Raw genomic sequence first — 56,995 nt, forward strand, 5'->3', positions numbered from 1 at the left:
CAACAGGGACAAGCTACTTCCCCTCACCACTTCTCGTTCGACCCGTACGGTCAGATGACCTTCCCTACCTTCTCAGGTAGTGACAGCCCCTGAAATACGGCATCAGCTGCTATTTCTGGACGTTCGAGTAGGGGAAGATGTGCCGTACCGGGGATCACCCGCAGCTCACATCCAGGGACGTTCTCCTGCAAGGTATGCGCGTTGGCCGTGAAGACCGGCATGTCGGAGTCGCCGACGATCACCGTCGTCCTGGCCCTGACCCGGGCGAGGTCCTCGGGCGGGTGCCGGTGCATGCCGAGCATCGCCATCGCCCCGGTGTCCAGCTCGGCCCAGGAGTGCCTGCCGATCACCTCCCGCAACCGGGCCCGCAGCGCCGGATGCGCCTCGGTGCCGCGGAAGATGTCCGGCGGGGAGTCCATCCACAGCTCGGCCATCTGCTCGGGCGCGCCGCGCGCCCGGCGCAGCGTCATCAGCTCCATGTACCGCCGCCGGGCCGCGGGGTCGGGGGGCGCGCCGCCGAGCGTCGGCGCCGCGAGCACCAGATTGCGTACGACCTCGGGCGCCTCCAGGGCCATCTGCAGCGCGACGCCGGAGCCGAAGGAGAGCCCCACGACCCGGTGCGCGACCTCGGCGTCGGCGAAGGCGGCCAGCCGCAGGGCGAGCTCGGGCAGCGTCTGGCCACGCCGCAGCGGCTCGGACCCGCCGTGGCCGGGAAGGTCCACGCCTATGTGCCGCCAGCCCGGCAGCAGATCCCACAGGGGCTGCCAGAGCGTGGAGTCCATGGTGTAGCCGTGCACCCACAGCACCGCCGGGCCCGTCCCCGACTCGATGACGCGCAGCCCGTTCACGTTCGTTCCCGGAAGGCCGCGCGGCCCGTTCACGCCCGCTCCGGGAAGGTCGCGCAGAACTCCCGGTAGGCCACGACGGCCGCGTCCCTGACGTCCAGGCGCGGCACCACCCGCGGATTCAGCCGTTCCCAGATCACCGCGTCCTCGTCCAGCGCGCGCTCGCTGCCCTGGACGAGCAGCGGAAGCTCCCCCTGCTGCTCGTCGCGCACCCCGATCGCCACCCGCACCGCGCACCCGCCCTTCTCCCGCGGCACGGCCGCGGTGACGATGACCTGCTCCCGGCCGGGCGGCCCGAACAGGGTGACGACCACGCCGGGACTGTACGCGCGGGCCAGGAAACGGGAGCCGACGATCCGCGGCGCGCCGCCCCCCCGGCATCGGCATGGAGGCCATCACGAACTCGCCCTCCATGACCAGCTCGCCCTCGTCCCCGTGGCGGTGCGCCATCGCGCGCACCCTGGGGACCTTGTGCACCTCGGTGAAGTGGTCGATGTCGAAGGCGTTCTCCACGACCAGCAGGGGGTCGGCGTTCATCGACCTGCTCACGGCCGCGGTCAGCGGGTGGCTGTCGGCCAGCTCCTTGATCGCCCGGGTGAACCCGCGGTCGTCGTCGGGGCCGTCGGAGAGCCGGACGAACACGGCCTCGCCGGAGACGAGCACGTGGTGCTCGGTCACCGACAACCGCCTGGAGGTGTCGCCGAGCCCGATCCGCCGGCCGTGGAACGGGCAGACCAGGCAGCCGTCGGCGAGCCGGCCCCCGTAGCCCAGATGCGCGCCACGGTGCGGGCAGTCGGCGTCGAAGACCCGTACGCCGGTCTCGTCCCGCACGGCCACCAGCCGCCGGGTCCCGAGCTCCAGGGGGGTCACCTCGCCGGTCAGCTCGGAGGTGAAGACCGGCAGATGCCAGCCGGAATGCGGTGCCGTCGTCGGTGCCGTCATCGGTGTCGCCGTCGGTGTCGCCGGAGGTGCCGTCATCTGCTCATCGCCTTCAGTAGCCGTTCGGCGGCGTTCGTCCCGCTGACGATCGCTCCCTGAACCCACGGCGGCCGCGTTCCCGAGACCGTCGCCTCTCCCGCGAAGAAGAGCGTGTCCTCGACCGGTTCGGCCCAGCGGCCCGGAGCCAGCTCGGCGCCGAGCCTCGGCGCGGTGAACGCGCCCCGGCTCCACGGGTCGGTTCCCCAGTCGGCGATCTCGGTGTCCAGCACCCTGGTCCCCGCGCTCCAGGGCAGGGCCACGGTCAGCATGGCCGCCAGGTCGGGGCCGGTGGCGGCCCGTACGCAGGCGGCGGCCGCGTCCCTGGCCACGATCAGCACCTCGGGGCGTCCCTCGCGGCAGCTCACGAAGCCGCTGACCCCGTCCGCGTCGAACACCGACGCCGTCTCCGGCGCCGGGGCGGACAGGGTCACGACCACGCAGCAGCCGTCCCCGGGCGTCAGCTCCCGCGCGGCCTCGATCTTGTCCGCGGGAAGGTCCTCGATGGTGAGGGTGCCGCAGGCCACGACGGCGGGCGGCACGGTCACCACCACCCGGCCGGCCCGCACGGTCCCGGTGGCCGTCCGCGCGCTGACCCGTCCCGGCGACCAGCCGAGCACCTCGACGGGACGGCCGACGTGCACCTGAAGGCCCCGCGCGAGCCGTCGCGGCAGGAGGTCGAAGCCGCCGGGGACGACGAACTCGCCGTGCCCGGCGGTGTCGCCCCGCTGGGCCGCGGACACGCCCCGGGCGCTGAGCCGGTCCGGGTCGGTGGCCCAGATCTGGCGGAGCCACTCGCTCGCCACCGGGGCCGGTCCGCCGTTGTCGCGGAGCCAGTCGTTCACGGACACGCCGTCGGCGGCACCCTCGGCGTTCAGCCGGGCCTCCATCGTCCACGGCGGGCACGGCGTGCGGGCCAGCGTCCCCATGGGACGGCCGACCCGGCCGCTGATCACCCGCGCGGCGGCGGGGCGCGGCGCGGTCTCGGTCCCCACGAGCGCGCGGGCGGGGTTGCGGTCGCCGTGCACGACCTGCGCGCCCAGCTCCAGCGACGGCCCGCCGTCCGCGGGACGGAAGGTGCGCACCCGCCCGCCGATCCGCGACCTGGCCTCCAGGACCACGGTGCGCACCCCGGCCCGGTTCAGGATGGAGGCGCAGGTCAGCCCGCTGACCCCGGCCCCGATGACGAGGACGTCGGCGACACCGGCGACACCGGCGACACTGCCGCCGTCAGCGCGCATCCCCGCCTCCCAGGGCCACCGGGAGGGCGCGCAGCCGCCGGGGGACCAGCGTCGAGGCCCAGCCGGGCGGCGGGCCGGCCAGCGACGCGGCGGGGAACCGCTCGGCCAGCCGGGCCAGCAGCACCGCTCCGGTCTGCCGGACGAGCTGCGCCGCCAGGCAGAAGTGCGGCCCGCCGCCGAAGGCCAGGTGCGGGTTGGGCGACCGGTCGAGCACAAGATTGTTGGGCCGTTCGAAGACGGCCGGGTCCCGGTTGGCCGCGGCCACGACCGCCAGCACCCGGGCACCGCGGGGCACCTCGCCGCCCGGCAGCCGCACGTCCGTGAGCGCGACCCTGGCGGTGAACGGGATCGGCGCCTCCAGCCGCAGCAGCTCGTCGACGGCGGTGCGAGCGAGCTCGTCCCCGCCCAGGCGGAGCGAGGTCAGCGCCTCGGGCCGGGGCAGCAGCCAGTACATCGCGTTGCCGATCGCCTCGGCCAGCGGCTGCCATCCGCCCACGACGGCCAGGCCGAGCACGCCCAGCGTCTCGGCGTCGGTCAGCCGGTCGTCGGCGACCAGGCGGGCCAGCGGGCTCGACGCGGCCGGCGCCCCGTGCGAGTTCTGCGGCAGGGTGGCGCAGTGCGCCTGGAGGAAGCGGGTCAGTTCCTTCATGGCGGACCGGCCCAGTGCCGCGACCTGCGGCCCGGCCAGCGGGTCCAGGTTGATCGAGGCCGCCTGGGCGAGCTGCGAGAAGGCCTTCCGGTCGCTCTCGGCCAGCCCGAACAGCCGCAGGAAGACCGAGGTGGCCAGCGGGCTCCCGATCCGTTCGATCGCGTCGACCACGGTCTCGGCCGCCAGGCCGTCGAGGAGGTCGTCCACGTCGGCGGTGATGCCGTCGGCCACCGAGGCGATCGCGGCAGGGCCCAGCAGCAGCAGGCCCGGCGTGCGCAACCTGGTGTGGTCGGGCGGGTCGGTGGTGAGCATCGACGGCGGCAGGTCCTCGTCGCGCGCCCGTCCCTGCTGACCGGCGCTCGCGGAGAAGGCCCGGTCACGCAGGACGGCGGCGCAGTCGGCGTGCCCGGTCACCAGCCACAGCCGTGCCATGGGGTCGTGGTGGACCGGGGAGCGGGAACGCAGCCAGTCGTAGGACGGGTAGGGGTCGAGCCGCCCCGCCGGGGAGAAGGGATGGGGGACGTCGGCGGGGAAACGGATCTCGGTGCTGGCCGTCACGCGGGGGACTCTCCTTCGCTATGCACGGACGGCACCGGAGCCCACGCCCGCCGACGGGCGACCACTGCCCGATCGGCGCCCGTCGTCCTCGCGGGCCCCTGGCCGGACTCTGGCCGAGGACCCGTACCTCTTCGTTGCGTCTTTCACGTACCGCTGTCACGTGCCGCCGGTGATCAGGTGCAGCAGCAGCAGGGGCAGCAGCAGTAGTAGCAGGACTCGACCTGCACGCCGGCGGTGACGGCCGCGAGGTCGCCCTCGCTCAGCTCGGTCGCGTCGACCACCGGGGTCTCCGGGATGTGCAGCTCGAAGACGCCGCTCTCCATGCCCTTCTCCCAGAGGGCGACCTGGACGTCCATGTTGCCCTCCTCGTGCCCGTCGGGGATGTGGCGCACGACGACGACTTCGCTGCCCGAGGGGATCGTCAGGCCCGACTCGGCCAGCGCCTCACGGGGGTTGGCGCTCAGCCTGGCGGAGTAGCTCTCGTCCGACCACGCGTTGATCAGGGTGCGGGTGTAGGAGTTGATGAATTCCGCGCGCTCCTGCTGGGCAAGTGCCATGTCATTCTCCTTTGTTTTCGCCGACGCTCTCCGTGTCGGCGACTGATTGAACTGTGGCATGACCTGGCGTACATACCAAGACTTAATTTTGCAGCCATTAATGTAAGTATTGATACCTGCATAATGCGGTGTTACATTGCAAGCATCCCATAGCCGGGATCGAACCATCAATGACGATCAATACGTATGTCCGACGCCTGTGAATACGTATTAAAAAATACTTACGTACGCCATCCGGAGGTGTCGGTGACGACCGTCAGCATGAAAGCACCCCCCGGTCCTCCGGGCCCGGTGGACATGGAACGCATGCGTGACGACCCCCTGGGGTTCGTCACCGGTCTGGCACGTGAGTACGGGGACGTCAGCGTGCACGACGCGAACGGCGAGACCGTGTTCATGCTCCACCGCCCGGATCTGGCCCGGCACGTCCTCAAGGACAACGTGGGGAACTACACGAAGGAGAACACGCCCGACGACCACATGCTGCGCCCGTTGCTCGGGAACGGGCTGCTCACCAGTGACGGTGAGGAGTGGGCGCGGCAGCGCAGGCTGTGCGCGCCGGCCTTCCGGCGCAGCGAGGTCGCCTCCTTCGACGGGATCATCGTCGAGGAGACCGAGGCCCTGCTGGCGCGCTGGCGCGCCTCCGGGCCGGGCGTGTCCCAGCCGATCGACCACCAGCTGACCTCGCTGACCCTGTCGATCCTGACCCGCGCGGTGCTCGACGTGGACCTCGGCGCGGCGGGCGACGGGTTCGGCCGCGCGGTCGACGCGGTCAACCGCCACATCGGCCACTACGTCCCCGACCCCGATCCGGACCCGGCGGACACGGCGAGCCGCCGGCAGGGTTACGTACGCGCCCGCGCCCTGCTGGACATGGTCACCCGTACCGTCATCGCCTCCCGGCGCTCCTGCCCGCAGGCCACCGGCACCCTGCTCGACAGCATGCTCGGCGCCCTGAACGACACCGACCTGCGCGACCAGGTGCTGACCCTGATCATGGCCGGTCACGAGACCACCGCCAAGAGCCTGACCTGGACCTTCTACCTGCTGGACCGCCACCCCGAGGAGGCGGAGCGGATCCGCGCCGAGGTCGACCGCGTCCTGGGCGGGCGCCCGCCGACGGCCGCGGACCTGCCCGACCTGCCGCTGTGCAAGCGGGCCGTGCAGGAGGCGATGCGGCTCTACCCGCCGGTCTGGCTGATCTCGCGCCGGGCCACCGGCGCCGACGAGATCGACGGCCACCACGTGCCGCCCGGCGCGCTGGTCTGCGTCAGCCAGTGGGTGCTGCACCGCCACCCCGGCTACTGGGACCGGCCCGAGGAGTACGTACCCGACCGTTTCGAGAACGCCGACCTGCCCAGCCACCTGTACCTGCCGTTCGGCGGGGGCGAGCGCATCTGCATCGGCCAGCACCTGGCGCTCATCGAGGCGACCCTGGTCCTGGCGACGGTCTCGCAGTCGGTACGGCTGGAACTGGAACCCGGATTCCCGGTGGAGCCTGAGGCACTGGTGACGCTGCGTCCCAAGCACGGCATGCGCATGGCGGTGAGCCCCCGATGACCCTCGACACCGCGGCGGCATCCGCCGCCCCGAGGCCGGACGCGGGCTCCTACGACCCCGCCACCACCACGTCGGGCGGCCTGTCGGGGGAGCTGGCGCGGCTGGAGGCGCAGGCGGCGCTCTCGTTCGACGAGGAGCTGTCCCTGCTGCGCGAGCTGGGCCTGACCTCGTCGAAGGGCCCGCTGGTCGAGATCGGCGCGGGTTCGGGCGCGATCACCAGGCGGCTGCGGCGGGCCCTTCCCGACCTGTCGCTGACCGCGGTGGACATCGACCCCGGGCTGCTCGCCCACGCCGAGGGCGCGGGCGCGGAACTGGTCGTCGCCGACGCCGCCGACCTGCCCCTGGAGACGGCGAGCGCGGGATACGTACTGCTTAGGTATGTCCTGCAGCACCTCTCCGACCCCGCGCCCGCCCTGGCCGAGGCCCTGCGGATCCTCCGCCCCGGGGGCCGCATCATGATCACCGAGGTGGACGCCTCCTGCTGGGGGCTGGCCGACCCGTCCCACCCCGAACTGGCCGGCGTCCACGCCAAGATCGCGGCGACCCAGCAGGCCGCCGGCGGCGACCGCGCGATCGGCCGCCGTCTCACCCGCCTGCTCCGCGGCGCGGGGTTCACCGATGTCACCATCCGGCCTTTCGCCACCACCAACGACACCCGGCCGACGGACGATTTCGCCCCCCCACCTCGGCCCGGGACGGCTGCAGCCGCTCCTGGCCTCCGGTGTGCTGTCCTTTCAGGAGGTGGCTCTCGCCGCCGATCGCTGGAACAGGTTCCGGTCAGACCCAGACGCCTGGGTGATGCTCCTGGGCTTCACCGCAGCCGGCACCGCTCCCGGCCCCCTCCCCGAGGGGCGCCTCTCCACCGAAGGAAGCACATGAGCACCAACGTCAAGATCTTCATCACGATCTTCTGCTACATCAGCGGGGTGATGGGCGTCGTCACCGCCGTCATGCAGGCCAGCACCACCCCGGCCAACAGCACCGGGGCACTGATCGCCGGGGTCATCGGCGCGCTGTTCCTGGTCGCGGGAGTGGCCCTCAGCCGCAGACCCCGGTACTGACACCCGCGGCCGGCAGGATCCCGCGCCCGCGCTCATGGGGAACGCCGGACCTCGCCGGGACGTCCGCGGGGCAGGCTCGCGCGGGACGTCCGCGGAGGGCGTCCGCGCGCGACGTCCGCGCGGGAGGCGGCGCGGTGTGCTCGCGTCCCCCGGCCGGTCACCACGGGCCCGGCCGTTCCGGCGGGTCCGTGGCGCCCGGCCCTTCTCACCCGGCGCCGGTCGCGTCGCGACACGAGGCCGGGATTCCCGGGAACGGGATTTCCGGAAATGGGGCCGGTGCGTCGCGGAGAACGAACGCCTCGGGGACGCTCGGCGGGACGCGAGGCGAAAGAAAAGATTTCACAGGGAGTGGCGTTGATGAGGTTGAAGAGGGCGAATTCTGCTGTTCTGATCTTGCTGATGCGCCGCGAGCGCATCGAGTTCGAGAGGTAAGCCGTGTCCGCTGTTGAGGCTGATAGCCCAATTCATGTGCGTTCATTGGAAAAAAAGTACGGCTCGGCCGTCGTCGTGGACAACATCGATTTCGAGGTACGTTCCGGCGAGGTCTTCGCGCTTCTGGGACCGAACGGCGCGGGCAAGACGACCACGGTCGAGATCCTCGAAGGGGTACGCCGCCGGACCGGCGGAGACGTCCGGGTGCTGGGGTACGACCCTGCCGAGGACGACCCCTCCTGGCGGGCGCGGATCGGGGTGGTGCCGCAGACGACCGGCGCCTACCTCGATCTCACCGTACGCGAGGTGGTCGAGCACTTCGCCGCCTTCTACCCGGCGCCGCTCCCGCCCGACGAGGTCATCGACATGGTGGGGCTGACGTCCCAGCGGCGCAAGCAGGCACAACAGCTCTCCGGCGGCCAGTTGCGCAGGCTGGACGTGGCCGTGGGAGTGGTCGGCGACCCCGATCTCATCTTCCTCGACGAGCCGACCACCGGGCTCGACCCGGTCGCCAGGCGAGAGGCGTGGGACCTGGTACGGCACTTCGCCGACCGAGGCAAGACCACCGTCCTGACCACGCACTACCTGGACGAGGTGGAGGCGCTCGCGCAGCGGGCCGCGATCATCGTCGCCGGGAAGATCGTGGAGACGGGGCCGATCTCGGAGCTGGGCGGCAGGAAGACGGACCGTTCGGTGGTCGAGTTCGTCGCCTCGGGCGCGCTCGACGGCCTCCCCCTCCCCCCGCTGCCGCCCGGCTCACAGGCGCGCGAGGAGGCCCGGAGGGTCAGCGTGCACACTCACCGGCCCACGGAGACCCTGGCCGCGCTGCTGCCCTGGGCCCACGCGGCGGGTGTACGGGAACTCGACGAGCTGCGCATCCACCGGCCGACGCTCGAAGAGGTCTACCTCCAGCTCATCAAGGACCGGGAAGAGGGCACCCGATGACGACGGAACGGCACCTCGCCGACATCCCCACCGAAACGGCCGCGGCCCCCGCGACCCCCGTGAACTCCGCGACCCCCGCGACCCCCGCGCCGTCCGTGACCCCCGCCGTCCGGGCCGCTTCGTTCACCGCCGCGCCGTCCGCGCCGTCCGCGCCGTCCGCGCGTCCCGGGCGTCCCGGGATCTGGCGTGCGTCGGTCGCGCGGTCGAAGGTCGAGCTCAAGTCGTTCTTCCGCAACCGGCAGTCCCTGATCTTCACCCTCGCCCTGCCGATCATGCTGCTGGTCGTGCTGGGGTCGATCTTCTCCGGGACGGTGCAGGGGACCACGGTCGACTTCAAGCAGGTGTTCATCGCCGGGATCATCGCCAGCGGCGTGATGAGCGTCAGCTTCACCGGGCTGGCCATCAACATCGCCATCGAGCGGGACACCGGGACGATCCGCAGGCTGGCCTGCTCGCCGATGCCCAAGTCCGCGTACTTCATCGGCAAGATCGTCCGCGTCGCGGTGACCGGCGTCATCGAGACGGTGATCCTCCTCGGGGTCGCGCTCGCGCTCTTCAAGCTCCCGCTGCCCGGCACCCTCACCGCCTGGCTCACCCTGCTCTGGGTGCTCTTCCTGGGCGCGGTGGCCTGCTCGCTGCTGGCGATCGCCTTCACCGCGCTCATCCCCAACAGCCGCTCGGCCTCGGCCATCGTGACGCCGCCGTTCCTGGTGCTGCAGTTCATCTCCGGGGTCTTCTTCCCCTTCAACCAGCTCCCGCTCTGGATGCAGAACACCGCCGCGCTCTTCCCGCTGAAGTGGATGACCCAGGGCCTGCGCTCGGTCTTCCTGCCGGAGGCGTTCGCACGCGTCGAACCGGCGGGAAGCTGGGAGCTCGACCGGGTCGCCCTGGTGCTCGGCGCCTGGTGCCTGGCCGGCCTGCTGCTGAGCGTGCTGACGTTCAGCTGGCGCGGCCCGAACGTCCGATGAGCCCCGGCCGCCCCGGCCGTTCCACCCCGGCCGCCCCGCCCTGACCGCCCACCCCGGCCGCCCTGCTCCGGTGGTCCGCTCCGGTGGTCCGCTCCGGTCGTTCCAGCTCGGCGGGCGGGAACCCCCGCTCCCTCGCGGAGGCGGGGGCTCCCGCCCGTTCCCGTACCGGTGAGGCGCCGTCAGCGCCTGGTGATCACCCCGCAGGCGACGCGGCCGCCCGAGTCGCCGGTCGCGCGGGTGGTCTCGTCCACCCCCTCCTCGGCGTAGCGTTCGGGGACGTTGGCCTGGTTGTCGGCCAGGGCGTGCACGACGATGGCGCTGCCGTCGCGGTCGAGCAGCTGGGCCACCGTGAAGCGGTCGGTCATGACGATCGTCCCGCCCTCGCCGTCCCGGCCGACCAGCAGGTCGGGCAGGTCGCCCGAGTGGCTCGGATGGTCGCCGGGACGGAGACTGAAGTGCGGGCCCGCGCTGAAGAAGGGGCTGCCGGTCGCCGGGTCCTTGGACGAGGCGTCGCAGATTCCCTTCGTGTGCACGTGGAAGCCGTGGTAGCCGGGGGTCAGCCCCTTGACGGTGAACGTGAGCCTGGTCCTGCCCGGTGCCATCTCCTCCACGACCAGCTCGCCGAGCGTCTCGCCCTTCACCCCCTTGACCTCCGCGCCCGCCGCCCCGGCCGCCGGTGAGCCCGCCGTCCCGGACGGGGACGGAGATCCCGGCGGGGCGGGCGGCGCGGGCGATCGCGACGCCCGGACGGCGTCCGTTCCCGAGCCGGAGACCGGGACGGTTCCCGCCCGGCCGACGGACGGGACGATGCCCGCCGAGACGGCGGCCGAGCCGAGGGCCGAGACGGCGGCCGGCGGTGCGGCGGTGCCCGGTGGGACGGCGCCCGGCGGGACGGTCCCGGCCGATGCCGAGGTGGCCGTACCCGCGCCGAGCGCGACGGCCAGTACCAGATGACGTGCAGGATGGAACATGAGATCCCCCGATCCCCGTGACCCCGTCGCCCCTCCGGGGCGCCGGGGAACCGCGACGGTTCTCCTCCCATGAGTATCAGACGGCGGGCCCACCGTCCCGGTGACCGGGGTACACGCCGGGGAACAGGGGGGCGGGACGGCGAAGGCGCCGCCCCGAGGAGGGGACGGCGCCGTGTCGTCGTAGGGGAGGCCGGTCCGCCGGCCACCGGGTCCGTCCGGTCAGTTGGACCGCTTGGCGCGGGCGGTGGTCCGGGCGCGGGTCGTCGCCTCGAGGACGACCTTGCGGATGCGGACGTTCTCCGGGGTGATCTCCACGCACTCGTCCTCGCGGATGAACTCCAGCGCCTGCTCCAGCGAGAGCTGGCGCGGCGGGATGAGCGTCTCCGTCGTGTCGCTCGTCGAGGAGCGCATGTTCGTGAGCTTCTTCTCCTTGGTGATGTTCACATCCATGTCGTCGGCGCGGGAGTTCTCGCCGACGATCATGCCCTCGTACACCTCGGTGGTCGGCTGGACGAACAGGACGCCGCGCTCCTGCAGGTTCAGCATGGCGAACGGGGTCACCGGACCCGGCCGGTCGGCCACCAGCGAGCCGTTGTTACGGGTGCGCAGCTCGCCGAACCAGGGCTCGTAGTCCTCGAAGACGTGGTTGACGATGCCGGTGCCGCGGGTCTCGGTGAGGAACTCGGTACGGAAGCCGATCAGGCCCCGGGCCGGGACCACGAACTCCATCCGGATCCAGCCGGTGCCGTGGTTGGTCATGTGCTCCATGCGGCCCTTGCGGACGGCCAGCAGCTGGGTGATCGCGCCCAGGTACTCCTCGGGGCAGTCGATGGTCACCCGCTCGACCGGCTCGTGCACCTTGCCGTCGATGACCTTGGTGACCACCTGCGGCTTGCCGACGGTCAGCTCGTACCCCTCGCGGCGCATCTGCTCGACCAGGATGGCCAGCGCCAGCTCACCGCGGCCCTGGACCTCCCAGGCGTCGGGACGGTCGGTCGGCAGGACCCGCAGCGACACGTTGCCGACGAGCTCCTTGTCGAGCCGGTCCTTGACCATGCGGGCGGTGACCTTGGAACCCTTGACCCGGCCGACCAGCGGCGAGGTGTTGGTGCCGACGGTCATGGAGATCGCGGGCTCGTCGACCGTGATCAGGGGCAGCGGGCGCGGGTCCTCGGGGTCGGCGAGGGTCTCACCGATCATGATCTCCGGGATGCCGGCGATCGCGATGATGTCACCGGGGCCCGCCTCCTCGGCGGGCTTGCGCTCCAGCGCGTCGGTCATCAGCAGCTCGGTGATCTTCACCCTCTGGATGGAGCCGTCGGTGCGGCACCAGGCGACCTGCTGGCCCTTCTTGATGGTGCCCTGGTGGATGCGGCAGAGCGCGATCCGGCCCAGGTAGGACGAGGCGTCCAGGTTGGTGACGTGCGCCTGGAACGGGGCCTCGGGGTCGTACACCGGGGCCGGGATCGTGTTCTTGATGACCTCGAACAGGGGCTCCAGGTCTTCGGAGTCCGGCATGCCGCCGTCGTCGGGGCGGTTGATCGAGGCGCGGCCGGCCTTGGCCGAGGCGTAGACGATCGGGAAGTCGATCTGCTCCTCGGTGGCGTCCAGGTCGATGAAGAGCTCGTAGACCTCGTCCACGACCTCCTTGATCCGGGCGTCGGGGCGGTCGACCTTGTTGATGCAGAGGATGACCGGCATCTTCGCGGCGAACGCCTTGCGGAGCACGAACCGCGTCTGCGGGAGCGGGCCCTCGGAGGCGTCGACGAGCAGCACCACGCCGTCGACCATGGACAGGCCGCGCTCGACCTCGCCGCCGAAGTCGGCGTGACCGGGGGTGTCGATGATGTTGAGCGTCATGCCGCCGTGCTTGACGGCGGTGTTCTTCGCGAGAATGGTGATGCCCTTCTCGCGCTCGAGGTCGTTGGAGTCCATGACACGGTCGTCAACGTCCTGGTTGACACGGAACGCGCCGGACTGCCAGAGCATGGCATCCACGAGAGTGGTCTTGCCGTGGTCGACGTGCGCGATGATCGCGATGTTCCGCAGGTCGTCGCGGCTGTTCAAAGGCATGATGGAGTCTCACTCTGTGATCGTGGAGGCTGGCCGCGGACCGTGCGGCCCTCTCATTTTAGTTGATCCGGACAATCGCTCTCACGTCTTCGGGACATGAAGTGCGCCAATTCACCCCCCTCGTCCCCTTTTTCGCCCTCCGGACAGCCCTTTTTCACCCCCGGGGAGCCGTGAATCCCCCGGGCCGTATCTCTCCTAAGCTCGGACGCATGCCACTCGCGCCCTCCTTCCCGGTGACGCTCAGAACCCGCGACGACCTGCGGATCGACGCCGCGCACACCCCCTCGCGCGGGGCGGGCGATCTCGGGATCGTGCTCGCCCACGGCTTCACCGGCTCGCTCAGGGAGCGCTCCAACCGCGGGATCGCCCATGTGCTCAGCGGGTTCGGCGGGGTGGTGGCGTTCGACTTCCGCGGGCACGGCCGCTCGGCCGGCAGGTCGACCGTGGGCGACCTGGAGATCTGGGACGTGGAGGCGGCGGTGCGGCACGCCAGGACGATCGGGTACCGCAGGGTGGTCACGGTCGGGTTCTCCATGGGCGGGGCGGTGGTCCTGCGGCACGCCGGGATCGTCGGCGGGGTGGACGCGGTGGTGTCGGTGAGCGCGCCCGCGCGGTGGTACTACCGGGGGACCCGGCCGATGCGCCAGGTGCACTGGGCGATCGAACGGCCGGTGGGGCGGCTGGCCGCGCGGCTGGGCAAGCGCACCCGGATCATGAAGGGGGTGTGGGACCCGCTGCCGCTGGCGCCGTACGAGGCGGTCGCGAAGATCCCACCGGTGCCGCTGCTCATCGTGCACGGCGACGCGGACGGGTTCTTCCCGCTGGAGCACGCCCACCAGCTCCACGACGCCGCGGGCGGGACCGCGCAGCTGTGGATCGAGCCCGGGTACGGTCACGCCGAGAGCGCAGCGACCCCCGATCTGGTCCGCCGCGTCGGCGCCTGGGCCGCCGCCCGGTCCCGTCCCCAGGACGGTGTTTACTCCTCTTGACGAACGGCGGGGCGGGACGTGACGGCGCGCGGAGAAGAGGGTTCATGCGGAGCATCTACGTGGCGGGTCTGGGGCCGGGGGACGGGCGGCAGATCGTCGACCTCGGCCTGATGGAGCTGCTCACCCGGCGGGCAGACCGCATCGGGGTGTTCCGCCCGATCACCGGGGGCGGCGAGGACCGCACCCTGGAGCTGCTCCGGAGCCGGTACCGTCTCGCGGCCTCGGCGACCGGGGTGACCGCCGAGGAGGCCGCGGAGATCTACGCCGAGAAGGGCGCCGAGGAGCTCATCGGCGCCCTGGTCGCCCGCTTCCACACCCTGGAGCGCGAGTGTGACGCGCTGCTGGTGCTGGGCAGCTCCTTCGACACCGACGACCTCCCGCGCGAGCTGGCCTTCAACGCCCGCCTGGCCGCCGAGTTCGGCGCCCCGGTGATCGTGGTGGTGGGCGCGCACGGCGACGGCGCCGAGGGGATCGCCACCGAGATGCGCACCGGCCACCAGGTCTTCTCCGACCTCGGCTGCACGGTGCTTGCGGTGATCGCCAACCGGGTGCCCGAGGGCACGGTCATCGAGTGCGACCTGCCGGTGCCCTGCTACACGATCCCCGAGCGCCCCTCGCTCTCGGCGCCGACCGTCGGGCAGGTCGCGCAGGCCGTGGACGCGGAGACGATCCAGGGCGACGAGGACGGGTTGCTGCGCGACGTGCTCGGCTTCGTCTTCGGCGGGGCCACCCTGCCGGTCTTCCTGGAGCACCTGACCGACGGCGCGCTGGTGATCACCCCGGGTGACCGCGCCGACCTGCTGCTGGCCTCGCTGGCCGTGGAGGCGGCCGGGACGGCGCGACCGGCCGGGGTGGTCCTCACGGTGGGGGAGAGGCCCACCGAGGCGGTACGGGCCCTCACGGCCCGCCTGGCGCCCGGCGTGCCCGTGCTCGCGGCCGAGGCGGACAGCTTCACGGTCGCGACCACCCTGGCCGGTCTGGAGGGACGGCTGACCGCCGACAACCCCCGCAAGATCGAGACCGCACTGGGGCACTTCGAGGCCCACGTGGACGCCGCGGCCCTGGCCGACCGGATCGAGCTGACCCGCTCGCAACGGGTCACCCCGATGATGTTCGAGCACACCCTGCTGGAGCGGGCCCGCGCCGACCGCCGGCACATCGTGCTGCCCGAGGGCGAGGAGGACCGCATCCTGCGGGCCGCGGACATCCTGCTGCGGCGCGGCATCGTCGACATCACCCTGCTGGGCCGCGAGGACGTGGTGCGGCGGCGGATCGGCGACCTCGGCCTGGACCTGTCGGGCGTGACCGTCGCCGACCCGATGACCTCCCCGCTGCGGGAGTCGTTCGCCCGCGAGTACGCCGAGCTGCGCGCGCATAAGGGCGTCACCCCCGAGCGGGCCATGGACGTGGTCGCCGACGTGAACTTCTTCGGCACGATGATGCTGCACCGGGGCCTGGTGCACGGCATGGTCTCCGGGGCCGCGCACACCACGGCCGCCACGATCCTGCCCGCCTTCCAGATCATCAGGACGGTCCCGGACACCTCGATCGTCTCCTCGGTGTTCTTCATGTGCCTGGCCGACCGGGTGCTCGTCTACGGCGACTGCGCGATCAACCCCGATCCGGACGCCGAGCAGCTGGCCGACATCGCGATCTCCTCGGCCCGCACGGCCAGGCGGTTCGGCGTCGAGCCCGCGATCGCGATGCTGTCGTACTCCACCGGCGAGTCCGGCAGGGGGGCCGAGGTCGACAAGGTCCGCGCCGCCACCGCCCTGGTCGCCGAGCGCGCGCCGGACCTGCTGGTCGAGGGGCCCATCCAGTACGACGCCGCGGTGGACGCCCGGGTGGCCGCGGCGAAGCTGCCCGGCTCGCGGGTCGCGGGAAAGGCGACCGTGCTGATCTTCCCGGACCTGAACACCGGCAACAACACCTACAAGGCCGTGCAGCGCTCGGCCGGGGCGGTGGCCGTCGGCCCCGTCCTGCAGGGCCTGCGCAGGCCGGTCAACGACCTGTCGCGCGGTGCCCTGGTCACCGACATCGTGAGCACCGTCGCCATCACCGCCGTCCAGGCACAGGAGGTCACCCCATGAGCGATCACGCCGGCCGGGAGCGCACCGGCGAGGACCGTACCGGCGGAAACCGCGACGGCCGGGACCGCACCGGCCGGGACCGTGACGGTCACGACGGCGGGGACGGCGGTGGGCGGGAACGGGAGGGCGGTCCCGGGCGGGTGCTCGTCCTCAACTCGGGCTCGTCGTCGGTGAAGTACCGGCTCCTGGAGGGCACCGAGCGGCTGGCGTCCGGGACGGTGGAGCGGATCGGCGAGGACGGCTCGCCCGTGCCCGACCACCGGGCGGCCCTGGAGAGCGTCGCCGACCGGCTCGCCGGCGAGGGGCTGGGGCTCGACTCCCCGGAGCTGACCGCGATCGGGCACCGGGTGGTGCACGGCGGCACGGCCTTCACCGAACCCACCCCGATCACCGACGAGGTGGTCGCCGGGATCCGGGAGCTCGTCCCGCTCGCCCCCCTGCACAACCCGGCCAACCTGGCCGGCATCGAGGTCACCCGGCGCCTGCGTCCCGACCTGCCGCAGGTCGCGGTCTTCGACACCGCCTTCCACGCGACGATCCCCCCGGCCGCCTCGACGTACGCGATCGACCGCGAGCTGGCCGCACGGCTGGGCGTGCGGCGCTACGGCTTCCACGGGACCTCGCACGCGTACGTCTCCCGCGAGGCCACGCGCCTGGCGGGCGACCCGGACGCACGCGTGATCGTGCTGCACCTGGGCAACGGGGCCAGTGCCTCGGCGGTCTCGGCCGGGCGGTGCGTGGACACCTCCATGGGCATGACGCCGCTGGAGGGGCTGGTGATGGGCACCCGCAGCGGTGACCTGGACCCGGCGGCCGTGTTGTACCTGGCCCGCACCGGGGGCATGTCCCTCGACGAGATCGACGAGCTGCTCAACCGGCGCAGCGGCATGCTCGGCCTGTGCGGGGACAACGACATGCGCTCCGTGACCGAGCGGGTGGAGGCCGGGGACGAGGACGCCGAGCTGGCCGTGTCGGTCTACTGCCACCGCCTGCGCAAGTACGTCGGCGCCTACTACGCGGTCCTGGGCACGGTCGACGTCATCGCGTTCACCGGCGGCGTCGGGGAGAACTCCGCGCCGATCAGGGCGAGGGCCCTGGAGGGCCTGGAGGCGCTGGGCATCGCGGTGGACCCGGCCCGCAACGCGCGGGGCGACACCGTCGTCTCACCCGAAGGCTCCCGGGTGAAGGTCGCGGTGATCCCCACGGACGAGGAGTACGAGATCGCCCGGCAGACACTGTCGGTCATCTCCCACCACGCCGGGTGAAAGTACCTCCACCCACAGTGGACGGATGAAACCCCTCAGGAGAAGCCGGCCAGGCAGGAACCAGTGTTCGGCCCTCGTCATGGGGCATACTTCGTGTGACCGGACGGTCGCCCAGCGTCGCGGGGGCGTGCAGGATCGCCCGTCCGGCCGGTGTCCCCGCGGCGCGAGGAGGCTCCGGGGGACGGGGCGAGGGGCGCTCCGGCCCGGCCCCCGGAGGTGAGGCGCCGCGACCGGCGTCACATGTGGGCGATCGACTTGTACTCCAGGTAGGCGGCGAGCCCCTCGGGGCCCAGCTCGCGGCCCAGGCCGCTGCTCTTGAAGCCGCCGAACGGCGAGCTGTTCTCGATCATGTAGAGGTTGACGCCGTAGGTGCCCGCGCGCACCTGGCGGGCGATGTCCAGGCCGTGCTGGGTGTCGGCGGTCCACACCGTCCCGGCCAGGCCGTAGTCGCTGTCGTTGGCGATCCGGACCGCGTCGGCCTCGTCCTCGTACGGGATGACCGTCAGGACCGGGCCGAAGATCTCCTCGCGGGCGATGCGCATCTCGTTGGTGGCGCCGGCGAAGACGGTCGGGGCCACGTACCAGCCGCGGTCGTGCGGCCGGTCCAGCCCGCCGACGACCGGCTTGGCGCCCTCGTCGATGCCGATCCTGATGTAGCCCTCGACCCGCTCCTGCTGGCGCCTGGCCACCAGCGGGCCGATGCCGGTCGCCGGGTCGGACGGGTCGCCGACCTGCATGCCGCGCACCATCGACGCGACCGCGTCCACGACCTCGTCGTAGCGGTCGCGCGAGGCCAGGATGCGGGTCTGGGCGACGCAGGCCTGGCCGTTGTTCATCAGCGTGGCGATCGACAGGAAGCCCATCGCCGAGGGCAGGTCGCAGTCGTCGAGGATGATCGCCGCGGACTTGCCGCCCAGCTCCAGGGTGCAGCGCTTGAGCTGCTCGCCGCAGATCGACGCGATCCGGCGCCCGGCGGCGGTGGAGCCGGTGAAGGCCACCTTGTCCACCCCGGGGTGGGAGACCAGGTGCTCGCCCGCCTCGCGACCGGCCGCGACGATGTTGACGACTCCGTCGGGGATGCCGGCCTCCTTGATCATCTCGGCCAGCAGGTAGGAGTCGAGCGGGGTCTCGGGGGCGGGCTTGACCACGATCGTGCAGCCCGCGACCAGGGCGGGGGCCAGCTTGATCATGATGACGAACTGCGGCACGTTCCACGGGACCACCGCGGCGACCACGCCCACCGGCTCGCGCCGCACGGTCACCGTGCCGAACGTGCCGGGGCGCTCCTCCTCGACGGGGAAGGTCGCGCCGAGCTGGGCGTAGTACTGGAGCATGCCCAGCGGCTGGGGGGCCTGTGCCATCTGCGAGAAGGTGATCGGCGAGCCCATCTCCTCGGTGATGATCTCCGCCATCTCGCCCTGGCGGGTCGCGTAGATCTCGGCGAGCCTGCCCACGACGGCGGCGCGCTCGGCCATCGTCATCCTGGGCCACGGGCCGTGGTCGAACGCCTGACGGGCGGCGGCCACCGCCCGGTCCATGTCGGCGGGGGTGCCGTCGGGCACCCGGCCGATGATCTCCTCGGTGTGCGGGGAGACGACGTCGATGGTGCCGGTCCCGGCCGGGGCCACCCAGTCGCCCCCGATGAAGAGCGTGTCGTGCTGGCGCATGATGTGTTGCCTCCTGGTGGGCGGGCCAGAGTCAAAATTTGAGCGAATGCTTGCTTGGACAAGTGTCATCCGCCGGAAGGGAGGCCACAAGGCCTCCGGCCCCTTCAGACCGAATCATGTTCTGTCGCCGGTGGCAAGAGGTGGGAGGCCGGATCCGTGGGCGCGGTGGGACGCGTTGTGCGAGGATTAACCCCAGTGAAGCGTGTTATCTCCGTTGATTTTGGCCAAATCACCTTAAAGTGGTAGATAGTTCGTCAATGGTGTGCGACTTCCTCCGTTCCGGTGGCGAGCTTCAAGATCGTCTCCTATAGTTTCGCTCCGTCCGCGAGGGGCTCTGGAGGTGAGCGAAGCGTGAGGCCGACCCGCCCGGTCGCGCTGGCCGCCATGCTCGCCGCGCTGCTCCTGGTGCCGGTCGCGGCGGACGCCGCCCCCGGCCGTGCCGCGCGGCCCAACCCCGAGGTCGAGCTCAGGAAGCTCACCAAGGAGGCCGCGCAGATCAACAAGGACTACCGCGGCCAGGTGCAGAGCCTGGAGGAGACCCGGGTCCAGGCCAGCAAGGCCACCTCCAACGCCAAGAGCCTCAAACGGGCCCTGGCCGACGCAGAGATCGACGTCGTCCGCTTCGCCCAGACTAGCTACATGGGCGCCGCCCTGGGCGACGGCACCCTGCTGAGCCTGCAGGGCGACGCCGGCACGGCCCTGAGCCAGGCCGCGACCATGTCCTACCTCGCCAGCCGCCGTACCACCCAGCTCAACCGGGTCAAGGAGCTCATCAGGAAGGCCAGGGCGGCCGAGAAGGCCGCCGACGCGAAGATCGTCAAGCTCAAGAAGGACATCGCCGACCTCAAGAGCCAGCGGATCAGGATCGAGAGACTGCTGGCCAAGTACGGCTTCCAGACCCCCTCGGGCAGCGGCGGCCTGACCCCCCGCACGATCACCATGCGCAACACGGTGCTGCAGAACTTCCCCATGCCCTACGGCTACGGCTGCCTGCGCCCGGGAGACCCAGGCGACCACGGCAGCGGCCGGGCCTGCGACTTCATGATGAGCACCGGCGGCCGCGTCCCCACCCCCGACGCCCTGGACCGCGGCAACCGCCTCGCCCAGTGGGCCATCGACAACGGCCAGAAGTACGGGGTCATGTACATCATCTGGCAGCAGCGCTACTACGACGTCCGCACCGGCGCCGGCTGGAGGATGATGTCCAACCGCGGCGGCAACACCGCCAACCACATCGACCATGTGCACATCTCGATGTTCTGAGCCGTCGATGGGACCGCGAACGTGGTCCCATCGACGGTGAGGTACGGCGTCATGAATCCTGTACCGGCTTACGGCAGCAGTGTGAAGTGCCCGCCTTGCACGTTTCGCACCGCTCCGAAGTGGCGGTGGTCGATGGTGGCGATTTCCCGGACGCCCAGTCTTTCCGCGACCGCGATCACGGAGGCGTCCACCGCCCCCAGAGGGAAGTTCGCGTACTTCACGACCAGAGCCTTCATCCTGGCGATGTCAACGGTGGTCAGTGGCTCCATGACCAACTCGCCGTCCACGATGGACTGAAGGAAGTCGGCCTCCGCGGCCGGTCCTATCCGTGACTCCAGCAGCCAGCAGACTTCCGCCAGCACCGGTCCGGGCAGGATCAGCGGTCCCGGATGGGTTTCGAGGAGATCAAGGCAGCGGTCGTGATCCTGATCCTTCCGGTTCATCGCCGCGTACAGGGGACCGGTGTCACAGATGAGCACTAGCCGGTCCGGAACCTGTCGAGAAGGATCTCTTCCGAGCGCTGAGCACTGTCCGGCTCGTCGGCGATGATTCCGGCGAACGACAACCGACGCCGCCGAGTCGGTGCTTCGGCGACGGGGGCGGATTCGTTCTCGACGAGTTGCAGAGCGACGGCACGCAAGGCGCGGGCCTGATCCAGTGTCAAGCGGTCGACCAGGCGGTGCAGGTCGTCGTACTCTTCGGGTGCCGCACTCATACCGCCGAGTTTACGCCGACCCGAAGATCATCAGTGGCCGGAGAGGTCTTCGAGCCCGTTGCCTCGTGGCCGGTGGACTGTGTCAGGTCCGCTGCGGGGCGGGGGCCGGCCCGGAGAACGCCAGGCTCACGAGCCGGCCGGCATCGCCCATGACTCACCCGTGACACGGCGGGATCGTCCGTCGTCACCGGATCCGCGGCAGAGCCGATGAGCAGAGCCGGTGAACCGTGCGGTCCCGGGGCGGGATCAGTGCCAGATCGACCTGAGGGGCCAGGCCTTGAGGGACAGGAGGGTGGCCGTGCCGTTGTCGGCGAAGATCTTCATTCCGGTGGCGGCGGGTCCGGGGAAGATCTGGTCGGTGATGGTGGTCCGGCCGTCCGCGCCGAACACCTCGACGGAGGAGTCGTCGAGGTAGAGGGTGAAACTCACCTTTCCGTCGCGGGTCTGCACGGGTCCGGCATGGACGCCCGGGAAGGTCGGGCCCGCACTGTTGTCGCCGGAGGCGGTGCGGTCGACGTAGAGCCGTCCGGTGGAGCGGTCGTAGCCGATCCGGGTGCCCTCCTTGTCGCCGTCGGCGCGGACGACGAGGCCGAAGCGGTCGGCGGTGCCGAGGGCGAACTCGGCGTCGATCTCCATCGTGGTGCCGGTGACGGGCAGGTGGGCCGTGGCGTCGGTGACGGTGCGGTTGCGGACGACCCGGACGGGACCGGTGCGCAGGGAGCGCAGTTCGCGGACGGGCCGCTGCACGAGGTGGAGCCTGCCGTCGACCTTTCGCAGGGTGAGGGTGCGGGGCAGGCTCTGCGCACCGCGCCAGGGGGCGGTGGGGACGGTCTGGGCGTACTCCCAGTTGTTCATCCAGCCGAGCCAGACCGGTTCGCGGCCGGGGGCGCCGTCGAAGGTGATCGCGGCGTAGAAGTCCTTGCCGTAGTCGGCCCAGGAGTAGCGGTTCCTGCTGCTGAGGGCGGGTCTGTCGGAGAACATGATGTGGTCGAGGTTGATGTGGCCCCAGCCGCCGGAGTTGAGGTCGTTGACCTGGATCGTCGCGGTCCTGCCCGCGAGGTCGCGGACGTCCCAGGAGGCCCAGTCGAGGCTTTCGGAGTCCTCGCCGGTGGCGGTGCGCACGACCTTCCCGTCCACGAGCAGGTTGACGGCGGTCTCGGTGGCGCGGGGCAGGACCGGCCGGTCGGAGGCCGTCACCTGGTCGACCATGAGGTGGCCCCAGCCGCCGGGGTTCTCGTCGACGATCTGGATCCGGGCCTTCTTCCCGGTGAGGGAGGAGACGTCCCAGGAGGTCCAGTTGAGGGTCTCGGAGTCGGCCCCGGTGGCGGTCTTGACGACCTGTCCGTCGACAAGGAGGTTGACGGCGGTCGGTGCGGCCGATCCCCAGGGATGGTTCCCGCCGCCGACCAGGAGGTTGAGGTGGTTCCTGGTGAGCGTGAACTCCGGTGAGGTGAGGGTGCCGGTGGTGGTGTCCACGTCGTAGAAGGTGCTGGCGAGCCGGTCACCCTGGTAACCGATGACGGGTGACTGGCCGGGCAGGCTGCCGCGGGCGGGTTTCCGGCCGGCCAGCCCGCCGGTCGCGGTCCATCCCCGCTCTTCGTAGGTGGTGTCGTCGGGGAACTCGAAGTCGGCGATCGTGTCGCCCGCGGGTGCGGTGCCGTCGCCGGTGCCCTCCCGGTGGGGGTGACGCCCGCCGCCCACGAGGAGGTTGATGTAGCCCTGGTCGATGGTGAACGGCCGGGAGGTCATGCTGCCCTGAGGGGCGTCGCCGCCGACGAAGCCGTTCACCAGCGCGGCGCCCTGGTAGCCGGAGACCGTGTTCTGGCCGGGCAGGGTTCCGGGGGCGGGTGCGTCTCCGAAGGGGCCCGGCAGGTGGCCCGGGTCGTTGCGGACCGTCCAGCCGTCGTAGCCGTTCTCGAAGTCGGCGAAGACCCGTCCCGCGGGCGGGGGGTCGCCGGTCACGAGGTTGTCGGCGGTGAAGGTGGTGCCGTCGAAGTCGCCGACGAAGTACTGGACGCCCGATCCGCCGGCGATGGCACCGGCGCCGACGCTGACGGCCAGGACCCACTTCTTGGCACCCGGTCGTCCTTCGACGGGGACCTGGAACAGGTCGGGGCATTCCCAGGCGCCGCCGGTGGCGTTGGCGGGGCCGAAGTCGCTGAGTTCGGTCCAGGACTTCAGGTTCGCGGAGCGGTAGAAGCGGATCTTCTGTTCGGCGGCCATGGCGACGGACATGACCCAGTGGCCGCCCTTGGCGTACCAGAAGACCTTGGGGTCGCGGAAGTCCTTGGAGGCGAGGTCGATGACGGGGTTGCCGTCGTACTTGGTCCAGGTGCGGCCGTTGTCGGTGCTGTGGGCCAGGGACTGGGACTGGACGCCGGTGGTGGGGTTCCAGCCGGTGTAGATCGCGACCATGGCCGACCTGCCGAAGCCGGCCGTGTTCTTCCTGTCGACGACGACGCTGCCGGAGAAGATCTTTTCGTCGTCGGTCGCGGGGATGGCGACGCCGAGTTCCTTCCAGTGGACGAGGTCGGTGCTGACGGCGTGGCCCCAGGAGATGTTCCCCCAGACGTCGCCTTGGGGGTTGTACTGGTAGAAGAGGTGGTATTCGCCGTTGTGGTGGACGAGGCCGTTGGGGTCGTTCATCCAGTTCTTGGCGGGGCTGTAGTGCAGCCGGGGGCGGTGGGGCTGGTCGTAGCGGGGCGGCCGGTCGTGTCCGCCGTGTCCGCTGTGTCCGCCGTGGGCGACGGCGTAGGTCGCCGGTCCGGCGACGAGGACGCCGGCGATGATCGCGGAGGCCGTGGCCGCGCGTCGGGGGTGAAGGATCATGTGGGGATTCCTGGCGTGTGACGGGTGGGGTGGGGAAGGGATGGCCGGGCAGGCGCGGGGACGGTTCGCCCCCGCGCCTGCCGTGTGGATCAGCCGGTGTAGGCGGACTTCATCGGCCACACCTTGAGGGACCTGATCGTGGCTCCGCCGTCGGCCCACAGGGCGAGTCCGAGGGAGTCGTCGCGGGCGGGGTAGACCCGGGTGGTGATGCTCTTGTGGCCGCCCACGTAGGCCTCGATCATGGATTTGTCGAGGTAGAGGTCGACCTTCAGGACGTCGCCGTCGAGGGTGACCGGCCCGCTCTGCACGCCGAGGTCGGAGGACAGGCTGGAGACGGTGCCCGAGCGGGTGCGGTCCACGGCGAAGGTGTCGGCGTTCCTGTCGTAGGAGAAGAGGGTCTCCTCCTCACCGCCCGCGCTGCGGCGGACCTTGATGCCGTAGCGGTTCGCCGAGGCGGCCGACATCTCCAGCTGGATGTGGAGCATGTCGCCTCGCACGTTCGCGATCTGCTGGTTGGCGGCGTTCAGATCGGTGACGTCGGTGAGCGTCACCAGTGGCTGGGCCGAGGCGTGCAGGCGGGTGAGTTCCGGCAGCGGCTTGACACCCAGGTCGCCGTCGGGCCGCAGGCTCACCTGGAGGGGCAGGCCCGCGTTGTGCGCCCAGCCGGAGTCGTGGTGGCCCTGTTCGGTCCGCTTGTCCTGGGCGATGCTGAACACGATCGAGCGTCCCTGTTCGTCGACGAACCCGCTGGGACCGGTGAAGTGCTCGCCGTAGTCGAACAGGCGCGGGACGGTGGAGTCCGGGACGAACTTGCGGGTGGCGGCGTTCCACTCGCCGATCCAGTACCAGACGTACTTGACGTTGTGGGGCGATCCTCCCGACCACATCGGGTTGATCATGAGGACGTGCTTGCCGCCGCCGATCGGCAGGAACACCGGAAGCTCCCACACCTGACCGGTCTTGGGGTGGGCCGCGATGTCGCCGACCATGAGCGGGCCCGCGTAGGTCCAGTTGGTCTGGTCGGTGGAGGTGTAGAGCAGCGCGGTGCCGCCGACGTCGGCGCCGCCGGTGGTCTGGACTCCGGAGGCGACGAGCTGGAACCACGTATCGCCCTCGCGCCAGACGAACGGGTCCCGGAACTCGCCGAACCTGACCTTCCGGCCGGGGCCGACGTCGAGGTTCTGCGACTGGACGGTGACGGGGGCGGGGTCCATCTTCCAGTCGACCAGGTCGCGCTGGCAGGGGAGGGTCGCGCAGCGGGCGAGGCCGGTCCGCTGGTTGGGGCGGACGCTGTCGTCGCCCGCGGTGATGTACAGCAGCGGGTTCCCGTCGGCGTCGGTGGTGGCGTCACCGGACCACACCCCGTCGGGTGCGACCGAGTTCGCCGTGGGGACCAGGGCGGGGGGAAGGTCCCGCCAGGTCACCATGTCGGGGCTGACCTGGTGTCCCCAGCCGATGTTGTGCCAGTAGGGGCCGTGCTGGTTCTGCTGGTAGAACAGGTGGTACTGGCCGTCGTAATAGAGCGGTGCGTGGGGTTCGTTCATCCAGTGCTCGGGCGGCATGAAGTGGTACTGCGGCCGGTATCTGTCCCCGGCGTACCGGTTGCGGTTCATCGCCATGTCCGGCTTCGGCACCGTCGCCCCGGGGTAGGAGGTGCGGACCGCGTCGTAGGCGGTGGTCACGGCGCCGGGGCTCAGGGCCCTGTCGTGGATCTTCACCTCGTCGATCAGGCCGGCGAACGTGTTGGCCGGGAACGTCCCGTTGATCATGACGGCGCGGTTGTTCCTGCCGATGAGGAGGTCGCCGCCGTCGGGGGTGATCGTCCCGGGCGGGGCGGTGTGGCTGCCGACCTGGCGGCCGTCGAGGTAGAGCCTCATGGTGTGGTCGGTGGCGTTGAACGTCGCGGCGACGTGGGACCAGCGGTTGGTGGGCAGCGAGGCGTCGGGGGCGGACCACACCGACTGCCACTGGCCGCCCACGGCGGCCTGGAACGACCACTTGCCGTGCCGGCCGACGCCGAGGATGAAGCCGCGGCCCGCACCCTGGTCCTGCTGGTTGACGATGGCCGACAGCTTGCCCTCGTCCCCCCATTCGAAGGCCCGGGGTGCGACCCAGGCCTCGACGGTGATCGCGTCGGTGGGGGCGGCGAACCCGGACCGGGTGACCCAGGTGGAGTAGCCGTCGAACAGCAGCGCCTTCGACAGCGCCTTGCCGTCCGGCTCCTGCCGGTACCAGAGCGGGTCGGAGGAGGGCTTGTACCTGGCGTTGGTGAACACGTAGTTGATCGGGTCGTCGCGGCCGGTCACCGTGTCCTTGGCGAGGGTCCCGGCTCCCTGGTCGAAGGCCCAGTGGGCGGTCAGGCCGTTGCCCTGGACGCCGTCCAGCCGGATGTCGTCGACGTTGATGTGGCCCCACCCGCCGCCGGCCTGGTCGACGACCTTGATCTGCAGGTCCTGGCCGAGGTGGGCGGAGGCGTCCCAGCGCACTCTGCGGTAGGTCTCGCTGTCGGTCCCGGTGGCCCTGTGCAGGACGGTGCCGTCGGAGGCCTTCACCAGGGCGACGTACAGGTTGTCGGCGTTGTTGCCGCCGCCGACGAGGAAGTCGACCTGACCGCTCCCGGCGAGCCGGAACACCGAGGAGGTGAGGGTGCCCGTCGCGCCGTCCCCGCCGGCCTTGAACCCCCACACGTGGGAGGTGCCGTGCTGGCCGAAGCAACATCCCCAGCCCCAGCCGCTGTCGGCCGTCACCGAGAACGCGTTGCCCGTCGTCGTCCAGCCCGACAGGTCGCCGGTCTCGAAATCGGGGTTGGTGATCTTCGCCGGAGGTTCGGCGCGGGCGGGGGTGTCGGGCACCGTCACCAGCGCCAGGGCGAGCAGTAGTCCTGTCAGGACGTTTCCGGCCCTGGAGGCTTTTCTTCGTGCTCTCACCATTCTTCTCGCTTTCGGGAGACTTCGCGGGAACTCCGACCGTCAGGGCATGCCTGCGGGGGCCTTCACGGGGATGGCGTCCCGGGGTGGAAGAGATGTCCGTCTCATTGCCTGGCGTGTCGTACCGGTAAAATAGTTCTTTTCATCTCAGAGTGCTTTTTCTTGCGCAAAGGGGAGTTCTCGCCTAAAAAAGAACAGCACCGATCGCCCTGTGGCGATCGGTGCCGTCGCGGCCGGGAGTTCGTTCCTCCCGGAACGGTCTGTCAGCCGTGCGTGCCTTCCTCGACGAGGCCGCGTCCGGGAATGTAGGTGACGGGGATGGGGTCGCAGACCTCGCCCACGAAAGAGCCGTCGTCGCCGTGGTTGACGAAGCCGAGCAGCTGCCACCGCTCGTCGCGGTCCCGGATCAGCCGGCCGCTGTAGAGGGAGCGGTCCTGCACGAGGCGGGCCTGGTCGCGGATGTCGTAGGGGCCGAGCAGGGACGCGCCGGGGGCCGTCCAGACGCCGCCGGCGCGTTCGGTGCGCTCGGCGCCGAGCTCGCCGGGCATGCAGGAGAAGACCAGGACGGCACGGCCGTCGACGATCTCGACCTGGGGGACTTCCAGGTGGCCGAACCCGGAGGGTTCGGTGAGCGGTGGCCGGGCCTCCCAGCTGACCATGTCGTGGCTGCGCAGATGACCGATGACGCCGCGGCCGTCGGCGGGACCGGTGGCGGCACGGGCGGTGACGAGCATGTGCCAGCCGTCCCCGCCGGGGTCGGCGAACACCCACGGGTCGCGCCAGGCCTCGTCGAACCAACTGGTCAGATCGAGTTTCTCGTACCACCGGGCGTCGGCCTCGGCGACGGGGTTGGCGGGATGGCGGTGCCAGGTGACGAGGTCGTCGGAGGTGGCCAGCCCGATGCGCTGGATCAGCCCTTTCTCGCCACGCGAGACGCCGGTGTAGTACATCATCCACTTCTGCGGGCCGCGGACGACCGATCCGGTCCAGGTGGCCAGGTCGTCCCAGTCGTCGTGGTCGGCGGCGACCAGCGCGTCGGGCAGGAGTTCCCAGGCGCGCAGGTCGCGGGAGACCGCATGGCCGATCGAGGCCCGGTGGTGGCGGCGGCCGGGGTCGTGCAGAGCGCGGGACGCCCTGAGGAAGAACAGGTGGTACTGCTCGCCGTCGTCGGCGAGCCAGATGTCCCAGACCCAGTGGTCGGGCAGACGCAGTGTCATGTCAGCCTTTCAGCCCGGTGCTCGCGATACTCGTCATGAAAGCGCGCTGGAACGCGAAGAAAAGAATGAGGACCGGAATCGTGATCATGGAGGAGTAGGCCATGATCTGTCCCCAGGCGATGTCGAGCTGGAAGAAGTACTGGACGCCGATCAGGACGGTGCGTTTCTTCTCGTCCTGGACCGTCATCAACGGCCAGAGGTAGGAATTCCATGCCGGAAGCGCGGTGAGGAGGCCGACGGTGGCGAATACCGGACCAGAAAGGGGGACGGCCACCCGCCGGTAGATGGTCCACCAGTTGCAGCCGTCGATACGGGCGGCCTCGTCGAGTTCGGTGGGAATGGACGTGAAATGCTGGCGGAAGAGGAAGATGGAGAATCCGTTGGCGATGAACGGGACGATCTGCACGCGGTAGGTGTCGAGCCAGCCGACCTCGAACCCGTTCGAGGTGAGCCAGGGCAGTTTCGACACCCAGAACAGCAGCGGCACCGCGATCGTCTCGAAGGGCAGCACCAGGGTGGCGATGACCAGGGTGAGGACGAGCGGGCCGAACCGCCAGCGCAGCCGCGCCAGCGCGAACCCGGCCAGGCTGTTCACCAGGAAGCCGAGCAGGACGATCCCCGCGGTGACGATCACCGAGTTCAGCATGAACCGGCCCGCGGGGACGGTGTCGAAGACCTTGGCGTAGTTGTCCAGGGAGATGTCGCCGACCGGCAGGAACGCCCGCGCGGTCTCCAGGTCACCGAAGATCTGCTCGTCCGGTTTGAGCGAGGACATGAGCATGAAGACGATCGGCAGGCAGAACACGAGTGCGAACAGCGTCAGCGGCAGGTAGGTGAGACGGCGGCGCATGGTCAGCTCCTCTCGCGCAGCATCCGGCGCTGGATCAGGGAGACGCCCAGGACCAGCACGAAGAACACCAGGCTGATCGCGGCGCCGTAGCCGATCTGCTGTTCCCGGAAGCCCTTGCGGACCGCGTGGTAGACGACGGTGGTGGTGGCGTCCAGCGGGCCGCCCTGGGTCATCACGTCGATCTGGGTGAACAGGCCGAGCGCGGCCAGTGTGATCGTCACCATGACGAAGACCCGGGTCGGCCGCAGGCACGGCCAGGTCACGAGCCGGAACATCTGCCGCCGGTCGGCGCCGTCGATCGCGGCCGCCTCGTACAGCGAGGGAGGGATGGTCTGCAGTCCGGCGAGCCAGATCACCATGTGGAAACCCACTCCCTGCCACACCGACATCAGCATGATCGCCGGTAGTGCGGTGTGAGGGTTGCCGAGCCAGTCGACGGCGTCCCACGATCCCAGGGTGAGGGTGCCGAGCATCGAGTTGATCAACCCGTTGGGCTGGTAGATGAACCTCCAGAGGATCGACACCACGACCATCGAGGTGACGACCGGCATGAAGTAGATCGTGCGGAAGATCCGTATGCCGCGAAGCCTCTGGTTGACCAGCAGCGCCAGCGCGAGGCCGAGCCCGCCCTGTACGGGGACGACGACGAGGGCGAACAGGAAGGTGTTGCGCAGGGACTTCCAGAAGGTGGGGTCACCCGCCAGGACGACGGTCCGCTCGTCCCCGGAGTCGACGGTGAACAGGACCGACTTCTCCTCGTACTGCGGGTGGCCCGATCCGCGCTTGGTGTAGTCGCGCACCGGCGGGAAGTCGGCGGCCCCGGGTGCCTTGTGCTGCTCCAGGATGCTGACGCCGAGCAGCCTGTCGAAGTTCTGGGCGCCCACCGGCCGGGCCGGGTCGCGTGAGATGAGCCGGGAGTTGGTGAAGGACAGGGAGAACGCCAGGACGACGGGTACCGCTATGAACAGGGCGAGCAGGACGACCGCGGGTGCCGTCATCAGCGCCGCGGTACGGGAGTCGGTGCGTCGCCGGTTCCGCCCGCCGGCGTGCGCCGGTCTCTCGGTTGCGCGGTCGCGTGCGCGGGTCGTGACGACCATGAGGGCTCCTGGGATGAATGGCGCCGGAACCCCCTGCGGGGTCCCGGCCGGGGTCGTCAGAACCCGTAGTTGCCGTTCGAGCTGATGTCGCCGTCGATCTGGTCGACCGCGGTGTCGAGGCTGGTCTTGACCGGCGCGCCGTTCATGATGTCCTGGGCGGCCTTCTCGAACGCGCTGGAGATCTTGGGGTAGGCGGGTGTCGGCGGGCGTACCAGTGCGAACTTACGGGAGAAGTCGCTGAAGGCCCGCAGGTCACCGCCGGTCCTGTACTTCTCGGTCAGCGCGGCCGCCTCCTCGGTGGCCGGAATCAGCCCGATCTTGTCGGAGAACTCGGCGAGGTACCTGGGGTTCAGCGAGAACTCCAGGTACTTGCGGGCGCCGTCCTGGTCGGGGCAGGAGTTGGTGATGGACCACTGCCATGACGCTCCGCCGATCTTCGGGCCCTTGCCCAGGTCGGGCGGCGGCAGGAACAGCAGGTCGTCGCCGTAGGCCTTCTGGGCGTCGGCGGCACCCCAGTTGCCGTTCCAGGCCAGAGCGGCCTCGCCCTTCAGGAACGCGACCCGGTCGGTGGCCTCACGCGAGTTGGCGAGTTTGCGGGTGAACAGGCTCTGCCACCACTGGCCCCACTTCACGGCCTCGGGGCCGTTGAGCCTGCCTTCGGCGGTGGTCATCGAGGAGCGGTCGATGAGGTCGCCGCCGAAGCTCTCCAGCAGGGGGGAGAAGGCGTAGGGCCACCATTCGCCGCCACCGCCGGTGCCCAGGTCGAGGGCGTAGTCGTAGTCGCCCTTGTTCTTCAGCGTGACCAGGGCGTCGTCGAACTCGGCGAGCGTCCAGGGCCGGTCGATGGTCGGGATCCGGATGTCGTTCTTGGTGAGCACCGACCTGCGGGCGTACAGGCCGATCGCCGCGTCGAAGTAGCCGACGGCGTAGACGGTGTCCTTGTACCTGCCGACCGTGCTGGGCAGGAGCTTGCCGACGGTCGCGGCCGGCAGGTCCAGCGGCGCCAGGTACTTCGCCCAGGCCCAGTTCGGGACGGCGGGACCGTCGACGTCCAGCAGACACGGCAGCTTGCCCGACACCGCGGCGCCGGTGACCGCGTCGTTGTAGGCCCCCTGGGGGAACGCCTCGTGGACGACCTTGTACGCCTTCTGCGAGGCGTTGAAGTCGTTGATCACCTTCTGGACCGTCGCGAGTTCCTCGGGGTTGCCCGCCGCGTGGGTCCACAGCTTGATCGTCTTTGGTCCGCCCGAGGCCGTCTCCCCGGAACCGCCGGATGAGGAACATCCGGCGACCAGAGCCGACACGGTGACGGCGGATATGATTCCACCGATGAGGGTGCGTCTCACTACGCCTCCTTGTCATGTCCCATGGCCTGCCAGCCGGGGACGAGATGCGGCTGTCTCCCAGCCGCGGGATTGTGTGTCAAGGTCCGCCGCCGCGCGTCATCGCGGCGGCGGACCGACCGAGTCCCGCCTGATCAGCGGGCAGGGCATGAGGTGGCCCGGGGCTTCCTCACGAGGTTCGTCCTCGATCAGGTCCAGGAGCCGTCGCGCCGCCCACGCACCCATCTCGTAGTGGGGAAGGGCGACGGTCGTCAGCGCGGGGAACAGTGCGGGGGCGATCAGATCCTGATCGTCGTAGCCGACGACGGACAGGTCCGCGGGGATGGCGAACCCCAGTTCGGCCGCGGCGCGGTAGCAGCCCATGGCCATCCGGTCGTTGTAACAGAAGATCGCGGTCGGCGGTTCGGGGAGTTCGAGCAACCGGCGTGCGGCGCGGTAACCGCCCGGGGTGTCACCGTGTTCCGCGGCGACCAGGCCCGGCTCGAACGGGATGCCCGCCGCCTCCAGCGCCCGGGTGTAGCCTCCCAGCCGGCCGGAGGCCGCGGGCACCGGCAGCGACTCGGTCGCGAACCCGATACGCCGGTGCCCCGCGCCGATCAGCTCGCCCACCGCGGTGAGCGCGCCCTCGTGCTCGTCCGGCACGACGTGCGGCAGGGCGCCGTCCGTGGGCCTGGCGTCCAGGAGCACGGTCTTGACCGTGGCCAGTGCCGAGGGGACCTCGATCTCCTGGTGGTACATCACCGCGAACAGCACGCCGTCGACCTGCCGTTTCAGCAGTTCGCGCACCGTCTTCTCCTGCACCTCCCGGTCACCGCCGGTGTTGACCAGGACCAGCAGGTATCCGGCCCGCCACGCCACCTCCTGCGCACCCTGGATCATGCGGCCCGCGAACGGCGTCGTCGCTATCACGTCGCTGACGAAACCGATCGTCCGGGTCCTGCGGGTACGAAGGCTCCGGGCGATGGGGTCGGAGCTGTAGCCCAGCTCCTGCGCGGCGTCGAGGATCCGCTGCCGCGTCTCGGCCGTGACCCGGACCCCGTCGACGTTGTTCAGCACCACCGAGACCGTCGTGGTGCCGACACCGGCCAGCGCGGCGACGTCCTTGATACGGGGCCGAGGCATCTCACTCCTGAAGAATCGATTCACTGAATCGTTTCTTCATGGTGGCGACGCGACCCCTCCACGGCAAGTGCCTGTTTCCCAACTGTTATGACGAGATTAAGGATCCGCGTCGTGCGACGTGGTGGCGCGGCCGTGCCGCGGAGTTCGGTGCACGCAGCCGCAGGAGTCGCGGTGCATGAACCGGGGCCTCAGCCGGACGGTCCGGGGCGGCTGGTCCGGGTCCGCGATCCGCTCGGCGAGCAGCCTCACGGAGCGGACCGCGATCTCCCTGATCGGCTGGGCGATGGCGGTGAGCCGGGGGTGGAAGATCGACGCCCACTCGAAGTCGTCGAACACCGTCAGCGCGACATCCTCCGGCACCCGGACGCCGCGCCGGTCCAGCGCCCGCATGACGCCGATCGTCATGTGGTTGTTGGCCACGAACAGGGCCGTCGGCGGCTCGGCCAGGTCCATCAGCGCGCCGACGGCCACCTCGGCGGTCTCCGCGTTCGACCGGCCCGTCCTGACCAGGCGGGGATCGAGGGCCAGCCCGGCCCTGGCCAGTCCCGCCTGGTAGCCCTGGAAGCGCTCGGTCGACGTGCTCAGCCCGTCCTGGCCGGCGATCATGCCGATCCGGCGGTGCCCGCGTCGCGCGAGGTGCAGCACCAGATGCGCGCTGGACTCGACGTTCTCCGTTCCGACCTGGTCGAACCGGGGGGAGGCGCACCGGTCGACCAGCACGGTCGGGATGTTCAGCTGCGACAGGTAGCGCAGTGACGGTGAGCCGGGCCCCTGTGCCTCGGTCGCCAGCAGGATCCCGTCGACCCGCCGCTGGTGCAGCGCCTGGACGACCCTCAGTTCCTCCTCCGGGTCGTCGTGGGTTTCGGTCAGCAAGAGCGTGTAGCCCGCCAGCCTGACCTGCGACTCCAGCGCCGCGACCAGGTCGGCGAAGTAGAAGTTCGAGATCGCCGAGATGGCGAGCCCGATCGACTTCGTGCCGGAGGCGACGAGCGACCGCGCGAGCGTGCCGGCGGCGTACCCGGTCGACTCGACGGCCGCGAGGACCCGTTCCCTCGTCCCGTCCGCCACGAACCGGGTCCCGTTGATCACATGGGAGACCGTGGAGACCGAGACACCGGCCTCACGCGCGACATCAGCCATCGTGGCCATGTGAGCTCCTCGATCGAAGCGCTTGCGCAAACGTTTGCGCGCACGTTTTCGCGTGAGCAAGATAACGCCCACGCAATCGGGATGTAACCCCCCGCACATCCCCCAGGGCCACTCGGTGCAGGCCACCGGTCGCTCCGTTTCTCGTGGGTCTCCTGGAAGGTTCTGCAGGTCTCCTGAAGGTTCTCGCAGGTCTCTCCTGGAAGGGCCGACCGCCACGCGCGTTGCATGCGGTGCGAGAGGACCCGTATCTGTCACGATCAAGATGCGTGCCGGCCCGGCGACAGCATCCCGGGCCACGCCCGTCGGACGTTCGAAGCGCTCTGGCCGACCGGCAGCTTCGATCGATACAAGGAGATGCGACATGAAGATCGGAATTCTGGGTGTCGGGCACATCGGCAGGACCCTGGCCCAGCGGCTGAGCGCGGCGGGACATGAGGTGAAGGTGGCCAACTCGCGCGGCCCGCACACGATCGAGCCCGACGTGCTGGCCTCGGGCGGACAGGCCGTCTCGGCGGCCGAAGCGGTGGTCGGCGTGGAGGCCGTCGTTCTCTCCATCCCCCTGAACCGTCTTCCGCAGATCGCACCGCTGATCATCGGCGTGCCGGCCGATTCGGTCGTCATCGACACGTCGAACTACTATCCGGCGCGAGACGGCAGGATCGAAGCCATCGACGCCGGCCAGGTCGAAAGCCTGTGGGTGACCGGCCAACTGGGCCGGCCGGTCGCCAAGGCGTGGAACGCGATCGGTTCAGACTCGTTCGCGAACAAGGGCAAGCCCGCGGGAAGTCCGGATCGCATCGCCATCCCCGTCGCCGCCGACAGCGAAAGGGACCGCGAACCGGCGATGGCGCTCGTCGAGGACACCGGGTTCGACGCCTTCTATGCCGGGACGCTCGCGGAATCGTGGCGGCAGCAGCCCGGTGCGCCCTGCTACTGCACAGACCTCACGCGCGAACAGATGCCGGCCGCGCTGGCGGCGGCACAGGCGGCGCGATTGCCGAAACGGCGCGACCTGGCGGTCGCGGCGATCCAGGAAAGAGTCGGGGACGCCACGACCAATCCGGATGCGGACTACGGCGTCCGCCTGAATCGAGTCCTGTTCATGTGAACCCGAGACCCTCAAGATCTCAGGACCGGCCGATCCCCTCACCGGCGGCCAGGTCCCTCGCCCACGGCGGGTCGGCCCCGGGGACCGAGCAGGTGAGTGCGGCCACCCGGGAGGCGAAGGCCGCGGCCTCGACGGCCCTCTCCAGGCCGAGGTCCTTGAGCCGTCCGCCGAGCGAGCCCTCGGTGCCCAGCCGGTGCAACAGGCCGGCGGTGAAGGAGTCGCCCGCGCCGACCGTGTCCACGACCTCTGCCGCGAGCGCGGGGACCCGGGCCCGCGCGCCGTCCACCGAGACGAGCGCGCCACGGGGGCCGCGGGTGACCACGACCAGCCGGACACCCGCGGCGTGCCACGCGTCGCAGACCCGTTCCACGGGCTCACCGGGGTGGACGTGCTCCAGATCGTCGTCGCTCAGCTTGACGATGTCGGCCAGCGCGCACCAGCGGGGCATCCGCGCCCGGTAGACGGCGGGATCGACCAGTTCGGCGCGCACGTTCGGATCGATCGAGACGGTCACCGTCTCCGGCAGGGCCGACAGCAGGCTCTCGACGAGCTCGGCCCCGGGGCCGCGGACCAGGGTCAGGGAGCCGGTGTGCAGGCACGTCGCCGGCCCGACGCGGTCGGCGGTCAGTTCGGCCGCGCTCCACTGCCAGTCGGCGGTGCCCTCGGCGTGGAAGGAGTACCCGGCCCGGCCCGCGTCGTCCAGGGTGGCCACCGCGAGGGTGCTGGGCTCGGCCGCGGAGACGCAGGCGCTCAGGTCCACCCCTGACGCGTCGAGGTGGGAGCGGAACAGGGCGCCGAAGGCATCGTGGGAGATCCGCCCGAGAAAGCGGGTGCGGGTCCCGAGCCGCGCGAGCGCCACCGCGGTGTTCGTCGGCCCGCCGCCCGGCAGCACGCGCAGGGTCAGCCCGCCCGGCTCGGGACCGTCGGCGGGGAAGGCGTCCGCGACGCATTCGCCGAGCACGGCGACCTGGGTGAGTGACATGACCTGCCTTTCCGGGGGTGGGCGAGCTTCCGTCGACGTTGCCGACTCGTTACGAGGCGAAGGCATTGACGTTTCGTCCTGCGGAGTTCATCATCACTTGGCAACGGGTGTCAACGTTGACATATGTCAACGTTGACTTCTCGTCGCCCCTCATCGGAACAGGGAGTACCCCATGCCTCGTGATATTCGGACCACCCGTGCGCTCGCCGTCTGCGCGGCCGTGGCCACCATCGGCCTGTCGGGCTGCGCAGGCAGCGACGCCGGATCCTCCCCGGCGAAGGAGAGCTCCGGCCCGATCAAGGTCGGCCTCATCACCAAGACCGAGACCAACCCCTTCTTCGTCAAGATGAAGGAGGGCGCCGAGGCCGCCGCGAAGGCCGAAGGCGCGGAGCTGATGACCGCCGCGGGGAAGTTCGACGGCGACAACGCCGGCCAGATCACCGCGATCGAGAACATGGTCGCCGCCGGGGTGAAGGGCATCCTCATCACACCGAGCGACTCCAAGGCGATCGTCCCCGCCGTGAAGAAGGCCCGCTCGGCCGGGGTGATGGTCATCGCGCTGGACAGCCCGACCGAGCCGCAGGACGCCACCGACGCGTTGTTCGCCACCGACAATCTCAAGGCCGGCGAGCTCATCGGCCGGTACGCCAAGGCCGTGATGACCGGTAAGCCCGCCAAGATCGCCACCCTGGACCTCGCGCCGGGCGTCGCGGTCGGGCAGCTCCGCCACGACGGCTTCCTCAAGGGTTTCGGCATCGCCGAAGGCGACCCGTCGGTGGTCTGCTCCCAGGACACCGGTGGTGACCAGGCCAAGGGCCAGACCGCCATGGAGAACTGCCTGCAGAAGGCCCCCGGCATCAACGTCGTCTACACCATCAACGAGCCCGCCGCCCTGGGCGCGTACACCGCGCTGAAGGCCAAGGGGCGGGAGAAGGACGTGCTCATCGTCTCGGTCGACGGTGGTTGCACGGGCACCAAGGCGGTACAGAGCGGCCAGATCGCGGCCACCTCGCAGCAGTACCCGCTGAAGATGGCCGAGCAGGGGGTCAAGGCCGTCGTCTCGTACGGGAAGGGCGGCACCAGGACCTCCGGCTACACCGACACCGGCGTCACCCTGATCACCGACAAGAGCGCCGACGGCGTCGACGCCGAGGACACCGCGTTCGGCCTGCAGAACTGCTGGGGCTGACGACGATGACCACGGCGCTCACGCCCTCGAAGCCGCCGGCGACCGCCGGGCCGTCGGCGGCGCGCGGACTGCTGACCACGCCGACCGTCGGGCCACTGGCGGCCCTGCTCCTGGCCTGCGTCTTCTTCTCCTTCAACAGTGAGCAGTTCCTCAGCGGCGGGAACTTCTCGCTGATCATCCAGCAGGTGATGGTGGTCGGCACGCTGGCCGTCGGGCAGACGCTGATCATCCTCACCGCCGGGATCGACCTGTCCAACGGGGCGATCATGGCGTTCGGCGGCGTCCTGATGGCCAAACTCGCCGCGGACGGCATCGTGCCGCCGCTGGCCGCGATCGCGCTCGGGTTGCTGGTGTGCGCCGCCTTCGGCGCGGTCAACGGGCTGCTGGTCACCGCGATCCCCCTGCCGCCGTTCATCGTCACGCTGGGCATGCTCAACGTGGCCTTCGCCCTCACCCACATCTACTCGCAGGACCAGACGGTGGTGAACCTGCCCGCGCCGCTGACCACGCTGGGCGAGACCTTCTCCGTCGGCGACACCCAGGTGACCTACGGCTCACTGCTGACGATCCTGCTGTTCCTGCTCTTCGCCTACCTGCTCGGCCAGACCGCCTGGGGACGGCACGTCTACGCCCTGGGCAACAGCCCCGAGGTCGCCCGGCTCACCGGCATCCGCACCGCCCGCCTCACCGTCGGCGTCTACACCGTCGCCGGCCTCGTGTACGGCGTCGCCGCGCTGCTGCTGGTCTCCCGGACCGGTGTCGGCGACCCCCAGGCGGGGCAGACCGACAACCTCGACAGCATCACCGCCGTGGTGCTCGGCGGCACCAGCCTGTTCGGCGGCCGGGGCCTGGTGCTCGGCACCCTGGTCGGCGCGCTGATCGTCGGTGTCTTCCGCAACGGGCTGCAGCTCATGGGCGTGCCCTCCATCTACCAGACCCTGATCACCGGCGTGCTCGTCATCCTCGCCGTCACCGTGGACCAGCTCTCCCGCAGGAGGATCTGATGACCGACACCCCGCCGGTCCCGGTCCTGCGGGCACGCGGACTGGTCAAGCGATACGGCCACGTGACCGCGCTCGACGGCGTGGACTTCGACCTGATGCCCGGTGAGGTGCTCGCCGTCATCGGCGACAACGGCGCCGGCAAGTCAAGCCTGATCAAGGCGCTGACCGGCGCTCTCCAGCCGGACGAGGGCGAGATCCTGCTCGACGGGAGACCGGTCCGGTTCCGCGACCCCCTGGACGCGCGCCGGCACGGCATCGAGACCGTCTACCAGGACCTGGCCGTCGCGGCCTCCCTCGACATCGCCAGCAACATGTTCCTCGGCCGGGAGGTCCGCAGGCCCGGCCTGCTGGGGAAGGTGTTCCGGATGCTCGACCACAAGCGGATGCGGGAGGAGTCGGCCCGGCACATGGCCGACCTCAAGATCGGTCTCCGGTCGCTCACCCAGCCGGTGGAGACGCTCTCCGGCGGACAGCGGCAGGGGGTGGCCGTGGCCCGCGCGGTGGCCTGGGCCCGGCACGTCGTGGTCATGGACGAGCCCACCGCGGCCCTGGGGGTCAAGGAGTCCGGGCAGGTCCTCGACATGATCCGACGGGTCCGCGACCGCGGGCTGCCGGTGATCCTGATCAGCCACAACATGCCGCACGTCTTCGAGATCGCCGACCGCATCCACATCCAGCGGCTCGGCCGCAGGGTCGGCCTCATCAGACCGGACGACCACGACATGGCCGAGGTCGTCTCGATCATGACGGGTGCGCTGCGGCTGGAACCGGACGAGGACGAGCCCGTCACCGGCCGGAAGGCGGTCCGTGCCTCCGAGCCCTCCTGATGACCGCCGCACCAGGGGTGCCCGATCACCCTTTAGCCTGTCCTCGACGTACCGGTGACGACGAAGAAGAACGGTGGCCCATGTCCAAGGCGCGCCGCGCGACCATGAGCGACGTGGCCCGGGAGGTCGGCGTCACCGCCAAGACCGTCTCCCGGGTGGTCAACGGCGAAGGCCCGGTGTCGGCCGAGACCCGCGCACGCGTCCTGGAGGCCATGGACAGGCTGGGGTTCCAGCCCAACCTGATGGCGCGGAACATGCGGGTCGGCGCGCGGGACTCCACGGTCGGGCTGGTCATCCCGGACATGGGCAACCCGTTCTTCGGCACCGTCGCGGGGGGGATCGAGGGCGCGGTCCGGCCCCGCGGGCTCACCCTGCTCGTCGGATCCTCGGAGGAGACCGCGGAAGGTGAGCGCTCGCTGATCTCCACCTTCCTGGCGCGCAGGGTCACCGCGCTGCTCGTGGTGCCCTCGGCCGACAGCGATCACCACCCCCTGCGGGCCGAACGGGCGGCGGGCCTGCCGATCGTCTTCCTGGACCGGCCCCCGAACAGGCTCACCGCGGACTGCGTGGTCAGCGCAAACCGGGAGGGGGCCCGGTCCGGCGTCGCCCACCTGATCGCGCACGGGCACCGCCGGATCGCGTTCGTCGGCGACCTCTCGACGCTGTACACGAGGCGAGAGCGGTTCCAGGGATACCGGGACGCCCTGGCGAAGGCGGGCATTCCCCTCGATCGTGCGCTGGTGGAGACCGGGCACGACCACGAGGCCGCGGCGGCGGCCGTCGTCCGCCTGCTCGCCCGGAAGGACCCGGCGACGGCCGTCTTCGCGGCCAACAACTTCGCCGCGACCGGAGTCGTCCTCGGACTGGCCAGGCTTCGCCGACGGGACGTGGCCCTCGTCGGGTTCGACGACCTCCCGCTCGCCGAGGTGCTCGAACCCGCCCTGACCGTGGTCGCCCAGGACTCCGCCGCGATCGGGAAAGCCGCCGCCGAACTGCTGATGGCCCGCCTGGACGGCGACCGCTCCAGGGCCCGGACGGTCGAGGTCCCGACCCGGCTGATCGTCCGCGGCTCCGGAGAGATGCCGCCTACCGTCTGAGAAGGCCTTCCGGCGGCCGACCGTTTCCGGACCGCCCACGAGGGGCGGTCACTTTGCGATCCACAGCCAGGCGCCGGCCGTGAAGCCCTTGTTGGCCACGTCGCAGGACGTGAACTCGAACGGGTCGAGCCCGGGGTGTCCCTCACCCACCGTGTACCTGTGGAGCAGGTCCGAGACCAGGACCGCGAGATCGGCCCGGGGGTGCTCGCGAACGGCCCGGCGCAGTGGCGCGCTGTCGAGCATGCGGTTGACCTCGATGACGGTGGGGCCGGAGTAGCCGAGCACCGTGATCCCCACGGGGCCGAGGGCCACGGCCATGCGCAGTCTCATACGGTCGGCATGGCGACGGTTGTCCCGTGCCAGGTGATCGCGCCAGGCGTGCAACAGGCGGGGCAGCGCGGTGTGCAGTTCCAGGGCCTGCGGCAGGAAGACGTTCATGCCGTCACCGGTGCCCTGCCGGTCGGTCGCGGCGATGTCGACGTCCAGCTCGCCCATCGTCCGGATGAAGATCGCCTCCAGCCGTTCCTGCAGATCCTTCCTCTGCGACGCGGGCCGGCCGCTGTATCCGACGATGTCCACGGCGAAGCCCGTCCGGACCAGCTCACGCCCGGGATCCTCGCGGTCGCGCGTCTCCGACCGGCGTTCCCGTCCGTGGCGTCCGCTCAGGAACTCCAGGTCGGACCTGACGGCCTCGGCCTGCCGGCGCAGCAGACCGCGGGCGAGGATCGTGCTCGAAGCGGTCACGAGCTCGACGTCGGCCGTGTCGAGGATGCCGAGCCTGCGGTCGTTGTGGACGACGACGTCCCTCAGCTCACCGTGGCCGACGGTGACCGTACCGGAATGCCGGTACCCCGCGTCGAGGTCGGCCAGACGGGTGCGCCGATCGCTCAGCACGATGACGGCCGACCCGGGCGTGGAGCCGGAAAGACGACAGGGAGCCAGGCGGACGAAGTTCTCGTGCTCGTCGAGCAGGCGCATCACGACGCCGGCCAGGTTGTCCCTGTTGCCGAACGAACGCTGCGGAAAGGGGAGTTGCCCGTCCAGCGCGCGGTTGATCAGCGTACGGTCGCGCGGGATCCCGTCAGGGCGGCGATGTGCGTCCACGTTGCTCCCGTGCCGAGGAGAGGACGTTCCGGTACGACGATACGGTGATCTCGCGGGAGACGCCGGTCGTCTCCGCGACGACGAGGGGCACGCCGTCCCGCCGTACCTCTCACCGATCTTCGTGCGGCGGCCGGTCAGCCGATGCGCAGCGGGAGGGTGCGCGGACCGCGGACCTGGCCCGTCGCCCAGGTCACCGCCGCCGGGTCGTCCAGGCCGAAGACCGGGATGCGCTCCAGCCAGACCTCCAGGGCGACCCGCAGTTCCATCCGGGCCAGGTGCGAGCCCGCGCAGCGGTGGATGCCCAGGCCGAACGCGGCGTGCCGGTTGACCTCGCGGTCGATGACGACCTCGTCCGCCCGGTCGAACTGGGCCGGGTCGCGGTTGGCCGCCGGGAACGACAGCAGGACCCAGTCGTCGGCCTTCATGTCGACGCCGTGCCAGTGCATGTCCTCCTTGACCAGCCGCGCCATCGTGACCGGCGCGTAGGCGCGGAGGAACTCCTCCATGGCGGACGGCAGCAGGGCGGGCTCGGCGACCAGGCGCTCACGGTCGGCCGGCGTCCTGGCCAGGTGCCACAGCGAGGCGCCGATCGCGCTCCACGTCGTGTCGATGCCGGCGATGAGCAGCAGCGCCATCGTGCCCGCCACGTGGAACGGCTCCAGCTTCCGGCCGTACAGCTCCGCGTTGACGAGGTAGGTCGTGAGGTCGTCCCGCGGGTTGTCGACGTGGTCGCGGATCTGCTCCAGCAGGTAGCCGAACAGCTTCTCCATCCGGGGACCGCGCTCCTCGGGCGGCAGGTTGACGCCCTCCAGCGCGTTCTCGACGAACTCGCGGAACCGCGGCCCGTCCTCGGGCGGGAAGCCCAGCATGTCGGCGATGACGCGCGTCGGGATGTGCTGGGCGTAGTCGCGGGCGGCGTCGATGACGTCCTGCCCCTCCAGCGCGTCGAGGAGCGAGTGGCAGAACGCCCGCGTCGCCGGCTCCTGCCTGGAGACCACCGACTTGGTGAACATCGGCAGCAGCAGCTTGCGCGCGTCATGGTGGAAGGGCGGGTCGGAGGAGATCGGGGGCGTGCCGCCCACCGGCGCCGCCTCGAGCGGCGGGCGGAAGTTGCTCACGATGATCGACCGGGAGGAGAAGCGCTCGGTGTCGTAGGCGATGGCCGCGACGTCCTCGTAGCGGGTCGGCAGCCACGCGCCGCCGAACCGGTCGGTGTGCGCGATCGGGCAGCGCTGCCGCAGGTCGTCCTGGATCGGGTACGGGTCGGCCGCCCACTCCGGCTCGGTGTGGGAGAAGTCGGTCGCCCAGTCGGAGACCGGCCCGGTGACGGCCTCGTTGCGCACGCCGTCGGGCCGGTTCCGCATCCTCTTCTCGAACTCCTGCTGCTGGAAGCGGTCGTCGACGGTCATGTCGCGGTCTCCTGGAGGATCTCGATCGTTCTTTCCGGGCAGTTCGCCACGGCGAGGCGCGCCGCCTGCTCCTGGTGCGGCGGCACGACGCCGTCGCCGACGACGTGCCCGTAGCCCTCGTCGTCCTCGCCGAACAGGCCGGGGGCGAGGTCGTAGCAGCGACCGTGTCCCTGGCATCGCCCGGGGTCGATCCTCACTCTCACCGCGGGGCTCCCCTCTGTGCCGTGGTGCCGGTGGGTGCCGAGGGCTGCGCCGCGGCGCCGGCGGGGGCCAGGGCGGTGACGAGACGGGCCAGCAACGCCGCCCACTCCCCGTCGTCGACCCGGTGCAGGTCGGGCGTGACGAGCGCGCTGCCCATCGCGAGCAGCAGGCAGAAATGCGACAGCGCGTCCGGCGACAGCGTGCCGTCCACCTCGTCGTCGTCCTGGGCGGCGCGGACGAGGCCGGCGAGCCGGTCGGCGCGCTCGCCGACGTAGTCGCGCATCGGCCGGGCGACGTCCTCGTCGCGGCGCGCCGCCACGAGGGCCTCGACGATGAGATAGCCGTGGGCGTCACGCCGGCGCGGAAGCCCGCGGCCGACGACGGCCAGCAGCTCCGTGATCGGCCGGTCCGGGTCGGCGGCGAACAACCTGGCCAGCAACTGCGGCCCGTGCGCGCGCAGCGCGGCCACCAGCAGCTCGGCCTTCGAGTCGAAGTGGGCGTACAGGGCACCGTTGCTCACCCCCGCCGCCGCGGCGATGTCGGCCACCCGCGTGCCGTCATAGCCGCGCCGGGCGAAGACCTCGGCCGCCGCTCGCAGCAGCCGCTCCCTGGTCTCGGCGGCGGTGACACCCGCGATACGCCCCATGGGGTAATTAAAAGAACGTTCATTTGATATGTCAATGGTCCTACGGGATGGGGGTGGTCGTCCGGACGTCTCGGAACCGGTGAACCGGTGAACCGGAAGCGGTGCGTACGAGAACGACGACGGGCATATTCGGCAGCGGCCGTTGATCACATAGAGTGCCGTTCACAGGGTGTCGGAAGAATTGGTCATGAACCGATCCTCGACGTCCTTCGTCATGCACAACAGAACAATTCAAGGTTCGATCACCCAGGGGGCACAGGTGTTCCGGTGGATGACCAGGACGAACGTGTCCGTACCGCCGCCGCGGGACCGTGACGCGCAGGCCCGTGCGCGCGGGGCCCGGCTGTTCACCGAAGCCCGTGAAGAACTCAACCGGGCGGACACGAAGGCACAGGTGCTTCTCGGTGTCGCGGGGCTGGGCATCGGCGCGATCGCCGGTGGCCTGCTCGCGGGGAACTGGTCACCGATGAAGTTGCACGTGGGTCTGCAATGGCTGTGGTGGGTGGGGGCGGTGTGCGCGCTCGCCGCCCTGGTCTGCCTGGCGGGCGCGGTCTACCCGCGCATCACGAAGCGCGCGCTGGGGTTCACCTACTTCGGTGACGTCAACCGGTACGGCTCCGCGGTGAAGATCGCCAACGCGCTGCGCAAGCATGACGACGAGGATCTGACCGCCCTGGCCGAACAGATCCGGACGATCAGCGTGATCGTCACCAGAAAGTACCGGCTCATCCGATGGGGTTTCTGGCTGCTTCTGATCTCCATCGGGTCGACGGTCGGTTCGGCGGTCATCCAGCTGGTCCTCTGACGCCCTCGCGTGACCGCCGGAACGGCATACCCGCCGTACACGTCCCGGGTCGTCCGCCGGGTCATCCGCATGGCCGCCGCGAGCTAGAAGTCACGCCACTCGTCGAACCAGCCGGCGGCCTGGGGATCGGGGATTCCGGCGCGTTGTGCCAGGTCGAAGAAGGCGTCAGCGGCCTCTTCCCGCCGGAGAGTGTCGATGATCTCGTAGCGTTCCTCGATCCCGTTGAGTTTCTCGACGAGGGTCCGCAGGATCGTCCGGGCCGCGGCCGCCGTGGCGGGATCGCCGGCGGACAGGCGGCCGACGGCGCGGACGGCGGACGCGTAGGCCTTGCAGGCCGCGGCACCCCCTCGTTCGTCGCCGTCGACCCAGTCACGCAGAGGGTTGTCGACATTGGCCGCCAGCCAGGCGTCGGACTTGGCGCCCTGGACGGTCACGTGCACGGGCGTTCCCCCGTAACGGGTCTTGAGGAGTCCGGCCTGGCTGCGCCGGATCCCGTCGACGCTCACGCGGCGCAGGGACGCTGCGGAGGGCGGCAGGAAGGACGCGTCGATGCCGTAGGCGTCGGTGAGCCGCAGGGTGTGCAGCCGCGGGAAGCGGCCCGGGTCGAAGGCGTCGAGCAACCGGCCGTACGGACGGCTCCACCCCAGGTGCAGGGACTCCAGGCCGGTGAGCGCTCCGAGCGTGACCGGTGACAGGTCGCCCGCCACGTGAAGGTCGAGCTCGCGAACCCCGTGCAGGCCGCTCGGGACGGTACCGGCCGCCGAGGTCATGGTCAGCTCGATCCACCGGCCGTCCTCGGCCGCCTCGACGGTCTCGGGCGGTTCACCCGTCAGGCGGAGGTCCATCAGCCCGGGTGGCAGGCGCAGGTGCCGGAGCCCGGTTCCGGAGATCGTCAGCGTGGTGAGGTGCGTCGTGCTCAGATCGACGGTGCCCGGCGGATCGTTCCAGGTGAGCCGGTCGATGAGAGGGCGGGCGGTGAGAGCCTCGGTGAGACCGCGGTCGGGACCGGAGTGTCGCAGGGCGGTCAGGCAGGGCAGCGCGTCCAGGGCCGGCCAGCGAAGCCGGGGGAGGTGGGGCGGAAGGTCGAGGTCCGGCACCGTGGTGCGCAGGGTCCGTGGCCCGTCGCCGAGATCGACCACCACCGGGCCCTGGCCGGGGTCGCCGTAGGCGGCCCTGACGTCCGCGGGCACCTGAAGGTCCCACCGCCGCTGGTGGACGATGGACGAAGGCATGCTCTCCCAGGCTCCGTAGGCGTTGATCTCCTGCGGGACACCGGGGAGGACGGGCATCCACCCGAGCCAGACGAGATCCGGTGGCGGGGGGACGGAGAGGTCGACCCTGAGGGCCTCCGGTCTTTCCGGCCACTTCGGCCAGCCGTGGTGGGTGAGGACGAGCGGGCCGGCCGAGGCGAGGTCCTCCAGCGTGGGAATCATCGCGGAGTACCAGTCGAGCGTGCACACCGTCGCCCAGCCGTCGGCGTCGACCCCGCCCACCTGGCACGCACCGTAGCCGCCCAGTGGAAGGGGTACGGCGGCGACGTCTCCGGCCTTCATCATGGTCGGGAAGGTAGCAACCGCCTATGACAAGATTTTCATCGGCCGGGCCGCTCGCCGCCGTCCCCGCGCTCCTCGTGGGGATGAGGCCGCCGGGAAGGACGTGATGAGGTGAGGTACTTCCGGCGAGGGTGGGACGAGGACCGGGGGGACGAGTACGCGAGCCGGCGAACGTCCACCTTCCATCTCGCCCTCGATGACGAGGGACACGCCCACGTGCAGGTCGAGGTCTACGCCGACGGCACGGTGATCGCCTACGACGCGGAGCACGCCGGGGCTTGTCGGGGCTCAGGACAGGTGCCGCGCTCGACGGGACTCAGGGCAGGTAGACGGGGGCGAGGTCGACGAATATGCGGTAGTCGGTGATCAGGCCGTCGTCGCGGGTGCGCCAGGTGGACACGGCCACGACGCTCGCCTCCCTGCCGTCGAGCCGCCGGTAGGTCACCTCGGTCTCGGCGATGACGTCCGCGCCCACCTGCCAGTTCCTGACGATCCGGTGCCGCAGGCCGCCGATGGTGGAGAAGAACGTCCGCAGCCCGGCGGCGATGGTCTCGCGTCCCGTCGTCGGTTCGGCGTTGCCGAACACCAGCGTGGCGTCCTCGGCGAGCAGCCGTACGAACGCGTCGGGGTCGAACGAGTCGACCACCTGGAAAACGTGCCGCACCACTTCGTCGCTCATGCCGATCCTTCCTCGCCCGGCCGGGGCCACTGGTGGGGACGATACGGGGCGAAGGGCGACGCGCAACTGTCCCCGAGGTGGGTATCGCGTCGCGCCGGCGCTCACCGAGGATCTCCGCGGTCCGGCGGTCCGGCGGTCCGGCGGTGCGACGGTGTACGACCTACTCCGCGTCCGGGCGCCTTGGCGGTGGAGCGTTCACCGTCCGCTGGTCCGGTGGCGCCTGGCGAACGTGGGCGCCGGTGGCCCGCCGTGTCGGCCCCGGGTCGCCGGCGCCGTCCGCGACGACTTCGGACAGGTTCCGGCCGCCGGGCCGGAACGGCGCATTTCCGGATAAGAGCGGTAGGCCGGGGGGTGTTACCGTGGCGCTGCGGTGGATCTCTGGAGGCCGGTATGGCGGGAAGAACCACGGAGGACCTGTGGCGCGAGGCCCGCGCCGCCCTCGAACGTAACGGCGACCGGTTCGCCGAGCTGGTGGCCTCCGCACCCGATCCCCGGGCCATGGTCACCCGGGAGTGGACGGTCGCCGACACCGCGGCCCACGTGGTCACCATCGCCTCGTACTACCCGTCCCTGCTGGGGCCCGGCGTCCCCGACCCGTTCCCGGGCCTCGCGGACCGCATCCACTCCGTCGACGTGGACACGGTCGCCGAGCTCAACCACCACGTCATGAAGGAGTTCACCGAGCGGGACCCGCGGGTGCTGGCCGGGCATCTGCGGCGCCACATCGGGGACATCCTGCGGATGAGCGAGAACGCCGATCCCGGCCGGACGGTGACCTGGCTCGGCGCCTCCCGCCTGCCGGTGGCCGGGCTGCTGGCGCACCTGGTCAACGAGCTGATGATCCACGGCCGGGACGTCGCCCGTGCCCTCGGCGCCCCCTGGCCGATGTCCCCCCGGGACGCCGCCCTCTTTTTCGACCTGTTCCTGGTGGGGCTGTCCCGCAACGGCAGCGGGTCGCTGCTGGACCACGGGGAACCACCGGACCCGCGCCGCATCGCCGTGGAGTTCCGGTCCCGGTACGTCACCCCCGTGACGCTGGTGCTGCGGGACGGGAGGGTGACCGTGGAGGAGGCGGGGTCCGGGGCCGACGTGCGCCTGCGTTTCGACCCGGTCGCCCTGAACCTGATGCTGTTCGGGAGGATGAGCCGGGCCAGGGCGGCGCTGACCGGGAAGGTCGTCGTCACCGGGCGCCGTCCCTGGCTGCTGCCGGCCTTCCTGCGCAAGGTCCACCTGCCCGCCAACGCGTACCCGGCCCCGGTCGTGACGGACGGCCCCTGACCCATGGCCCTCCGGGGAAACAGCCTGCCGCGGAGTCGCGCCTCGTGGCCTCGTGAGACGGACGGCCGGATCGGTCAGGAATCGAGAAGCGACGGCCCCCGGCCGCGGCTAGCGTGACCGTATGGACGTCACCACCCGCGCGATCCTCCCGTACGACGGCCCGCGTGCGCCTCGGACGGGGGACCCGGACGACGGCCGGGACGCGTCCGGGCCTGACGCGAGGTGAACGAGACGCCCGGCCGCGAGCCGATGCGCGACGGTCACCGTCCGGCCTGACGGCGTGACGTCCCGGCCGGACGTGCCGCGTATCCGGGGCGGGCCATGGACCGGCGTGCGAAACGCGCCGGCCGGCGTGCGGGACGAACCGGCCGACGTGCGGGACGAGCCGGCCGGCGTACGGGACGAGCCGGCGCAAAGGATCGGACGTACCGCTCGAAGCTGGTTAGATCGACCGGGGCGACGCCGACGGGGAGCGCGTGAAGGCGGCCCCACGTAACAGAAGCTCGCGTACAGAGCTCACATGACAGAGCTCACATGACAGGGCTCGCGTAACAGAGGGAGACACGATGAGCACGGCCCCGGGAACGGAGACGCGGTCGTCCGCGCCGCACGCCGCCGACAGCCACGACCTGATCCGCGTGCACGGCGCGCGCGTGAACAACCTCAAGGACGTCAGCATCGAGATCCCGAAGCGCCGGCTGACGGTGTTCACCGGCGTCTCCGGCTCGGGCAAGAGCTCGCTGGTGTTCAGCACGATCGCCGCCGAGTCGCAGCGGCTGATCAACGAGACCTACAGCGCCTTCGTGCAGGGCTTCATGCCGACGCTGGCGCGGCCCGAGGTCGACGTCCTCGACGGCCTGACGACCGCGATCATCGTGGACCAGCAGCGGATGGGCTCGGACCCCCGCTCCACCGTCGGCACCGCCACCGACGCCAACGCGATGCTGCGCATCCTCTTCAGCCGGCTCGGGCAGCCGCACATCGGCTCTCCCCAGGCCTTCTCCTTCAACGTCCCCACGGTCCGGGCGAGCGGCGCGATCACCGTCGAGCGCGGCGCCCACAAGGCCGAGAAGGCGACCTTCACCCGTATCGGCGGCATGTGCACGCGCTGCGAGGGCCGGGGCTCGGTCACCGATCTCGACCTCGCCCAGCTCTACGACGACTCCAAGTCGCTCGCCGAGGGCGCGTTCACCATCCCCGGCTGGAAGTCGGACAGCTTCTGGACCGTACGGACCTACGCCGAGTCGGGCTTCGTCGACCCGAACAAGCCGATCCGCGACTACACCGAGAAGGAGCTCCACGACTTCCTCTACAGGGAGCCGGTCAAGGTGAAGGTCGACGGCGTCAACCTCACCTACGAGGGGCTGATCCCGAAGATCCAGAAGTCGTTCCTGTCCAAGGACCGGGAGGCGATGCAGCCGCACATCCGGGCGTTCGTGGACCGGGCGGTCACCTTCACCACCTGTCCCAGGTGCGAGGGCACCCGGCTCAGCCCGGAGGCCCGCTCCTCGCGGATCGAGGGGGTCAACATCGCCGACGCCTGCGCGATGCAGATCAGCGACCTCGCCGGATGGATCGGCGGCCTGGACGAGCCGTCGGTCGCGCCGTTGCTCGGCGCGCTGCGGCACACCCTCGACTCGTTCGTGGAGATCGGGCTGGGCTACCTCTCGCTCGACCGGCCGTCGGGCACCCTGTCGGGCGGTGAGGCCCAGCGCGTCAAGATGATCCGCCACCTCGGCTCCGCGCTGACCGACGTGACCTACGTCTTCGACGAGCCCACCATCGGCCTGCACCCCCACGACATCCAGCGGATGAACGACCTGCTGCTGCGGCTGCGGGACAAGGGCAACACGGTGCTCGTCGTCGAGCACAAGCCCGAGGCGATCGTGATCGCCGACCACGTCGTCGACATCGGCCCCGGCGCCGGTACGGCGGGCGGCACCATCTGCTTCGAGGGCACCGTCGAGGGCCTGCGGGCCAGCGGCACCGTCACCGGCCGTCACCTCGACGACCGGGCCGCCCTCAAGGAGACGGTGCGGACCCCCAAGGGCGCGCTGGAGATCCGCGGCGCCGACCGCCACAACCTGCGCAACGTCGACGTCGACATCCCGCTCGGCGTCCTGTGCGTCGTCACCGGTGTCGCGGGTTCGGGCAAGAGCTCGCTGATCCACGGGTCGATCCCGGCCGGGGCGGGCGTGGTGTCCGTCGACCAGTCGCCCATCCGCGGCTCGCGGCGCAGCAACCCGGCGACGTACACCGGGCTGCTGGACCCGATCCGCAAGGCGTTCGCGAAGGCGAACGGCGTGAAGCCGGCACTGTTCAGCGCCAATTCCGAGGGGGCCTGCCCCACCTGCAACGGCGCCGGCGTGATCTACATGGACCTGGGGATGATGGCCGGTGTCTCCACCACCTGCGAGGAGTGCGAGGGGAAGCGGTTCCACGCCTCGGTGCTGGAGCACCGTCTCGGCGGCCGTGACATCAGCCAGGTGCTCGCGATGTCGGTGACCGAGGCCCGGGAGTTCTTCGGCGCCGGTGAGGCGCGCACCCCGGCCGCGCACGCCGTCCTCGGCCGGCTCGCCGACGTCGGGCTCGGCTACCTCAGCCTCGGCCAGCCGCTCACCACGCTGTCCGGCGGTGAGCGGCAGCGGCTCAAGCTGGCCACCCACATGGCCGACAAGGGCGGCGTCTACGTCCTCGACGAGCCGACCACCGGCCTGCACCTCGCCGACGTCGAGCAGCTGCTCGGCCTGCTCGACCGGCTCGTCGAGTCCGGTACGTCGGTCATCGTCATCGAGCACCACCAGGCGGTCATGGCGCACGCGGACTGGATCATCGACCTCGGCCCCGGTGCCGGTCACGACGGCGGCCTGGTCGTCTTCGAGGGCACCCCCGCCGACCTCGTCGCCGCCCGCTCGACCCTCACCGGCGAGCACCTGGCGGCCTACGTCGGAGCCTGACCGGGCCCCCGCGGGTGTCGCGCGGGCCCGGCCGAGGCCCCCGGCCGGGCCCGCCGCGCCTGACCGGGGCCGTGGCGGGTGTCGTACGGTGCCCGGCCGGCGTCCTCGCTGGCTTCCCGGGCCTCAGGAGCCTCGGAGGCCTCGCGGGACTCGCGGGCCGGGGCCCGGCGGGAACGGGCCTCGCCGATCTCCGCCTCGTGCCGGACCGCCCAGTCGGCCAGCGCCGAGAGCGGTTCGAGCAGCGTCCGCCCGAGCGGGGTCAGGCCGTACTCGACGGCGGGCGGCACGGTGGGACGCACCTCGCGCCAGACCAGCCCGTCGGTCTCCAGGCCGCGCAGCGTGCGGGTCAGCATGCGCTGGCTGATCCCCTCGACGGCGCGGTGCAGCTCGTTGTACCGGTGCGGGCGGCCCCCGAGCAGGATCACCAGCAGCATGCTCCACTTGTCGCCCACGCGCCGGAACACGTCGCTCACGGGACACGCCGCGAACTCGTCGGCCGGGACCGGCCGGGGAAGCTCGTGCGCCAGCACCGAGGGCACATCGGTGTGCGTACCGGACATGAAACTGCCTTCTTTCCGCCTCGGACGTGACAGGCCCACGATGGGTCCAGCCGATTCCGAGCCTACGGAGGACACGTGCCGACCCGGCCCCCGAAAACTGTGATCATCAGCGGCGGTACCGGCGGCATGGGCCGCGCCACCGCCCTCGAACGGCTCTCTCGGGGCGACCACGTCACCGTGATCGGCAGTGACGAGGCCAGGGGACGTGCCCTGCTGGAGCGGGCCGCGAACCCCCGCCTGCGGTTCGTACGGGCGGACCTGTCGTCGATCGCCGAGGTGACGCGGGTCGTCGCCGACATCTCCGGGCGGCACGAGAGCATCGACGCGCTGGCGCTGTTCGCCAACCGGCTGAGCCCCGCGCGCAGGCAGACCGCCGACGGGCTGGAGTACACCTTCGCGCTGTACTACCTGAGCCGCTACCTGCTCGGCCACCGGCTGGCCCCGCTGCTCGACGCGGCCCCGAACCCGGTGATCGTCAACGTCGCCGGGGTCGGGACCACCGCGGGCCGGATCTTCTGGGAGGACCCGCAGCTCACCCGCGGCTACGGGCAGGTACGCGCCCAGCTCCAGGCGGGCCGGGCCAACGACCTGCTCGGCGTCGCGTTCGCCGGACGGGCGGGGAGCAGGGCCCGCTACGTCCTCTACCACCCCGGCTTCACCCGCAGCGGGACCGACGCGCACCCGAATCCGCTGGTACGCGGCTCGATCAAGCTGCTCGCCCGGCTCTTCGCCCGTCCGGTGGCCGACGCGGTCCGGCCGATCGCCGGGTGGATCGACGAGCCGCCGGCCGACGCGCTCTCCGCGGTCGACAGGGGCCGGCCGGTCGACAGGTCCCTGAGGACGCTCGACCCCGGTGACGCCGCCCGCCTGGCGGCCTACACCGAGGACCTTCTGCGCGGACGCTGAACCGTCGCGGCGAAAGTCAGCCGCCGGACGGCCGGGACCGGGCCGCCCGCCCGCCGGCCAGCAGCAACGCCCCGACGGCGCCCAGCGTCCCGGCGGCGATGACCGGCACCAGGGCCTGGAAGCCGAGCCCGCCGGCCACCAGGCCGAACAGCGGGGGACCGAGCAGCGACCCGACGCTGCCCGCCTGGGCGACCACGCCGTTGCCGACGTCGGCGTCGGCGAGGTTCTTCAGCACCAGGGGGAGGGCGGCGAAGACGAGGGCCGCCAGGAACCCGTTCGCGACGGAGATCACCCCCGCCCCGGCCAGCGCGGTGGCCTGCGAACCGCTGCCGCCGTACACGAGCCAGGCCGCCGGTACGACGAGGAGCCCGGCCGGCGCCAGCAGGCCGACCGGCGCGCCCCGGCGGAGCAGCACCCCCACGGCCAGCCCGCCGAGCACCCCGAGCAGCGAGATCGCCGAGGTCACGGCGCCCGCGGCGGCGGCCGAGCGGCCGTACTCCTCGATGAGGAGCGTGGGCAGGAGCACGATCACCGGGATGGTCACCAGGACGTTCAGGCAGAAGGAGACGGCGAGCACGGCAGGCCAGGCCAGCGCCCCCGCCCGGGGGACGGGCCCGGCCGCGGCCTGCCGGCCGGGCCCGCGCGGCAGCCGCGTCCACGCGGCCAGCGCCATCGCGAGCGTCAGGCCGGCGATCAGCCCGATCCAGCCCCGCCAGCCCAGTGCGGAGCCGGCCGCCCCACCGGCCAGCGTGCTCGCCCCGATGCCCACCGGGACGAACGTGGCCCACAGCGACATGGCCGCTCCGCGGTCCCTCTCCCGGGCCAGATGCATGATCAGCGCCGGGCACGAGACGGTGACCAGCACGTACCCGATGCCCTCGACGCCCCGGGCGGCCAGCAGCCAGGGGAAGTCGCCCGCCAGGACGCTCGCCGCGCTCGCGGCCGCGATCAGGACCAGGCCGGCGACCAGCGACCTCTCCGTGCCGAACCGGCGGATCATGTACCCGGCGGGCAGGCCGGCGACGGCTCCCACCCCGACGACCGCCGAGATCACCCAGCCCAGCTGTGACAGTGACAGCGACAGCCGGTCCGCCACCTCCGGCCCGACCGAGGCGAACTTGCCGAGTCCCATCGCCGCGACGACCCCGCCGAGGTAGACGACGGCGATCGTCCCCCACGGCGAGGGCCGCCGCAGTTCCTCGTCCGGCTCCGAGGTGCCTGGCATCGGCCGGCGGTCCATGAAACTCTCCTTCGCGCGATGTCGCGACGGCCGGGCGGCCCGGCCGGGCGGGGGTCTCCGAGGGCGGGGCGGCCGGTGTCGCGGGTGGCCGCCCGGCCTCCACCCAATCAGGCGCGGGCGCGTCGTTCCGGGGACTTTCCCAGATTCGATCACTCTCGTCCCGGTGGCGGTGTCCGCCCGGGTTCGCCCGCGGGCGCGGCGAGGACCTCCCGGCGACCGCGCACCGCTCTCCGGCACGGGACGCGGCGGGAGATACGGCGGGGACCGCGTGGGGGAGCCGCCGAGGGGGACGCCGGGGGAGAGGGGAGGGTCGCGGGGTGATCCGTTCGCGGGACGGATCGGCGTCATGCCCCCGGTGTGTTCGAGGCGAGGATGCCGATGTCCGACTCGGTGACGTCGACGGCCCCCGCCGACAGCAGGACGTCGATCGTCTCCGGGACGTCCCTTCTCAGCAGCACCCCCTGCAGGACGACCATGTCCTCGTCCGACAGGCCCGACCCGGCGCGCCAGGACCGTCCGGGCATGGCGAGGGTCACCCCCGGCAGGTCCCCGGCGCGCGCGCGTACCGTCAGCAGGACGTGGGAGGGGCCGACCCAGGCGGCCCGCAGCAGCCGGGCGACGTTCCGGATCACGGCGCGCTTGTCCTCGTCCGCGTAGGCGGCCGGGTTGGCGATCAGCTGCGCGCCGCAGGTCCGGATGGTCTCGATGATCCGCAGGTCGTTCTGCCGGAGCGAACGGCCGGTCTCCACCACGTCCACCATCGCGTCGGCCAGTTCCGGGATCTTGGCCTCGGTCGCGCCGTAGGAGACGATCACCTCGGCCCCGATCCCGGCGTCCTGGAGGAAGCGGCGGCCGATGTTGGGGTACTCGGTGGCCACGCGGACGCCGTCGCCGAGGTCGGCCACCCCGGTGGCGGGGTGGCCGGACGGCACCGCGAGCACCAGCCGCCACGGCCTCTCGGAGTGCCGGGAGTAGTCGAAGGACTCCACCACCTCGACCGTGGCGCCGGTCTCCTCCACCCAGTCGGCCCCGGTCAGCCCCAGGTCGAACGACCCGCTCCCGACCACCGACGGGATCTCGCGCGGCTTGTAGAACGCCACCCGCGTCATCCCGGCGTAGTCGATCGTGCCGCGGTAGGAGCGCTCCGAGGAGCGTCGCACGTCGAGCCCGGCGGCCGCGAAGAGCTCCAGGGCCCGCCGCTCCAGCGACCCCTTCGGCAGTGCGAGGGAGATCATGACTGCTCCTTCACGGTTCCCCTGAGGCCGGTCACACGTGCAGCAACCGGTCGATCCCGATGACGGGCGGCTCGGGCAGGCCGGAGGGGCGTATCTCGATCTCCCCCACCACCAGGTCCCTCGGCCAGGTGTCGACGATGGCGCCCACGCAGCGGGCGACCGAGCGGGTGCTCATCTTGTGCGGCGACCCGTCGCCGTCCAGGTTGGCGATGGCGCCCGGGGACACCAGGCAGGCGCGGACCCCGTTGCGCCGCTCCTCCAGCAGGAGCGTCTCGACCAGCGCCTTCAGCCCGGCCTTGGTGGCGCTGTAGGCGGCGCCGCCCTCGAAGAAGCGGGTGGCGGCGTGGCTGCCCATCGCGACGAACAGGCCCTGGCTCGCCCGCAGCGCGGGCAGGACGGCCTTGAGCAGGTGGAAGCCCGCGCTGAGGTTGACCGCGACCAGCCGGTCCCAGTCGGCCTCGTCCAGGTCGGCTATGGGGTCGAGCACCCGGTCGACCGCGTTGGACACGCACACGTCGAGACGTCCCGCCTCCTGCAGCACCCGGCCGACCGCGCTCCTGATCTGCGCGGGGTCGGCCAGGTCGCACCGGTGCTCGCCGAGCCGGTCCCGTCCCGCCGGTGAGCGGTTCAGGGAGAAGACGCGGTAGCCGCGGTCGTGCAGGTCCTCGGCGATGGCCAGCCCGCTGCCGCGGTTGGTGCCGGTGACCAGGGCGACCCGGGTCTCAGGAGATGACATCGAGGATGCGACTCCACTGGTTCACGATCTCGTCCCCCGCGACGCCCTTGCGGAACAGGTCCTTGTCCAGGGGTGAGCCGTCCTCGTGCCGCAGCCGCATGCAGTCCTGGGAGATCTCGGAGATGACGGTCAGCTCGCCGTCCTCGGTCTGCCCGAATATCAGGCAGAAGTCCCACACCTCGACCGGGTGCAGCCAGGACCGCAGCACGTCGTTGACGGCGAGGGAGCGTTCGCGCATCTCCTCGACCGGCAGCCCCAGGGCCCTGAGATAGTCCTCGCCGATCGGCTGGTCCTCGGGGTCGACCCGGTAGTCGAACTTCACGACCGGCCGCGGCAGCGGGGCGCCGTCCTCGAACAGGCCAGGGTACTTGCGGGTGGTCGACCCGGTGGCCCTGTTCTTCACGATGACCTCGAAGGGCGGGGCCGGGCAGTAGTCGGCGAGGTAGTGGTCGGCGGAGACCCGCTCCCTGAACGCGCACGGCACGCCCGCGGCCACGATGCGGGCCGCGGCCTTCTCGTAGAAATCGAGACGAAGCGGGCCGGTGCGCTCCACCATTTCGTCACGCTGGTACGTGAAACTGCGCAGGCTGGGGATTATCTGCACGAGACAGCGTCCGCCCGGGAGAAGCCATAGGCGCTTGCTGCGTCCGACGATATCCGGCTCGGTCGTCCTGGCCACGTCGAGGACCGGAATTCCCTCTCTCGACCCGTAATCCACATCGCCTCCATATCGGCGTTCGTAGTTCGTGTCGGCCGGCCCGTCTTTAATGGCCTCACACACCTTGATATGCGTTGTGCGGGGCTGTCAAGGTGCCTAAAAGCCGGGAATTAAGGATGGTTGACGCCCTTACGACGTGACTGTACGGTCCTTGAGATTAAGTACGGGATCGGATAGCGCACCACCGGGAGGATCCTTGTCCCAAAACGAGCGGATAGCCCACTCGAAGATCACGCGCAAGTTCAAGTCCGAGGGGCGTCAGCTCTTGTTCTCCCAGGGCAGGGGGGGTGAGGTGCAGGACGCGAACGGCATGACGTACATCGACTTCGTCATGGGTTACGGACCAGTGATAATCGGCCACGCCGATGACCTTTTCAACGAGATCGTGCGCGGCCACCTGGACAACGGCGTCATGATGCCGGGATATACGACCTTCCACCAGGAGTATCTGGAACGGCTGCTCGGAAATCGGCCCGGAGATCGCGGAGCGTTCTTCAAGACCGCCTCCGAGGCCGTCACCGCGGCCTTCCGGCTGGCCGCGATGCAGACGGGCCGGCTCGGCATCGTGCGGAGCGGTTACGTCGGCTGGCACGACGCGCAGATCGCCAATTCCCTGAAATGGCACGAGCCCTTGCACTCGCCACTCCGGGAAAGGCTGAAGTACACCGACGCCATGCGGGGCATCGGCGAGTCTGAACCCGCGGTGAACTGGGTCGACCTGCGCCTGGAAACGCTTTCCGAACTGCTGGAGCGGCACCGGGACCGTTTAGGGTGTTTCGTGTTCGACGCCTATCTCGCGTCGTTCACCACGCCCGAGGTGCTGCGGCGGGCCGTCGCGATGTGCCGCGAGGCCGGCATGCTCACCGTCTTCGACGAGACCAAGACCGGGGGGCGGATCTCGCCGCTCGGCTACGACCACGACAACGCCATCGGCTCCGACCTGGTCGTGATCGGCAAGGCGCTGGCCAACGGGGCGCCGCTGAGCATCCTGGTCGGCAACGCCGAGCTGCTCGCCCACGCCGAACGGGCCCGGCTCAGCGGCACCTTCTCCAAGGAGATGATCGCCGTGTACGCCGCGCTGGCCACCCGCGACATCCTGGAGAAGCCCGTCGGGGAGTCCCCGGACGGCTGGGCCGAGATCGGCAGGATCGGCACGCAGGTGGCGTCCGTCCTGTCCGCGGCCGCCACGGAGGCCGGGGTGGGTTCCCTGGTCGGTGCCCGCCCGGTGCTGGGTGGCGGGATGTTCGAGCTGGTCTACCACGACGACGGGCTGCTCGGTGACAAGGACCGGCGCGAGGCGCTGCTCGGCGCCCTCACCGGCGCCGGCATCCTGCTGCTCGAGGGACACCCCTCCTTCGTGAGCCTCGCGCACCGCGACATCGACTGGAGCGACCTGCACGACC

Annotated in this window: 49 protein-coding genes and 1 pseudogene (1 of these 50 only partly in view); 19 read left to right on the forward strand and 31 right to left on the reverse strand. The window is 70.9% G+C overall.

Annotation, left to right across the window (positions count from 1 at the left end):
- Positions 1 to 50: 50 nt before the first annotated feature.
- Both ABD832_RS14480 and ABD832_RS14485 read right to left on the reverse strand, forming a co-directional pair.
- Complete coding sequence (locus ABD832_RS14480; RefSeq protein WP_344894315.1) at positions 51 to 848, reverse strand: alpha/beta fold hydrolase; 798 nt, start codon at positions 846 to 848, stop codon at positions 51 to 53.
- Positions 849 to 877: 29 nt separating this feature from the next.
- Complete coding sequence (locus tag ABD832_RS14485) at positions 878 to 1,159, reverse strand: hypothetical protein (protein WP_344894318.1); 282 nt, start codon at positions 1,157 to 1,159, stop codon at positions 878 to 880.
- A 71-nt stretch (positions 1,160 to 1,230) separates the two neighbouring features.
- Between ABD832_RS14485 and ABD832_RS14490 the strand changes: the two genes are divergently transcribed.
- Positions 1,231 to 1,611: a hypothetical protein gene (locus ABD832_RS14490; RefSeq protein WP_344894321.1), complete on the forward strand. Its 381-nt coding sequence runs from the start codon at positions 1,231 to 1,233 to the stop codon at positions 1,609 to 1,611.
- Here ABD832_RS14490 and ABD832_RS42135 read toward each other — a convergent pair.
- From ABD832_RS42135 to ABD832_RS14505, 4 genes and pseudogenes are all read right to left on the reverse strand, one after another.
- A pseudogene (locus ABD832_RS42135) lies at positions 1,611 to 1,823 on the reverse strand (Rieske (2Fe-2S) protein); the annotation flags it as partial. The gene ABD832_RS14490 and the pseudogene ABD832_RS42135 sit on opposite strands and share 1 nt — an antisense overlap.
- Positions 1,820 to 3,061 (reverse strand): flavin monoamine oxidase family protein, encoded by a 1,242-nt coding sequence (locus tag ABD832_RS14495; RefSeq protein ID WP_344894324.1) that lies wholly within the window; start codon positions 3,059 to 3,061, stop codon positions 1,820 to 1,822. The gene ABD832_RS14495 and the pseudogene ABD832_RS42135, both read right to left, overlap by 4 nt.
- Positions 3,051 to 4,268, reverse strand: a complete 1,218-nt coding sequence (locus ABD832_RS14500) for a cytochrome P450 (protein WP_344894326.1) — start codon at positions 4,266 to 4,268, stop codon at positions 3,051 to 3,053. Before ABD832_RS14500 ends, ABD832_RS14495 begins: the two co-directional genes overlap by 11 nt.
- A gap of 173 nt (positions 4,269 to 4,441) precedes the next feature.
- Complete coding sequence (locus ABD832_RS14505; RefSeq protein WP_344894329.1) at positions 4,442 to 4,825, reverse strand: hypothetical protein; 384 nt, start codon at positions 4,823 to 4,825, stop codon at positions 4,442 to 4,444.
- A gap of 306 nt (positions 4,826 to 5,131) precedes the next feature.
- Here ABD832_RS14505 and ABD832_RS14510 point away from each other — a divergent pair, with 306 nt between their 5' ends.
- The 4 genes from ABD832_RS14510 to ABD832_RS14525 all read left to right on the forward strand — a co-directional run bounded on the left by ABD832_RS14510 (position 5,132) and on the right by ABD832_RS14525 (position 9,791).
- A complete protein-coding gene (locus tag ABD832_RS14510) occupies positions 5,132 to 6,385 on the forward strand; it encodes a cytochrome P450 (protein WP_344894332.1) in 1,254 nt (417 codons plus the stop codon).
- Complete coding sequence (locus ABD832_RS14515; RefSeq protein WP_344894335.1) at positions 6,382 to 7,446, forward strand: class I SAM-dependent methyltransferase; 1,065 nt, start codon at positions 6,382 to 6,384, stop codon at positions 7,444 to 7,446. Before ABD832_RS14510 ends, ABD832_RS14515 begins: the two co-directional genes overlap by 4 nt.
- A gap of 468 nt (positions 7,447 to 7,914) precedes the next feature.
- Positions 7,915 to 8,823, forward strand: a complete 909-nt coding sequence (locus ABD832_RS14520) for an ABC transporter ATP-binding protein (protein ID WP_344894338.1) — start codon at positions 7,915 to 7,917, stop codon at positions 8,821 to 8,823.
- A complete protein-coding gene (locus tag ABD832_RS14525; protein WP_344894341.1) occupies positions 8,820 to 9,791 on the forward strand; it encodes an ABC transporter permease in 972 nt (323 codons plus the stop codon). Before ABD832_RS14520 ends, ABD832_RS14525 begins: the two co-directional genes overlap by 4 nt.
- 179 nt (positions 9,792 to 9,970) lie before the next feature.
- On the opposite strand, the gene ABD832_RS14530 is transcribed toward ABD832_RS14525, so the two are convergent.
- Together ABD832_RS14530 and typA are read right to left on the reverse strand one after the other, a co-directional pair.
- Positions 9,971 to 10,762, reverse strand: a complete 792-nt coding sequence (locus ABD832_RS14530) for a superoxide dismutase family protein (protein ID WP_344894344.1) — start codon at positions 10,760 to 10,762, stop codon at positions 9,971 to 9,973.
- A 219-nt stretch (positions 10,763 to 10,981) separates the two neighbouring features.
- Positions 10,982 to 12,835: a translational GTPase TypA gene (gene typA / locus ABD832_RS14535; RefSeq protein WP_344894346.1), complete on the reverse strand. Its 1,854-nt coding sequence runs from the start codon at positions 12,833 to 12,835 to the stop codon at positions 10,982 to 10,984.
- Positions 12,836 to 13,044: 209 nt separating this feature from the next.
- On the opposite strand from typA, the gene ABD832_RS14540 reads away from it, so the two are divergent.
- The 3 genes from ABD832_RS14540 to ABD832_RS14550 are packed head-to-tail and all read left to right on the forward strand — an operon-like array spanning position 13,045 to position 17,179.
- Complete coding sequence (locus ABD832_RS14540) at positions 13,045 to 13,824, forward strand: alpha/beta hydrolase (protein ID WP_344894349.1); 780 nt, start codon at positions 13,045 to 13,047, stop codon at positions 13,822 to 13,824.
- A 44-nt stretch (positions 13,825 to 13,868) separates the two neighbouring features.
- Positions 13,869 to 15,914: a phosphate acetyltransferase gene (pta, locus tag ABD832_RS14545; RefSeq protein WP_344894352.1), complete on the forward strand. Its 2,046-nt coding sequence runs from the start codon at positions 13,869 to 13,871 to the stop codon at positions 15,912 to 15,914.
- The gene (locus ABD832_RS14550; RefSeq protein WP_344894355.1) at positions 15,911 to 17,179 is read left to right on the forward strand and encodes an acetate/propionate family kinase; all 1,269 of its coding nucleotides are present in this window, start codon (positions 15,911 to 15,913) and stop codon (positions 17,177 to 17,179) included. The genes pta and ABD832_RS14550 overlap by 4 nt, the downstream gene beginning before the upstream one ends.
- Positions 17,180 to 17,415: 236 nt before the next feature.
- Here ABD832_RS14550 and ABD832_RS14555 read toward each other — a convergent pair whose 3' ends face one another.
- Complete coding sequence (locus ABD832_RS14555; protein WP_344894358.1) at positions 17,416 to 18,846, reverse strand: aldehyde dehydrogenase; 1,431 nt, start codon at positions 18,844 to 18,846, stop codon at positions 17,416 to 17,418.
- A gap of 351 nt (positions 18,847 to 19,197) precedes the next feature.
- Between ABD832_RS14555 and ABD832_RS14560 the strand changes: the two genes are divergently transcribed.
- Complete coding sequence (locus tag ABD832_RS14560; RefSeq protein WP_344894361.1) at positions 19,198 to 20,109, forward strand: coiled-coil domain-containing protein; 912 nt, start codon at positions 19,198 to 19,200, stop codon at positions 20,107 to 20,109.
- Positions 20,110 to 20,177: 68 nt separating this feature from the next.
- Here the strand turns inward: ABD832_RS14560 and ABD832_RS14565 are convergent, their stop codons facing one another.
- From ABD832_RS14565 to ABD832_RS14610, 10 genes are all read right to left on the reverse strand, one after another.
- A complete protein-coding gene (locus ABD832_RS14565; RefSeq protein WP_344894365.1) occupies positions 20,178 to 20,588 on the reverse strand; it encodes a type II toxin-antitoxin system VapC family toxin in 411 nt (136 codons plus the stop codon).
- The gene (locus tag ABD832_RS14570; RefSeq protein WP_344894368.1) at positions 20,588 to 20,824 is read right to left on the reverse strand and encodes a hypothetical protein; all 237 of its coding nucleotides are present in this window, start codon (positions 20,822 to 20,824) and stop codon (positions 20,588 to 20,590) included. The genes ABD832_RS14565 and ABD832_RS14570 overlap by 1 nt, the downstream gene beginning before the upstream one ends.
- Positions 20,825 to 21,070: 246 nt before the next feature.
- Positions 21,071 to 23,653, reverse strand: coding sequence for a GH32 C-terminal domain-containing protein (locus ABD832_RS14575; RefSeq protein WP_344894371.1), 2,583 nt, complete (start codon positions 23,651 to 23,653; stop codon positions 21,071 to 21,073).
- An 89-nt stretch (positions 23,654 to 23,742) separates the two neighbouring features.
- A complete protein-coding gene (locus ABD832_RS14580) occupies positions 23,743 to 26,583 on the reverse strand; it encodes a LamG-like jellyroll fold domain-containing protein (RefSeq protein WP_344894374.1) in 2,841 nt (946 codons plus the stop codon).
- A gap of 260 nt (positions 26,584 to 26,843) precedes the next feature.
- On the reverse strand, positions 26,844 to 27,797 hold the full coding sequence (locus tag ABD832_RS14585) for a family 43 glycosylhydrolase (protein ID WP_344894377.1): 954 nt from the start codon (positions 27,795 to 27,797) through the stop codon (positions 26,844 to 26,846).
- Between the two features lies 1 nt (position 27,798).
- A complete protein-coding gene (locus ABD832_RS14590; RefSeq protein WP_344894380.1) occupies positions 27,799 to 28,647 on the reverse strand; it encodes a carbohydrate ABC transporter permease in 849 nt (282 codons plus the stop codon).
- Positions 28,648 to 28,649: 2 nt separating this feature from the next.
- A complete protein-coding gene (locus ABD832_RS14595; RefSeq protein WP_344894383.1) occupies positions 28,650 to 29,744 on the reverse strand; it encodes a carbohydrate ABC transporter permease in 1,095 nt (364 codons plus the stop codon).
- A 56-nt stretch (positions 29,745 to 29,800) separates the two neighbouring features.
- Positions 29,801 to 31,090, reverse strand: a complete 1,290-nt coding sequence (locus ABD832_RS14600; protein ID WP_344894386.1) for a sugar ABC transporter substrate-binding protein — start codon at positions 31,088 to 31,090, stop codon at positions 29,801 to 29,803.
- Positions 31,091 to 31,186: 96 nt separating this feature from the next.
- Entirely contained in the window at positions 31,187 to 32,209 is a 1,023-nt protein-coding gene (locus tag ABD832_RS14605; RefSeq protein ID WP_344894389.1) for a LacI family DNA-binding transcriptional regulator, read from the reverse strand.
- A 96-nt stretch (positions 32,210 to 32,305) separates the two neighbouring features.
- A complete protein-coding gene (locus tag ABD832_RS14610; RefSeq protein WP_344894392.1) occupies positions 32,306 to 33,358 on the reverse strand; it encodes a LacI family DNA-binding transcriptional regulator in 1,053 nt (350 codons plus the stop codon).
- Between the two features lie 361 nt (positions 33,359 to 33,719).
- Here ABD832_RS14610 and ABD832_RS14615 point away from each other — a divergent pair, with 361 nt between their 5' ends.
- Positions 33,720 to 34,466, forward strand: a complete 747-nt coding sequence (locus ABD832_RS14615; RefSeq protein ID WP_344894395.1) for an NADPH-dependent F420 reductase — start codon at positions 33,720 to 33,722, stop codon at positions 34,464 to 34,466.
- 19 nt (positions 34,467 to 34,485) lie between these two features.
- On the opposite strand, the gene ABD832_RS14620 is transcribed toward ABD832_RS14615, so the two are convergent.
- On the reverse strand, positions 34,486 to 35,448 hold the full coding sequence (locus tag ABD832_RS14620; protein ID WP_344894397.1) for a carbohydrate kinase family protein: 963 nt from the start codon (positions 35,446 to 35,448) through the stop codon (positions 34,486 to 34,488).
- Between the two features lie 172 nt (positions 35,449 to 35,620).
- On the opposite strand from ABD832_RS14620, the gene ABD832_RS14625 reads away from it, so the two are divergent.
- From ABD832_RS14625 to ABD832_RS14640, 4 genes are all read left to right on the forward strand, one after another.
- Positions 35,621 to 36,637 carry a sugar ABC transporter substrate-binding protein gene (locus ABD832_RS14625; protein WP_344894399.1) on the forward strand — a complete coding sequence of 339 codons (1,017 nt, stop codon included), beginning with the start codon at positions 35,621 to 35,623 and terminating at the stop codon, positions 36,635 to 36,637.
- Positions 36,638 to 36,642: 5 nt separating this feature from the next.
- Positions 36,643 to 37,641: an ABC transporter permease gene (locus tag ABD832_RS14630; protein ID WP_344894401.1), complete on the forward strand. Its 999-nt coding sequence runs from the start codon at positions 36,643 to 36,645 to the stop codon at positions 37,639 to 37,641.
- A complete protein-coding gene (locus ABD832_RS14635; RefSeq protein ID WP_344894403.1) occupies positions 37,641 to 38,468 on the forward strand; it encodes an ATP-binding cassette domain-containing protein in 828 nt (275 codons plus the stop codon). The genes ABD832_RS14630 and ABD832_RS14635 overlap by 1 nt, the downstream gene beginning before the upstream one ends.
- 80 nt (positions 38,469 to 38,548) lie before the next feature.
- Complete coding sequence (locus ABD832_RS14640; RefSeq protein WP_344894405.1) at positions 38,549 to 39,565, forward strand: LacI family DNA-binding transcriptional regulator; 1,017 nt, start codon at positions 38,549 to 38,551, stop codon at positions 39,563 to 39,565.
- A 48-nt stretch (positions 39,566 to 39,613) separates the two neighbouring features.
- Here the strand turns inward: ABD832_RS14640 and ABD832_RS14645 are convergent, their stop codons facing one another.
- The 4 genes from ABD832_RS14645 to ABD832_RS14660 form a co-directional block, all read right to left on the reverse strand.
- Complete coding sequence (locus tag ABD832_RS14645) at positions 39,614 to 40,669, reverse strand: hypothetical protein (protein WP_344894408.1); 1,056 nt, start codon at positions 40,667 to 40,669, stop codon at positions 39,614 to 39,616.
- Positions 40,670 to 40,803: 134 nt separating this feature from the next.
- Entirely contained in the window at positions 40,804 to 42,078 is a 1,275-nt protein-coding gene (locus ABD832_RS14650; RefSeq protein ID WP_344894411.1) for a cytochrome P450, read from the reverse strand.
- Positions 42,075 to 42,281 (reverse strand): ferredoxin, encoded by a 207-nt coding sequence (locus ABD832_RS14655; RefSeq protein ID WP_344894414.1) that lies wholly within the window; start codon positions 42,279 to 42,281, stop codon positions 42,075 to 42,077. Before ABD832_RS14655 ends, ABD832_RS14650 begins: the two co-directional genes overlap by 4 nt.
- The gene (locus tag ABD832_RS14660; protein WP_344894417.1) at positions 42,278 to 42,925 is read right to left on the reverse strand and encodes a TetR/AcrR family transcriptional regulator; all 648 of its coding nucleotides are present in this window, start codon (positions 42,923 to 42,925) and stop codon (positions 42,278 to 42,280) included. The genes ABD832_RS14655 and ABD832_RS14660 overlap by 4 nt, the downstream gene beginning before the upstream one ends.
- A gap of 187 nt (positions 42,926 to 43,112) precedes the next feature.
- Between ABD832_RS14660 and ABD832_RS14665 the strand changes: the two genes are divergently transcribed.
- Positions 43,113 to 43,730, forward strand: a complete 618-nt coding sequence (locus ABD832_RS14665) for a Pycsar system effector family protein (protein ID WP_344894420.1) — start codon at positions 43,113 to 43,115, stop codon at positions 43,728 to 43,730.
- 83 nt (positions 43,731 to 43,813) lie between these two features.
- Here the strand turns inward: ABD832_RS14665 and ABD832_RS14670 are convergent, their stop codons facing one another.
- Together ABD832_RS14670 and ABD832_RS14675 are read right to left on the reverse strand one after the other, a co-directional pair.
- Complete coding sequence (locus tag ABD832_RS14670; protein ID WP_344894423.1) at positions 43,814 to 45,286, reverse strand: hypothetical protein; 1,473 nt, start codon at positions 45,284 to 45,286, stop codon at positions 43,814 to 43,816.
- 313 nt (positions 45,287 to 45,599) lie between these two features.
- Complete coding sequence (locus ABD832_RS14675) at positions 45,600 to 45,962, reverse strand: nuclear transport factor 2 family protein (protein WP_344894426.1); 363 nt, start codon at positions 45,960 to 45,962, stop codon at positions 45,600 to 45,602.
- Between the two features lie 390 nt (positions 45,963 to 46,352).
- Between ABD832_RS14675 and ABD832_RS14680 the strand changes: the two genes are divergently transcribed.
- Entirely contained in the window at positions 46,353 to 47,240 is an 888-nt protein-coding gene (locus ABD832_RS14680; RefSeq protein ID WP_344894429.1) for a maleylpyruvate isomerase N-terminal domain-containing protein, read from the forward strand.
- Positions 47,241 to 47,806: 566 nt separating this feature from the next.
- Entirely contained in the window at positions 47,807 to 50,197 is a 2,391-nt protein-coding gene (locus ABD832_RS14685) for an ATP-binding cassette domain-containing protein (RefSeq protein WP_344894432.1), read from the forward strand.
- Here the strand turns inward: ABD832_RS14685 and ABD832_RS14690 are convergent.
- Entirely contained in the window at positions 50,182 to 50,757 is a 576-nt protein-coding gene (locus ABD832_RS14690; RefSeq protein ID WP_344894435.1) for a winged helix-turn-helix transcriptional regulator, read from the reverse strand. The genes ABD832_RS14685 and ABD832_RS14690 overlap by 16 nt on opposite strands.
- A 75-nt stretch (positions 50,758 to 50,832) precedes the next feature.
- Between ABD832_RS14690 and ABD832_RS14695 the strand changes: the two genes are divergently transcribed.
- The gene (locus ABD832_RS14695) at positions 50,833 to 51,663 is read left to right on the forward strand and encodes an SDR family NAD(P)-dependent oxidoreductase (RefSeq protein WP_344894438.1); all 831 of its coding nucleotides are present in this window, start codon (positions 50,833 to 50,835) and stop codon (positions 51,661 to 51,663) included.
- A gap of 16 nt (positions 51,664 to 51,679) precedes the next feature.
- Here ABD832_RS14695 and ABD832_RS14700 read toward each other — a convergent pair whose 3' ends face one another.
- From ABD832_RS14700 to ABD832_RS14715, 4 genes are all read right to left on the reverse strand, one after another.
- Entirely contained in the window at positions 51,680 to 52,903 is a 1,224-nt protein-coding gene (locus ABD832_RS14700; protein ID WP_344894441.1) for an MFS transporter, read from the reverse strand.
- A gap of 344 nt (positions 52,904 to 53,247) precedes the next feature.
- On the reverse strand, positions 53,248 to 54,138 hold the full coding sequence (gene hisG / locus ABD832_RS14705) for an ATP phosphoribosyltransferase (RefSeq protein ID WP_344894444.1): 891 nt from the start codon (positions 54,136 to 54,138) through the stop codon (positions 53,248 to 53,250).
- A gap of 31 nt (positions 54,139 to 54,169) precedes the next feature.
- Positions 54,170 to 54,874, reverse strand: coding sequence for an SDR family oxidoreductase (locus ABD832_RS14710; RefSeq protein WP_344894447.1), 705 nt, complete (start codon positions 54,872 to 54,874; stop codon positions 54,170 to 54,172).
- Complete coding sequence (locus tag ABD832_RS14715; RefSeq protein ID WP_344894450.1) at positions 54,861 to 55,655, reverse strand: phosphoribosylaminoimidazolesuccinocarboxamide synthase; 795 nt, start codon at positions 55,653 to 55,655, stop codon at positions 54,861 to 54,863. Before ABD832_RS14715 ends, ABD832_RS14710 begins: the two co-directional genes overlap by 14 nt.
- Positions 55,656 to 55,788: 133 nt before the next feature.
- Here ABD832_RS14715 and ABD832_RS14720 point away from each other — a divergent pair, with 133 nt between their 5' ends.
- Positions 55,789 to 56,995, forward strand: the 5' portion of a protein-coding gene (locus ABD832_RS14720; protein ID WP_344894453.1) for an aminotransferase class III-fold pyridoxal phosphate-dependent enzyme. 56 nt of this gene lie beyond the right edge of the window; only the first 1,207 of its 1,263 coding nucleotides appear in the window; the start codon lies at positions 55,789 to 55,791; the stop codon falls past the right edge of the window.

The sequence above is a fragment of the Streptosporangium longisporum genome (assembly GCF_039534895.1).
GTDB lineage: Bacteria > Actinomycetota > Actinomycetes > Streptosporangiales > Streptosporangiaceae > Streptosporangium > Streptosporangium longisporum.

Coding starts and splice junctions, on each gene's coding strand:
- ABD832_RS14590 (WP_344894380.1), bottom strand. CDS start 28,647: ATGCGCCGCCGTCTCACCTACCTGCCGCTGACGCTGTTCGCACTCGTG.
- ABD832_RS14555 (WP_344894358.1), bottom strand. CDS start 18,846: ATGCGCCAGCACGACACGCTCTTCATCGGGGGCGACTGGGTGGCCCCG.
- ABD832_RS14680 (WP_344894429.1), top strand. CDS start 46,353: ATGGCGGGAAGAACCACGGAGGACCTGTGGCGCGAGGCCCGCGCCGCC.
- ABD832_RS14525 (WP_344894341.1), top strand. CDS start 8,820: ATGACGACGGAACGGCACCTCGCCGACATCCCCACCGAAACGGCCGCG.
- ABD832_RS14530 (WP_344894344.1), bottom strand. CDS start 10,762: ATGTTCCATCCTGCACGTCATCTGGTACTGGCCGTCGCGCTCGGCGCG.
- ABD832_RS14585 (WP_344894377.1), bottom strand. CDS start 27,797: ATGACACTGCGTCTGCCCGACCACTGGGTCTGGGACATCTGGCTCGCC.
- ABD832_RS14510 (WP_344894332.1), top strand. CDS start 5,132: ATGCGTGACGACCCCCTGGGGTTCGTCACCGGTCTGGCACGTGAGTAC.
- ABD832_RS14625 (WP_344894399.1), top strand. CDS start 35,621: ATGCCTCGTGATATTCGGACCACCCGTGCGCTCGCCGTCTGCGCGGCC.
- ABD832_RS14670 (WP_344894423.1), bottom strand. CDS start 45,286: ATGATGAAGGCCGGAGACGTCGCCGCCGTACCCCTTCCACTGGGCGGC.
- ABD832_RS14580 (WP_344894374.1), bottom strand. CDS start 26,583: ATGGTGAGAGCACGAAGAAAAGCCTCCAGGGCCGGAAACGTCCTGACA.
- ABD832_RS14570 (WP_344894368.1), bottom strand. CDS start 20,824: ATGAGTGCGGCACCCGAAGAGTACGACGACCTGCACCGCCTGGTCGAC.
- typA (WP_344894346.1), bottom strand. CDS start 12,835: ATGCCTTTGAACAGCCGCGACGACCTGCGGAACATCGCGATCATCGCG.
- ABD832_RS14595 (WP_344894383.1), bottom strand. CDS start 29,744: ATGGTCGTCACGACCCGCGCACGCGACCGCGCAACCGAGAGACCGGCG.
- ABD832_RS14550 (WP_344894355.1), top strand. CDS start 15,911: ATGAGCGATCACGCCGGCCGGGAGCGCACCGGCGAGGACCGTACCGGC.
- ABD832_RS14690 (WP_344894435.1), bottom strand. CDS start 50,757: ATGTCCGGTACGCACACCGATGTGCCCTCGGTGCTGGCGCACGAGCTT.
- ABD832_RS14700 (WP_344894441.1), bottom strand. CDS start 52,903: ATGGACCGCCGGCCGATGCCAGGCACCTCGGAGCCGGACGAGGAACTG.
- ABD832_RS14630 (WP_344894401.1), top strand. CDS start 36,643: ATGACCACGGCGCTCACGCCCTCGAAGCCGCCGGCGACCGCCGGGCCG.
- ABD832_RS14540 (WP_344894349.1), top strand. CDS start 13,045: ATGCCACTCGCGCCCTCCTTCCCGGTGACGCTCAGAACCCGCGACGAC.
- ABD832_RS14640 (WP_344894405.1), top strand. CDS start 38,549: ATGTCCAAGGCGCGCCGCGCGACCATGAGCGACGTGGCCCGGGAGGTC.
- ABD832_RS14685 (WP_344894432.1), top strand. CDS start 47,807: ATGAGCACGGCCCCGGGAACGGAGACGCGGTCGTCCGCGCCGCACGCC.
- ABD832_RS14490 (WP_344894321.1), top strand. CDS start 1,231: ATGGAGGCCATCACGAACTCGCCCTCCATGACCAGCTCGCCCTCGTCC.
- hisG (WP_344894444.1), bottom strand. CDS start 54,138: ATGATCTCCCTCGCACTGCCGAAGGGGTCGCTGGAGCGGCGGGCCCTG.
- ABD832_RS14665 (WP_344894420.1), top strand. CDS start 43,113: ATGAACCGATCCTCGACGTCCTTCGTCATGCACAACAGAACAATTCAA.
- ABD832_RS14495 (WP_344894324.1), bottom strand. CDS start 3,061: ATGCGCGCTGACGGCGGCAGTGTCGCCGGTGTCGCCGGTGTCGCCGAC.
- ABD832_RS14515 (WP_344894335.1), top strand. CDS start 6,382: ATGACCCTCGACACCGCGGCGGCATCCGCCGCCCCGAGGCCGGACGCG.
- ABD832_RS14575 (WP_344894371.1), bottom strand. CDS start 23,653: ATGATCCTTCACCCCCGACGCGCGGCCACGGCCTCCGCGATCATCGCC.
- ABD832_RS14610 (WP_344894392.1), bottom strand. CDS start 33,358: ATGGCCACGATGGCTGATGTCGCGCGTGAGGCCGGTGTCTCGGTCTCC.
- ABD832_RS14660 (WP_344894417.1), bottom strand. CDS start 42,925: ATGGGGCGTATCGCGGGTGTCACCGCCGCCGAGACCAGGGAGCGGCTG.
- ABD832_RS14635 (WP_344894403.1), top strand. CDS start 37,641: ATGACCGACACCCCGCCGGTCCCGGTCCTGCGGGCACGCGGACTGGTC.
- ABD832_RS14620 (WP_344894397.1), bottom strand. CDS start 35,448: ATGTCACTCACCCAGGTCGCCGTGCTCGGCGAATGCGTCGCGGACGCC.
- ABD832_RS14650 (WP_344894411.1), bottom strand. CDS start 42,078: ATGACCGTCGACGACCGCTTCCAGCAGCAGGAGTTCGAGAAGAGGATG.
- ABD832_RS14615 (WP_344894395.1), top strand. CDS start 33,720: ATGAAGATCGGAATTCTGGGTGTCGGGCACATCGGCAGGACCCTGGCC.
- pta (WP_344894352.1), top strand. CDS start 13,869: ATGCGGAGCATCTACGTGGCGGGTCTGGGGCCGGGGGACGGGCGGCAG.
- ABD832_RS14505 (WP_344894329.1), bottom strand. CDS start 4,825: ATGGCACTTGCCCAGCAGGAGCGCGCGGAATTCATCAACTCCTACACC.
- ABD832_RS14675 (WP_344894426.1), bottom strand. CDS start 45,962: ATGAGCGACGAAGTGGTGCGGCACGTTTTCCAGGTGGTCGACTCGTTC.
- ABD832_RS14605 (WP_344894389.1), bottom strand. CDS start 32,209: ATGCCTCGGCCCCGTATCAAGGACGTCGCCGCGCTGGCCGGTGTCGGC.
- ABD832_RS14710 (WP_344894447.1), bottom strand. CDS start 54,874: ATGTCATCTCCTGAGACCCGGGTCGCCCTGGTCACCGGCACCAACCGC.